Below are 53797 nucleotides of genomic sequence, written 5' to 3'. Positions count from 1 at the left end.
ATCACGGTGGCGGCGAAATGGTTGTCGTCGCCCGCCAGATCGTCGATGCGGATCTCGGCCGTGGGGAAGGCTTCCCGGATCAGCGCCTCGATTTCATGCGCCTTCATGGACATCGCGTCTCTCCCGTCTTTTCTCGAATCTAGGGGTCGCGTCCCCGCCCCGCAAGCGGCCTAGCCGAACAGGCGCGGCAGGGCGCCGGAATGCGTCGCACGCAGATCGGTCAGCTTGACCTCGGCCTCGCCCAGCTTCAGCACGTCGCCGCCGACCCGGCCCACGACCTGCACCGCCACACCGCCCGACAGGCCCATCGCGACCAGCGCGTCCGCGTCGGCGCTCGCCACGAGATAGCGCGCCTGATCCTCGCCGAACCACCAGCCTGTGCCCGCGCCCTCGACCTCCAGCCCCACATCGCCCGCCAGCGCCATCTCCGCCGCCGCCATCGCGAGCCCGCCGTCGCCGAGGTCATGCGCGGCGCGCAGCAGCCCTGCCGCAAACGCCTCGCGCACGAATTCGCCATGCCGCCGCTCGGCCTCCAGATCGACCGCGGGTGCGTCGCCCTCGACCCGGCCCAGCACCTCGGCCAGCAGGGCGGATTGCCCCAGATGGCCCGCCGTCTCCCCGATCAGGACCAGCGCGTCGCCGTCCTGCGGCGCGGTCGGGATCAACTGGTCGAGCGTCTCCAGCAGCCCCACGGCCCCGATGGTCGGCGTCGGCAGGATCGCCCGCCCGTCCGTCTCGTTGTAGAGGCTCACATTCCCGCTCACGATCGGCATGTCGAGCGCGGCGACCGCGTCGCCGATGCCTTTGATGCAACCGACGAACTGTCCCATGATCGCGGGCTTTTCGGGGTTGCCGAAATTCAGGTTGTCGGTCGTCGCCAGCGGCCGCGCGCCCGTCGCGCACAGGTTGCGATAGGCCTCCGCCACGGCCTGCCGCCCGCCCTGGCGCGGGTTCGCCTTGCAATAGCGCGGCGTCACGTCGGCGGTGAAGGCCAGCGCCTTGTCCGTGCCGTGCACCCGCACTACGCCCGCATCCGATCCCGGGACCCGCACCGTGTCGGCCATCACCGTGGTGTCGTATTGCTGCCAGACCCACGCGCGCGAGCCGTAATTGGCCGATCCGGCCAGTGTCAGCAGCGCCTCGGCCACGTCGACCTCCGGCACCTCGCCCACGGGCGCGGCCTCCGGCGTCTCCTCCCACGGACGGTCATACTCGGGCGCGGTGCCCGACAGCGCCTTCAGCGGCAGGTCCGCCTTCACCTCACCATCGAGCATGATCAGGAACCGATCCTCGGCGATCGTCTCGCCCACGATGGCGAAGTCGAGGTCCCACTTGTCGAAGACCGCGCGCGCCTCCGCCTCCTTCTCGGGGCGGAGCACCATCAGCATCCGCTCCTGGCTTTCGGAGAGCATCATCTCGTAGGCCGTCATGTTCTCCTCGCGCACGGGCACGCGTTCGAGGTCCAGCCGCACGCCCAGATCGCCCTTGTCGCCCATCTCGACGGCCGAGCAGGTGAGCCCCGCGGCCCCCATGTCCTGAATGGAGATCACGGCACCCGTGGCCATCAGCTCCAGCGTCGCCTCCATCAGCCGCTTTTCCGTGAAGGGATCGCCGACCTGCACGGTGGGGCGCTTCTCCTCGATCGTGTCGTCGAACTCGGCCGAGGCCATGGTCGCCCCGCCCACGCCATCGCGGCCGGTCTTGGCACCCAGATACACCACCGGCATCCCGACGCCGGAGGCGGCGGAGTAGAAGATCGCGTCCGCATCCGCGAGGCCGGCGGCAAAGGCGTTGACCAGACAATTTCCGTCATAGGCCGCATCGAAGCGCAACTCGCCCCCCACGGTCGGCACGCCGAACGCGTTACCATAGCCGCCGATCCCCTCGACCACGCCGTTGATCAGGCTGCGCGTCTTGGGGTGATCCACCCGGCCGAAGCTCAGCGCGTTCATCGCCGCGATGGGTCGTGCGCCCATCGTGAACACGTCGCGCAGGATGCCGCCCACGCCGGTCGCCGCACCTTGATAAGGCTCGATATAGGAGGGGTGGTTGTGGCTCTCCATCTTGAAAACCACGGCTTGCCCGTCGCCGATATCCACCACGCCCGCATTCTCGCCCGGCCCGCAGATCACCTGCGGCCCCTCGGTCGGCAGAGTGCGCAGCCACTTCTTCGACGACTTGTAGGAACAGTGCTCGTTCCACATGGCCGAGAAGATACCGAGTTCCGTGAACGTCGGCTCCCGCCCGATCAGGTCGAGGATGCGCTTGTATTCCGCGTCGTTCAGTCCGTGCGCGGCGATAAGCTCGGGGGTCAGGGCGGGATCGGTCTGCATCGGGGCCTCCGGCAGGGGTCGCGTTGGGGCCTTTTAGGGGGCCGGGGCCCCGATGCACAAGTCACCTTTGCCGCCGCGCCGCGGGCGGCTCGACCCGCCGTTCCCACAAGGGGCGCTTGCGCGGCAGGTTGGGGTCCTCGATCGGCTCCATGCGGGCCGCGATGCGCCAGGATTCTGCAAGAAGATATAACATGTCGCTCACCTCATGATCTTTCGATGCACAAGACATGCGCCTCTTGACGCCGGATTGCGACTCAGATCGGATGCCATAATGTTAGGTGAGCTTACACATGTCTGATCCGCTTCCCCCGCTCGCCGCGCTGCGTGCCTTCGAGGCGACGGCGCGGCATCTCAGCTTTTCCGCCGCCGGGCGAGAGCTGAACGTGACTCATGCCGCCGTCGCGCAGCAGGTGCGAGCCCTGGAAAAACGCATGCAGACCGTCCTCGTCCAGCGCGCGGGCCGCGGCCTCGCCCTGACGGCGGAGGGGCAGGAGCTGGCGCGCGACCTCACCGCCGGGTTCGCCACGATCCGCGAAGGCGTCGCCCGCATCGCCGAGCGTCAGGCGAGCCTGCCCGTGCGCATCGCCCTGACCCCCAGCCTCGCCGTCAGCTGGTTCATGCCGCGCATGGCCGCCTTCCGCACCGCTCACCCGGATATCGAGCTGGCCCTGCATCCCTCGGCGGAGCTGATCGATATGCGCGCGGGCGAGCATGACCTCGCCATCCGCTACGGCAATGGCGACTGGCCGGAGGCGCAGGTCCGCCCCTTTATTCCCACGCGCACGATCCTGTGCGCCGCGCCCGAGCTTCTGGCCGGTGCCACGCGCGACCGCCCCGAGGATCTGTTGGCCCTGCCGTGGCTGGAGGAACACGACGCTCGCGATTCGCGCGCCTGGCTGCGCGCAGTCGGCCTCAAGCCCGAGGATCGGCGGAACGTGACCCAGCTTCCCGGTTACATGATGCTGGCGGGCCTGCGCGCGGGGCAGGGGATCGCCGCGACCACGCGGCTCTTCGCGCAGGACGATCTCGATGCCGGGCGGCTCACCGTCATCTGGGAGGATCCAGACCCCGATCGCGGCTACTGGATGTTGTCGCGTCAAGGCGCCGAACGCGAGGCCGTGCGCCGCACGCGCCACTGGCTGATGCGCGAGGCCGCAAGCACCTGAACCAAAAAAAAGGCCGAGCACGAAGCTCGGCCGAAGTCCAACAGGGAGGTATCAAGACCGACGGGAAGCAACCGAAGCCGCACGTCCGCCTGTCTTGAAGCGCTATTTAGAGCCGAGATTGGTTTCGAGCAAGTTAACGATGCGCATATCCGTGTCCCGCGTGGCGCATATCACTCACTCCGCCGCCTCCGCCGCTGCCCGCTGCGCGCGCTTGAAGGCGGTGATTTCCTCCAGCACGAAATCGCGAAATGCCGCTACTCGCTTGGAATGACGCAATTCTTCAGGGTAGGCGAGAAAGACGGGCACCGCTCCGCTTGCCTGGCTCGGCACGATATTGATCAGATCGGGTCGACTGGCAGTGATGTAATCGGGCAACGCTCCGATGCCGAGATCGTGGATCACCGACTGCAGGATGCCGAAATAGTTGTTCACCGTCAGATGGCTCGAATGGTCGGCGTCGAGGAAGGGGCGTAGCCAGGCCTGTCCTGCCGCCACCTGCGGCGCTTCGGGCGCGTGGCCGATGATGCGGTGGCGCATCAACTCCTCGCTGGTCTGGGGCAGGCCTTTCGCATCCACATAGCCCTGCGAGGCATAGAAGCGGATGCGCACGTCCATCAGCCGCCGCCGGATCAGATCGGCCTGGCTCGGCTCCTTCAGCCGGATCGCCACGTCCGCCTCGCGCATCGGCAGGTCCACGACCCGCTCGTCGAGCATCAGGTTGATCTTCAGGTTCGGATACTGGTCGTAGAGCCGCTTGAGCCGCGGCGCCAGCCACAGCGTGCCGAAGCCCGTGGTCGTCGTGACCCGCAATTCGCCGAAGACCTCGTCCTCGCTGTCGCGGATCCGTGCGGTCGCGGCGGCCAGCCGCTTGGCCATGTCGCGCGTCGCGGCGTAGAGCAGCTCCCCCTGTTCGGTCAGGATCAGCCCGCGGGCGTGCCGGTGGAACAGCGTGACGTTGAGCGATTCTTCCAGTCCGCGGATCTGGCGGCTGACGGCCGACTGGCTCAGATGCAGCGTGTCGCCCGCATGGGTAAGACTGCCGACATCGGCGACGGCGTGAAAGATGCGCAGCTTGTCCCAGTCCATGTTCCGTCCTCAGCCCCCGCTGCTGCCGGAACCGTAGCCCGGATCAGCGCTTGGGCCAAGCCCGGCCCCAAGCCTCGATCGCCTCCAGCGGCGCGCGCAGGCCCTCGCCCTTCTCCGTCACCCGATATTCCAGACGCCGCGCGCCTTCGTGCACCGGCCTCTTGACGAGGATCCCGGCCTCGCAAAGCCGCGCGAGACGGTTGGACAGGATGTTCCGGGCGACCCCCAGTTGACGCTGGTAATCGTCGAACCGGCTGACCCCGCTCAACGAGGCATAGATGATCAGCAGCGTCCAGCGATCCCCGATCGCCCGCAGTGCGCCGGCTTCGGGACTGTCGATCAATTGGTCGTACTCGCTCATGTCGCCCCCTTATGCGTCGTGGCGTCCGCCATTACGGCGGGAAATCTCAACACACCTTACATATGTTGTTTTCCAAAATTACCCGGAAAATCTCCAACTTTGGAAGGGTGGGGCGCAGAACCCCCTGTCATCGCACGACATTCGCTTGCATCAGAAAACCCTTGGAAGGTCAGTTATTATGACCTACCTTTACGTCAGACACGATGAGACGGTGCCGCCGAAGCGCCGCACGTCATGGGGAGAATGCCAATGTCATTGCAGGACGTAAGCCTGAACGACCGTTTCGATCTCGACAAGCGCCACGTGCTGCTGAGCGGCATCCAAGGGCTCGTGCGGTTGCCGCTGATGCAGGCCGCGCGCGACCGGGCCGCGGGTCACGACACCGCCGGTCTCGTCACCGGCTATCGCGGCTCGCCGCTGGGGGGCGTCGATCAGCAGATGATGCGCGCCTCGAAACAACTTGCCGAGGCGGGCGTGATCTTCCAGTCCGGACTGAACGAGGATCTCGCCGCCACGGCACTCTGGGGCGCCCAGCAGGCCGAGCTGCGCGGCGAGGGCAAGCATGACGGCGTCTTCGGGCTCTGGTACGGCAAGGGACCGGGCGTCGACCGCTCCGGCGACGTATTCCGCCACGCCAACATGGCCGGAACCTCCGCGCTTGGCGGCGTTCTGGTGGCGATGGGCGACGACCATACGGGCGAAAGCTCGACCGTGCTGCACCAATCCGAATTCGCCCTCGTCGATGCGCTGATGCCGATCCTCGCACCTGCCGGCGTTCAGGAGGTGCTGGATTACGGCATCATGGGCTGGGCGCTGAGCCGCTACTCGGGCTGCTGGGTTGGCATCAAGTGCCTCAAGGACACGATCGAAGTCACCGAGGTCGTTGACGGCGCCCCCGACCGGGTCGATGTCACGCTGCCCACCGATTTCGAGATGCCGCAAGGCGGCCTCAACATCCGCCTCGGCGACAGCCCGACCGAGCAGGAGGCGCGGCTCCACGACTACAAGCGCTTCGCCGCCGAAGCCTTCGGCCGCGCCAACAGGCTCGACCGCCGTGTGCATGGGCAACGCGGCGCACGCATCGGCATCGTCTCCTCCGGCAAGTCCTGGCTCGACACCGTCCACGCGCTCGACCTGCTGGGCATCGACGCGGCGGAGGCGGAGCGGCTCGGCATCACCACCTACAAGGTGGGCATGCCCTGGCCGCTCGACATGAAATCCATGCAGGACTGGTCGGAAGATCTCGACCTCATCATCTGCGTCGAGGAAAAGCGCAAGTTGATCGAGGTGCAGATCAAGGAGGCGATCTTCGACGACCGCCGCGGCCGCCGCGTCATCGGCTGGAAGAAAGAGGACGGCTCGCTTCTGTTCACCGTCAAGGGCGCGCTCGATCCCGTCATGATCGCGCGCAAGCTCGGCGGCCTGCTGACCGAGGAGGGCGTCACCTCCGAACGTCTGACGAAGGCGATGGAGGTGCTGGATGCGGCGGCCAAGGCCGACAATGCTGAGGAAATCGCCGCCCGCCTGCCCTGGTTCTGCTCGGGCTGCCCGCACAACTCCTCGACCAAGGTGCCCGAGGGCTCGCGCGGCTACGCGGGCATCGGCTGTCATTACATGGTGCAATGGATGGACCGGGAGACGGTGGGCTTCACCCATATGGGCGGGGAGGGCGCAAACTGGATCGGCGAGGCGCCGTTCTCCAAGACCCCCCACGTCTTCCAGAACCTCGGCGACGGCACCTATAACCACTCGGGCGTGCAGGCGATCCGCGCAGCCCTCGCCGCCGGCACCAACATCACCTACAAGATCCTCTACAACGACGCCGTCGCCATGACCGGCGGGCAGGCCAACGAAGGCGGACTCGACGCGCTCCAGATCGCCCGTGAACTCCTCGCATTGGGCGTCAAGCGCATCGTCGGCGTCTACGATCCGAAGGAAGACGTGGACCCGTCGCAATTCCCCATCGAGATGCGCGAGCGGACCGAGCTCGACGCCGTGCAGAAGGAGTTGCGGGAGGTCGAGGGCGTCTCCGCCATCCTCTACATCCAGACCTGCGCCGCCGAGAAACGCCGCCGCCGCAAGCGGGGCAAGTTCCCCGATCCCGACCGCCGCGTCTTCATTAACCCGTCGGTCTGCGAGGGCTGCGGCGATTGCGGCGTCAAATCGAACTGCGTCTCGATCCTGCCGCTCGAAACCGAACTGGGCCGCAAGCGCCAGATCGACCAGTCCTCGTGCAACAAGGACTTCTCCTGCCTCGAAGGGTTCTGCCCCAGCTTCGTCACCGTCGAGGGCGGCGCGGTGAAGAAGGCCGCGATCACCGATGTGGAGATCGGCGACCTGCCCGAACCCACGCTGCCGACCATCGACGGGACACATAACCTCGTCATCACCGGCGTTGGCGGCACCGGCGTGGTGACGGTCGGCGCCCTGATCGCGATGGCCGCGCATCTCGAAGGCAAGGGCGCGGGCGTCATGGAAATGGCGGGCCTCGCGCAGAAGGGCGGTGCGGTCCACATCCACGCCCGCATCGCCGAGAAACCGTCCGACATCTCAGCCGTGCGCGTCGCGGTGGGGGAGGCCGACGGCGTGATCGGCGGCGACATGGTGGTGGCCGCAGGCTCCAAGACGCTTGGCCTGATGACTCGCGGCCGCACCCGCGCGGTCTGCAACAGCCACGAGATCATTACCGGCGACTTCACCCGCAACACCGAATTCCAGCTGCCGACCGACCGCATGGGGCTCGCCCTGCGCGCCCGGCTGGGCGAGGACGCGCTCGCCTTCCTCGATGCCACGCGCCTGGCCGAGGCGGTGCTCGGCGACGCGATCTACGCGAACGTGCTGATGCTGGGCGGGGCGTGGCAGGCAGGTCTGGTGCCGCTGAGCAAGGCGGCGCTGATGCGCGCGGTGGAGTTGAACGGCGCGGGCGTCGAGGGCAACAAGCGCGCCTTCGAACTGGGTCGCTGGGCCGTCCACGCCCCGCAGGAGGCGGCGTCCCTTCTCCACACCCCGCGCACGGTCGAGGAGGAACGCAGCCCCGCCGAGAAGATCGCGTACCGCGCCGATCACCTCGCGCACTATCAGAACGAAAAACTCTCCGACCGCTACCGCGCCCTCGTCGCCCGCGCGTCCGAGGTCAGCGAGGAATTCGGTCTCGCCGTCGCCCGAGGCTACCACAAGCTTCTGAGCTACAAGGACGAATACGAGGTCGCCCGCCTCCACGCCGAAACGCTCGAAGGCGCCGTGGCCGAGAAATTCGACAACGTGCGCGAAATGCGCTTCCACATGGCCCCGCCCATCTTCGGCAAGACCGACAGCCAAGGCCATCCGCGCAAGACCGAGTTCGGCCCTTGGATGCTGAAGGCGCTGAAGATCCTGCGGCACGGCAAGCACCTGCGCGGCACCGCCCTCGACCCGTTCGGCCGGACCGAGGAGCGCCGGATGGAGCGCGCGCTGATTGCGCAATACGAGACGGACATGGACGATCTGATCCCCGCGATCGACGCGAACACCCATGACGCCGCCGTGGCCCTCGCGCTGCTGCCCCTGCAGATCCGCGGCTTCGGCCATGTCAAGCAGGCCAATGCCGAGGCCGCCGCGAAACGGCGTGAGGAGCTGCTCGCCCAGTTCCGCGAGGGCGGCACACCGACGCTCCAGGCCGCGCAGTAACCTTCAGCTTCCCGAAAATACGCGAAAACCCGCCGGTGGCCATCAGCCCCGGCGGGTTTTCTCATCGCGCGACAGATGCCTCAGACCAGCCGCGACTTGTCCATCGCCGCGCGCACGAAACTCGCGAAGAGCGGGTGCGGCTCGAAGGGCTTGGACTTCAGCTCCGGGTGGAACTGCACGCCGACGAACCAGGGATGCTCGGGGATCTCGACGATCTCCGGCAACTCCCCATCGGGCGACAGACCCGAGAAGCACAGCCCCGCATCCTCCAGCCGGTCCTTGTACTTGATGTCGACCTCGAAGCGGTGGCGGTGGCGCTCGGAAATGTCACCCGCATCGTAGATCTCCGCGATCCGGCTGCCCGGCACCAGCGTTGCGTCATAGGCGCCCAGCCGCATCGTGCCGCCCTTGTCGTCGTCGATCGAGCGCTGCACCGTGCGGTTTCCCTCGTTCCACTCCTTCATGTGGTAGATGACGTGCTCGTAGCGGTCGACGCCCGCCTCGTTGTCGAATTCCTCCGACCCCGCCTTGCCGATGCCCGCCATGTTGCGCGCCGCTTCGACCACGGCCATCTGCATGCCCAGACAGATGCCGAAATAGGGCACGCCGTTCTCGCGCGCGTATTGCGCGGCCTTGATCTTGCCTTCCGTCCCCCGCTCGCCGAAGCCGCCGGGCACCAGGATGCCGTGATAGCCTTCCAGATACGGGGCCGGATCGTCCTGATCGAAGATCTCCGCGTCGATCCACTCGGTGCGCACCTTCACCCGGTTGTGCATCCCGCCATGCGTCAGCGCCTCGCTGATCGACTTGTAGGCGTCTTCGAGCTGCGTGTACTTGCCCACCACCGCGATGCGCACCTCGCCGTCGGGGTTGTAGATCCGGTCGGCCACGTCGTGCCAGCGCTCCAGCTTCGGCGCCGGGGCAGGGGAGATGCCGAACGCGTCGAGCACGGCCTGATCCAGCCCCTCGCGGTGATAGGCGAGCGGCGCCTCGTAGATCGACTTGAGGTCGAGCGCCGCGATCACCCGCTCCGCCCGCACGTTGCAGAACAGCGCCAGCTTCTCGCGCTCCTTGGTCGGGATCGGCTGCTCCGCCCGACAGACGAGGATGTCGGGCGCGATGCCGATGGAGCGCAGTTCCTTGACCGAGTGCTGGGTCGGCTTGGTCTTCAGCTCGCCGGATGCTGCGATGAAGGGCAGCAGCGTCAGGTGCATGAAGATGCACTGGCCCGCGGGCTTCTCCTGCCCGAACTGGCGGATCGCCTCGAAGAAGGGCAGACCCTCGATATCCCCGACCGTGCCGCCGATCTCGCACAGCATGAAATCGACCTCGTCCGCACCGATCTCCAGGAATTCCTTGATCTGGTTGGTGACGTGCGGGATCACCTGGATCGTCTTGCCGAGGTACTCGCCCCGCCGCTCCTTCTCCAGCACCGTGGAATAGATCCGGCCCGAGGACACGCTGTCGGTGGATCGCGCCGCGACGCCGGTGAACCGCTCGTAATGCCCGAGGTCCAGATCGGTCTCCGCCCCGTCATCGGTGACGAAAACCTCACCATGCTCGAACGGGCTCATCGTGCCGGGATCGACGTTGAGATAGGGGTCGAGCTTGCGCAGCCGCACCGAATAGCCGCGCGCCTGCAACAGCGCGCCGAGCGCGGCCGAGGCGAGCCCCTTGCCCAGCGACGAGACGACGCCTCCGGTGATGAAGATGTAGCGTGCCATGAAATATTCCCCCGTGCCGGCAATGCGGATTGCCGCGTGGTTCTCGTGTTCGAAAACGCGCCACGCCACGGGACTCGAGCCTTAGCCGGTCAGGATGATTCCGGCAAGGCCCGCCCCCCGATCTTGCGGACGGGGACGCGGTGGACGCGATGGATGGGTGTCAGTCGGCGGCGGGTGCCGCGTCGTCCACGGCCGGGGCCGCGTCATCGGCGGGCGGCACGGCCACCTCGTCATCGCCGATCGAAGGCGGCAGCAGGTCGCCCTGCAGGTCCGCGGGCAGCGACGGATCGCGCTGCGGCTGCTCCACCCCGCCCGAATAGCCGTCGAGCACGCTGGAATCGCCGGTCCGCTGAGCGGCCAGAATGGTCAGCAGCACACACAGACCCAGGAAGGCGGCCGCCAGGATCCACGTCACCTTGCTCAGCGCGGTCGCGGCGCCGCGACCCGAGGTCAGCCCGCCGCCGCCGCCGCCCATGCCGAGGCCGCCCCCTTCGGAGCGTTGCATCAGCACCACGCCGATCAGCGCGAGTGCGAGCAGAAGCAGGATGACGAGAAGGACGTTTTCCATTGCGGACCCGTGCGGTGTCTGGTGACGATGCGAGGCTCAATATCAAAGGGCCGGGGGGGTGTCGATGCGAAAAGCCCCCGATTTGAGGAGAGTCGCCATGCCGCGCCTGACACAGATCACGCCGTTCGTCCTGACGGCCGACATGGACCGCGCGCTGCGCTTCTATCGCGAGGTGCTGGGCTTCGCGCTCGGCTTTCGCGATGACAACTACGCCTTCATCCGGCGCGATGCCGTCGCGCTGCGCCTCCTGCAGGTCGAGGAGGGCATGGACCTCTCCGACCCTGCGCGCCAGCAGCATTGCTATATCGACGTGGAGGATCTCGACGGGCTCCATGCCGAGATGAAGCCGATGCTCGACACGCTGCCCGAAGGCCGCGTCCGCGCACCCTTCGACACCTATTACGGACAACGCGAGTTCCACGTGATCGACGAGGACGCGCTGCTGATCTCCTTCGGACAGAAGATCGCGGGTTAGTGGCGGAACTCGGCCGGGTCGTATTTCAGCAGGACCGGCACGATCAGATCCTCCTCATCCGTCAGATGCCGGTCGAGGAACCGCTCGAACCCCTGCGTGCGCGCATGGAACGCGCCCGCCGCGTCGCGCAGGCCCTCGCCCGCGCGGATCGCCTGCAACAGCGCGTTCGCGCCGTCGGCAAAGCCCGCCATGTGCCCATCGAGCGCATGGTGATCGCCGTCCAGCATCTCGAACCCACGCTCCAACCGCGCGTCCTGCCGGACCAGGACGGGGAAGTAATGCGTGTCCTCCATCGTGTGATGCCCGTGGAGGTGCTGCAGCATCATCTGGCCGACGCGCGCCGTCTCCCGCCCGAAGCGCTGCGGATCGCCCATGTCGTCGAGGAAGGCTTCGGTCCCCTCGCGCAGCATCGCGTTCATCCGGCGGAAGGCAAGATGCTTGTCGAGCCAGAAGCGGATGAGCTCGCCGAAATTGGCGTGCCCCTCCCAGGTCTCGCGCGGGTAGGCGTCCAGCAGGACGCGCAGCGCGTCTGGCAGTTCGGTGCGGGTGTCGAGCGATAGATCCATATGGGTGATCTAGGCGCCCGGACGCGGCAAGGCCAGCCGGAAGCCGTTGCCGGGGCGGGAACAGATTGTCTCCCCTCCCGCCGGGGGGGACGACGGCGCAGGCCCGCGCCGTCGTCGCAGTCGTTTCGGGCCCGCTCAGTTGCGGGCCTTGTCGACCATCTTGCCGTCCGAGATCCACGGCATCATCTCGCGCAGCTTCGCGCCGACCTGCTCGATCTGGTGCTCGTCGTTGTGACGACGCGCCGCCTTGATCGTCGGCTGCCCCACCGCGTTCTCCAGCATGAAGTCGCGCACGAACTTGCCGTCCTGGATGTCCTTCAGCACGGCCTTCATCCGCTCCTTGGTCTCGTCGTAGTTCAGGATGCGCGGGCCGGTGACGTACTGGCCGTACTCGGCAGTGTTGGAGATCGAGTAATCCATGTTGGCGATGCCGCCCTCGTAGATCAGGTCCACGATCAGCTTCACCTCGTGCAGACACTCGAAATAGGCCATCTCGGGGGCGTAGCCCGCCTCGACCAGCGTCTCGAAGCCGCAGCGGATCAGTTCGACCAGACCGCCGCACAGCACCGCCTGCTCGCCGAACAGGTCGGTCTCGCACTCCTCGCGGAAATTCGTCTCGATGATGCCCGAGCGTCCGCCGCCGATGGCCGCGCAGTAGCTCAGCCCGATCTCCAGCGCCTTGCCGGTCGCGTCCTGATCGACGGCGACGAGGCAGGGCACGCCGCCGCCCTTGGTGTACTCGCTGCGCACGGTGTGGCCGGGGCCCTTGGGCGCCATCATGATCACGTCGACGCCCGGCTTCGGCTCGATCAGGCCGAAATGGACGTTCAGACCGTGGGCGAAGGCGATGGCCGCACCTTCCTTGAGGTTGTCGTGGATGTATTTCTTGTAGGTCTCCGCCTGCAGCTCGTCGGGCATGGTGAACATGATGACGTCACACCAGGCCGCCGCTTCCGCGATACCCATGACCTGAAGGCCTTCGCCCTCGGCCTTCTTGGCCGAAGGGGAGCCGTCGCGCAGGGCGACGACCAGGTTCTTCGCGCCGGAATCGCGCAGGTTCAGCGCGTGGGCGTGGCCTTGGCTCCCATAGCCGAGGATGGCGACCTTCTTGTCCTTGATGAGGTTGATGTCGCAATCACGATCGTAATAGACGCGCATGGCGGTCTCCTTTCTGGTTTCGATTGGCTGCACAGTACCGACTGTCGAGCGGGCGTCATCCCCCGAAATTTGCGTATCTTTGCCATCTGGGCGAATATGAATGCGTCAAATGCCATAAATGCGAAAAACTCATGCTCGACGATACGGACCGCCGCATCTTACGCCAGATGCAGGCCGACCCCGCCGCCTCCGTCGCCACCATCGCGGAGCGGGCGGGCCTCAGCCATGCGCCCTGCTGGCGGCGCATCGGACGGATGGAGCGCGACGGCATCATCGCCGGGCGCCGCATCCTGATCGACCGGCGCAAGCTGGGGCTGGAGGTGCAGGTCTTCCTGCGCATCACGCTCGACAAGACCGCGCGCAATGCCTTCGACGCATTCCTGGCGGAGGCGCGGCGGATCCCGGAGGTCGAGGCGATCCAGACCCTTCTGGGTCGCGTCGACGTGCGCATGGACGTGGTCGCGCGCGACCTCGCCCATTACCAACAGATCTACCGCGACCGCATCATGGCCCTGCCGCATATCCTCGACGTCGAGAGCCTGATGCTCATGGCGGAACTGAAGAACAGCGAGGCGCTGCCGCTATGACGCTCGACGACACGGACCAAGCCATCCTCGACGTCCTGCGCGCCGATGGCGGCCTGAACGCCAAACAAGTGGGCGAGGCGGTCGGCCTCAGCCAGCCCGCCGCCTATCGCCGCATCCGGCGGCTGGAGGAGGCGGGCGTGATCACGGGTCGCGCCCTGCGGCTCGACGCCGCGAAGCTCGGTTTCGGCGTGACGGTGTTCCTCGGCATCAAGCTCGCCGCGCGGGGCAGGGGGGCGATGGGCGATTTCGAGCGGGCGATCGTCGCCATCCCCGAGGTGCAGCTCGTCCAGCAGGTGATCGGCGTCTACGACTACCGCGTCCGCGTCGTCGCCCGAGACCTCGCCGATTTCGAGCGCATCTTGCGCCGCCGCATCATGACCCTGCCGGGGGTCGGCGACGTGGAGTCCAACGTGCTGCTGAGCGAGGAGAAATGACCGGCAGACGGTTGCGTGCTTTTGCCCGGTCTGTGACTAACCGCACGGAACCGTGGCACGCCCTCGGGTAGCCACGTCTTGCACAACGACAAGGACCACCGATGATCTTCAGATTCGCAGCGCCCACCCTGGCCGCCTTCGCACTCACCGCCTGCACCGGCGAGAACGTCGCCCGACCGGCGGGCGAGGCGAATGGCCGACCCGTCTACGAGGTCTTCGCCGTGACCCCGGCGACGACCGACACGGCCGAGCATCAGCGGCAGCGGCGCGACGAGATCCACCGCATGGCGGACGCGACCTGCCCCGAGGGGTGGGAGGCGCATGGCGCGAACGACATCTCCCGCAGTGCATGGCGGCGGGGCACCTCGGGCCGTCCCTTCAACCATACGATCCGCGAGACGGTTCGCATCACCTGCACCGGCTGACACGAAAAAGGGCGCCCTCCGGTCCAGAGGGCGCCCTCGATGTGATCCGGGGATCGCGATAAACCGTCAGGTGCGGCCCTTGACCGCCCGCCAGATGAAGATCAGCAGGCAGGCACCGATGATGCCCGCGATCAGACGGCCGAAGAAGGTCGCGGCGAAGCCGAGGCCCACCAGGCCGAGGATGAAGTTCAGCACCAGCGCACCGACGATGCCGAGGATGATGTTGGTGAGCAGGCCGTGATCGGCCTTCATGATCTTCTCGGCGATCCAGCCCGCGAGGGCACCCACGATGATTGCGACGAGCCAACCCATTGAAAACCTCCTGTCGTTGCGTTCGCTTCGCAAAGAAGTGGGTCGGGCGCGTCCCGCGTCAAATCCGGGCTGCTGCATGGCCATCCGACGACGACCGCGCCGCGAATGCACGGGGCCCGCGTCACCGATCGGGCCGGACACCCGACGGTAAGACACCCGATTGGAGGAGCCGTTGGATCGGACTTCTCTCGATCGTGTGGAGTTGCGACTCCGCTTGACGTTTCAATTACGGCAGGCAGGCCACCACGTCCTCGGCTGAGAGCGAACGATCCCCGTCATCTCCCTCCGGCCGCCACAGTTCGACCTCCGTCAACTTGCGTCCGGTATGGTCGGTATATGGCGCAACCGATAACAACCGATCGCCCGTATCGCGGAAGCAGCTTTCCTCGTCCAGGAAAGCCGCGTCGCAGCCGCCCTCCCGCAGCAGTTTCACGAGTGCCGCAATCTCGGGGGCTCGAGCTTTCGACTGACCGATCCGGGACCTCGATATTTCAATCCGCCCCGCGCGCGATCGCCGCGACGCCGGTGCGCGCCACCTCGACGAGGCCGAGAGGCACCATCAGCTCGACGAAGGCGTCGATCTTGTCCGGGGCGCCTGTCAGCTCGAAGACGAAGCTCTCGGTCGTGGTATCCATGACCCGCGCGCGGAAGATTTCCGCCGTGCGCAGCGCCTCGACCCGCACGTCGCCGGTGCCGCGAACCTTCACCAAGGCCAGCTCCCGCTCCACCGCGGGGCCCTCCACGGTCAGGTCGTGCACATCGTGGACGACGACCATCCGCTCCAGCTGGTGCTTGATCTGCACGATCACCTGCGGCGTGCCGCGCGTGACGATGGTGATGCGCGAGCGGTGGCCGGTATGGTCGACCTCCGCCACGGTCAGGCTGTCGATATTGTAGCCCCGCCCCGAGAACAGGCCGATCACGCGGGCGAGCACGCCATCCACGTTGTCGACCAGCACGGCGAGCGTGTGCCGCTCGTCATTGTCGGAGAAGGGGGTCTTGAGGTCATAGGCGCTCTTTCGCGAGCTGCCTTTCTTGAGGTCGAGGGGGGACATCAGTTTCTCCAATCAGCGAGGTTCGGACCCAGCGGTGCCGTGACGCCTGCGCGTTGGGCGGCCTCGGCGAGCGTCACGCGGGTACCTTGTGCGAGAGCGAACGGCACCGACCTGCTCGCTTCGAGAGCGAAAGGATCACCGGCGACCAGTTCGTAGGTCCGTTCCTTGATTTCTACATCGGTCGAACAACCCGCTCCCTCCTCCCCGTCCGCACGGGCGGGAGTGAGGTCCGAGAAATACTGGAAGCAGATCTGCGCGATACCGTCGGGTCGCGTTTCCGTCCACCAACGTCCATCGGGGATGTCATCTTCGAAATAGGACCAGAGATGAGCCGTGCCGTCCGGAGCGAGATATTCGATGGCCGTACCGTAGCCGTCGAGATAGGCCATGAGTGTGCGATCCTTATAGAGATCACGCAGTGCGGCCGCATCCAGTCTCGGCATCGGCGGAGTGCACCCGGCGATCGCCGCGAGAAGTGCGCCGGCCACCAGCGCGCGGATCTTGCTTTGCATACCCTTGCTCACACCAGCACCGCCCCGCCGTCGGCGATGGCGTTGCGGGTGGAGGCGTCGCCCAGCAGCATCTCGTTATGGGCCTTGCCGCTCGGGATCATCGGGAAGCAGTTCTCGTGCTTTTCCACGACGCAGTCGAACATGACAGGGCCGTCATGGTTCAGCATCTCCATGATCGCGTCGTCCAGATCGTCGGGGTCGGTGCACAGGATGCCCTTGGCCCCGAACGCCTCAGCCAGCTTGACGAAATCGGGCAGGCTCTCCGACCAGCTGTGCGAGTAGCGCTCGCCATGCAGCAGCTCTTGCCACTGGCGGACCATGCCCAGCCGTTCGTTGTTGAGGATGAACTGCTTGACCGGCGCGCGGAACTGCATGGCCGTGCCCATCTCCTGCATGTTCATCAGCCAGGACGCCTCGCCGGCCACGTTGATGACCAGCGCCTCGGGATGGGCGAGCTGCACGCCGATCGAGGCGGGGAAGCCGTAGCCCATCGTCCCGAGCCCGCCGGAGGTCATCCAGCGGTTCGGCTCCTCGAAGCCCAGGTACTGCGCGGCCCACATCTGGTGCTGGCCGACCTCGGTGGTGATGTAGCGGTCACGGCCTTTGGTCAGCGCTTCCAGCCGCTCCAACGCGTATTGCGGCTTGATGGTCTTGCCTTCCTGGACGTAGCCGAGGCACTTGACCGCCCGCCACTCCTCGATCTGCTTCCACCATTTGGCGAGCGCCTCGGAATTGGTCTTGCGGCCGCGGCTCTTCCAGATGCGCAGCATGTCCTCGAGCACGTGGGCGACGTCACCGACGATGGGGATGTCCACGCGGATGTTCTTGTTGATCGAGGAGGGGTCGATGTCGATATGGACCTTCTTCGACTTCGGGCTAAACGCGTCCGTGCGCCCGGTGATCCGATCGTCGAAGCGGGCGCCGATGCAGATCATCGCGTCGGCCCCGTGCATCACCATGTTGGCCTCGTAGGTGCCATGCATCCCCAGCATCCCCAGCCACGCCTGACCGGAGGCGGGATAGCAGCCCAGCCCCATCAGCGTCGAGGTGACGGGGAAGCCTGTCGCCTCCGCCAGCTCGCGCAGCAGCTGGGTGGCCGCGGGGCCGGAGTTGATGACGCCGCCGCCGGTGTAAAGCACGGGTCGCTTGGCCGTCTCCAAAAGCTCGACCGCCTGCGTGATCGCGTCGATATCGCCCTTGAGACGCGGGGCGTAGTGGCCCTTGTCCGCCTTCTCGGGCTTGACGTAGGTGCCTTGAGCGAACTGCACGTCCTTGGGGATGTCGATCAGCACGGGGCCTGGGCGGCCCGAGGTCGCGACATGGAACGCCTGATGCAGCGTGGAGGCGAGCGCATCCGTCTCCTTCACCAGCCAGTTATGCTTGGTGCAGGGGCGGGTGATGCCGACGGTGTCGGCCTCTTGGAACGCGTCGTTGCCGATCATGAAGGTCGGGACCTGCCCGGTCAGCACGATCAGCGGGATCGAGTCCATCAGCGCGTCCGTCAGCCCGGTCACGGCATTGGTCGCACCGGGGCCGGAGGTGACGAGCACGACGCCCGGCTTGCCGGTGGAGCGGGCGTAGCCCTCGGCGGCATGGGTCGCGGCCTGCTCGTGCCGGACGAGGATGTGGCGGATGTCGTTTTGCTTGAAGATCTCGTCATAGATCGGAAGCACCGCGCCGCCGGGATACCCGAATACGGTATCGACGCCCTGGTCGCGGAGGGCTTTGACGACGATTTCGGCTCCTGACATGCGGGTCATGGCTGTCTTCCTGATCCTGCGGGGCGAGGGTGCCCCGATTGCGTTCGTGCAAGGCATAAAAAAACCCCCGTCGGGGGGTCATGCGCGCCAGCTGCCGTGGGGAGGTCATCCCCGCGTCAGGCGCGCCATCCAATAAGTACGAGTGCGATGTTCATGTCGGTCCTCATGCCTTGCGAAACCTTTCTTACCGGCAGAATCGCGGAGGTCAACCGGATATCGCAGAGAAAGTGACGCGGGAGGCCGCTTTTCCGACATTAAATGTCGCAGCCCCGCACCTGCGCGACATTCAATCGTCGAGCCCGAGCAATCCGCTCTCCAGCACGTAGCGGGTCAGCCCTGCGGTGGTGTCGATGCCGAGCTTGCGCTTGATGTTCTTGCGATGGGTCTCGACCGTGCGGACCGAGATGTCGAGATCGCGCGCGACCTCCTTGTTGGAATGCCCGCGCGCGAGGCGCAGCAGCACCATCTGCTCGCGGCTGGTCAGCGGTTCGCGGTCGCCGAGCTCGTCGGGCTTCAGTGCGCCCTCGGTTCCGGTGCACAGATAGGTCTCGCCCGCATGGACCGTCTCGATGGCGGTGACGATCTCGTCGGTGGGCACGTCCTTGAGCAGATAGCCCTTGGCACCGTAGCGCAGTGCGGTGGAGATGTATTCGGGGTTGTCGTGCATCGACAGCACGATGATGCGGGTGTCGGGGGCCCGCTCCAGGATCAGTTCGGTCGCGGTCAGCCCGTTCATGCCCGGCATGTTGAGGTCCATCAGCATGATGTCGGGGCGCAGATCGCCGATACGGTCGACGGCGTCGCGCCCGTTGGTGAGCGTCTCGACCACCTCGATCTGATCGTAGGTCTCCAGCACCGCGCGCACGCCGTCGGTCACAAGGGGGTGGTCGTCCACGAGGATCACTCGGATCGGGGTCATGCGGGTTCCTTCCTGTCGGCGATGGGCGCGCCGCTGCGCAGATGCGACGGCGGGAGGTCGGCGTCAATGCGCGTGCCGTTGGAGCTGGAGCGGATGTTGAAGGTACCGCCCAGATGCTCGATGCGCTCGGCCATGTTGCGCAGGCCTATGCCGGGCGACGCGCGCCCGCCGCGCTGGAAGCCATGGCCATTGTCGGTGATGGTCATGGCCGCCCCGCGGCGGTGCGGGCGGATCTCGATATCGACCTCGGTCGCGCCGGAATGCCGCTCGATATTTGTGAGCGCTTCCTGCGCGATGCGGAACATGGCGGTCTTTCCCTCGGCGGTCAGGGAGTTGCGCAGCGCGACCGTGCGCAGGCGGGTGGCGATGCCGGTGCGCTCCTGAAAATCCTCGGCCAGCGACTTGATGGCCGGCGACAGGCCCAGATCGTCGAGGGCGGCGGGCCGCAGGTCGCGGCTGATGCGGCGCACCTCGTGGATCGCGGTGGTCAGCCCGTCGGAGGATTTGTCGAGCGTGGAGCCCACATCCGGCGCTCCGGTGGCGATCTTGCGCCGCGCCAGCTCCAGCCCGTAGCGGATCGACACGAGGATCTGCGAGATGGAGTCGTGCAACTCGCGCGCGACGCGGCCGCGCTCCTCCTCCTGCGTATGGACGATGCGTTGTGTCAGTACCGCCAGTTTCTCGTCCGCCAGCCGCCGCTCTCGCAGGTTGATGAGCATGCCGGAGGCGAAGACGCCCAGTAGTACGATCAGCGTGATCCCGGCGATCCAGTAGAAGGTGTCGCGGATGCGCGCCTCCATTTCGGCCCGCGTGGCCGCGACCTGCGCGCGCACGTCGTCGATGAAGATGCCGGTGCCCATTGCCCACCGCCAGTCCTGCAGGCCGACCACATAGGACACGATCGGGCTCTCCTCCCCTGTCGAGGGCTTGGGCCAGACATATTCGTGATAGCCGCCGCCGCGCCGGGCGAGGTCGATCAGCGGTTCGACCACCGGGGTGCCGGTACTGTCGGTCAGGTCGATCAGGTTACGGGTGATGAGCTCCGTCTGGCGGGAGCTGACGATGTTCGTGCCGTCATAGTCGTAGACGAAGAAATAGCCGTCATTGCCGTAGGTCATCGCGGCGAGGATCTGTGCCGCACGGGTCTTGGCCTCGTCGTCGTCGATGCCGGCAGGGCCGTAGATGTGGTAGATCGCGTTGCGTGCGAGCGCCATGTAGTTGGCCAGCTCCGCCTGCTTGGTCTCCAGCAGGGTCTCTTCGAGAAAGGCGATCTCCTCCTCGGCCAGCTGTCGCGACTGGTGGGCGACGAGTGCCGCGATCGCGGCCACGGCCAGCACCAGCGGCAGGGTGGCGAGCAGGAAGATCTTCTGTCCGTAGGACGGGCGGGGCAAGGCGGGCATGGCAGGTCCGATGGCGCGAGCGGTGCGCGAGGATAGTCCGTCCAGGCCATCCGGGCCAAGCCCCGGTCCTGCGGGGACGTGTGATCACGCCCCCGCAAGTCATCAAGCCCGCGTGGCGTAACGCTCCAGCACGACGCCGCTCTCGTAGGCCTCGACGCCCAGCGGGGTGAGATCATGCGCGTCTGCATCTGAAAAGAGCGGCGTGCCCGACCCGAGGATGACGGGCGCGCGTTTGATGAGCACCCTGTCGATCAGGCCCGCATCGAGCAACAGCCCCGCCAGCCGTCCGCCGCCACACAGATAGATGTCGCCGCCCGGTTTGGACTTCAGCCGCCGCACCGCGCCGGGAATGTCGCCGCGGATGACGCTGACATCCGATCCAGAGGGCAGGTCGATACCGGCGGAAACGATGTGATGGTCCATACGCGGATAGGCGCGCGCGCCCGGTTGCAGGCCGAACGCATAGCCGAACTCGTAGGTCGCTCGCCCCATGATTACGGTCTGATAGCTGCCGAGGCGTTCCTGATAGGCGACGACATGTGCGCCCTCGTGAGGAAATGCAGACACGTCGCCGCCAGGTCCGGCAATGAAGCCGTCGAGCGACGCCGCAACGTCGTAGGTAAGGGATCGCATGGGATCTCCCTTTCGAAAAAATTGGTGTCGTTGGCCGGTCCCGTCAGGGCCGGTGGATCTGTCTCAGACAGCTTTGGTCACGACACGCACTCCTTCGATCGGTTGCCGACGTCTATATCATGGATGCGCTGTCGGCAAGGATCGGCGATTTTTCGCCGCCCTACGGGTTTTCGGGTATTCCCGCGACGCGACGTCCCGGTCTAGGGTTCCTGCGTTAATCGATCCGCCCGCTTCAACAGGGTGGGCGCCAATGGGAGGTATCTATGGATCGTCGTTCCTTTCTGAAGAATTCCGCGATCGGCGGGACCGCTGCCGCGGCCGCCACGCTGGCCGCACCGGCCTATGCACAGGGCCGTCGCACGCTGACCCTCGTGACCACCTGGGGCCGCGGCCTCGCCGGTGTGCACGACAGCGCGCAGCGCTGCGCCGACCAGATCACCGCCGCCACCGACGGCGCGCTGACCATCGACCTGAAGGCCGCGGGCGAGCTCGTCGGCGCGTTCGAGGTGTTCGATGCGGTGTCCTCCGGCCAGGCGGACATGTATCACGGTGCGGACTACTACTTCGTCGGCCAGCATCCGGGCTTCGCCTACTTCACCGCCGTGCCCTTCGGCATGACGGCGCAGGAGCTGCAGAACTGGTACTACTGGATGGGTGGACAGGAGCTGCATGACGAGCTCGGCTCCATCTTCAACCTCAAGCCGTTCCTCGCGGGTAACACGGGCGCGCAGGCCGGTGGCTGGTTCTCGAAAGAGATCAACACCCCCGAGGACTTCAACGGCCTCAAGTTCCGCATGCCCGGCCTCGGCGGCCAGGCGCTGGGTCGCCTCGGCGCATCCGTGCAGAACATCCCCGGCGCGGAAGTGTACCAGGCGCTCGCCTCCGGTGCGATCGACGGCACCGAGTGGATCGGCCCCTGGGCGGACGAGAAGGCCGGCTTCCAGGAGATCACGAAGACCTACTACACCTCCGGTTTCCACGAGCCGGGCGCGGGTCTGTCGCTGACCACCAACCTCGACGTGTGGAACGAGCTGAGCGACTCGCACAAGGCGATCATCCAGAACGTCGCGGCGGCCTCGCACTCCATCAACCTCGCCCAGTTCATGGCCGAGAACGGTGCCGCGCTGGAGCGTCTGCAGTCCGCAGGCGTCACCGTCCGCGAATTCCCCGACGCGGTCTGGGATGCGTTCGGCCAGGCCTCGCAGGAGGTTCTGGAGGAGAACATGGGTGACGAGCTCTATGCCCGCATCCACAACTCCGCGATGGAGTCGATGGAGAAGTCCTCCAACTGGATCGCGCGCTCCTCGGGCGTGTACACCGCGCAGCGCGACCGCGTCCTGGGCTGATCCCCGTTACCTGAGATCGAGGCGTCCCCGTTACCGGGGGCGCCTTCGGCGCAGGACCGCATTCGCCTGCGGGCCGCGTCGCAATCGGACCGTGGGGCACAGCCCCGCGCGCCTCAACTTGACCTTCGACACGGGTGGCCCGGAATGCTCGACGCGCTGAGCTGGTTTTTCGTCAATCTCTGGTCCGGCATCACGGGCATCTTCATCGCACTGGGCAATCTCGCCGCCTGGACGAACTGGGAAGAGGATAAGCAGTCCCTGATGCGCTTCATCTATTATGGCGCGTCGGTCGAGCTGTTCTTCGCCGTCACGGTCATCATGCTGATCCTGCTGGTGATCGGATTGTTCTTCCGCCCGTTCCTGTGGGGCGTGGTGCGCACCATCGAGTTCGGGCAGAACTGGATCGGGCGCATCTTCGCCTATGCGGGCCTGCTGATGGTGCTGCAGCAGGTGATGATCGTCTTCCTCCAGCGCATCTTCCGCGAGGCCGCGATCACCGTGGGCATCCCCGACACGCCCTTCCAGTTCACGCGCGACATCTCCTGGTGGTCGGAAGAGCTGAAGCTCTACAACGCCATGATCGTGGCGCTCTGCGTCGGCTACACCTTCGTGCAGGGCGGCCATGTGCGCGTCGACCTGTTCTACGCGGGCATCAAGTTCCGCACCAAGAAGATCGTCGACATGATCGGCTCTCTGTTTTTCCTGATGCCGCTGACCGTGATCGTGTGGCTCTTCGCCTGGTTCTTCATGTGGCGCAATCTCGTGACGCCGCCCGTGGCGCCCACCGACACGCTGGATCGTCTGATGACCAAGGCGCGCGCGCTGCGCTGGAACGTGGAGACCATCGGCTTCAGCCCAAACGGCTTCGACCAGTACTGGATGTTCAAGGTGCTGATCCTCAGCTTCGCGGGCCTGATGTTCCTGATGGCGTGGAGCTTCTTCTACCGCTCGCTGCTCGAATATATCGAGGGACCCGCGAGCGCCGACAAATATCTCGACAAGGACCGCATCGGCGACGAGATCGCCGAGACGGCCGCAGAAATCCACTAAGGGGCGGATCGCATGTTCTTCGGTCTGGACGGGGTCGAAATCGGCCTGATCATCACTTTCGCCTGCCTGTTCGGCGCGATCATGTCGGGCTATCCGGTGGCGTTCTCCATCGGTGGGGCGGGCATCATCGCCTTCGGCATCCTCGCAGCGCTGTCGGATGCGGGCATCCTGATCCACCAGGCGGTCGACGACCGCTCGGCCGAATATGCCGAACTGGTGGCGAGCGGGGTGGCGCGCGACACGATCTCGCTGTTCCGCTACCCGGATCTGCCGACCTATACAGAGCCGCTCTTCGCGCAAGGGTGGGAGCGGGAGTTCGACCGCACCATCGCGCTGATCACCAATCGGATGAACGAGCGGGTCTTCGCCGGTCCGTCCATCGAGACGCTGCTGGCCGTCGCGATGTTCGTCCTGATGGGCATTACGCTGGAACGCTCGCGCATCGCCAACGACCTGCTGACCACGATGGCGCGGGTCTTCGGACCGCTGCCGGGCGGTCTGGCGGTGTCGATCGTCGTGGTGGGTGCGTTCCTCGCCGCCTCCACCGGCATCGTCGGCGCGACCGTGGTGACGATGGGCCTGCTGGCGCTGCCGACCATGCTGCGCAACGGCTATTCGCCGGAGCTGTCCACCGGGGTCATCGCAGCCTCGGGCACGCTGGGGCAGATCATCCCGCCCTCCATCGTGATCGTCCTTCTGGGCACGCTGGCGGGGGATCTCTACTCCACCGCGCAGGAGGAATTCGCGCAGGCCAACATGTGCCCCGACGCGCTGACCTTCCTGGGCGAGCCCGCGGTGCTCTCGGTCGGGACGCTGTTCCAGGCGGCGCTGCTGCCGGGCATCTTCCTCGCCTTCCTCTACGGCGCCTATGCGTTCGGCTTCGCGCTGCTCTTCCCCAAGAAGGCGCCGCCGGTCGCACCTGCGGATCGCGACGTGCAGATCGTCGGGCGCTACCACAACGTGACCTGGTTCGTGGCCGCGCCGGTGGCGATCATCCTGTTCGCGATCGGACTTGGGCAGGTCGGCATCGTCGGCTCCCAGGCGATCAACGTCTCGAGCGTCGCGGAGCAGGGCGCGCAGGCCGAGTTGCGGACCAACGTCTCGGCCGAGTGCCAGGCCTCGATGATCGAGCGTCACGGGCAGGCGAAGTGGGACCGTGCCGTCGCCCAGCAGGCAGAGATCGACGCCGCGGGCGGCACGCTCACTCAGGAAGAGCGCGAACTGAGCCCCGAGCAGATCCGCGAGGCACGTGCGCGCGCGATCGTCGATGCCGCGCCGATCTCGTCCAATCTGGCGCTGGTCTGGGTGCTGGCCGGGATCACCATGGCGCTGGCGATGGGCGTGGCCCCGACCTATTCGCGGCGTCCGCTCCTGATCGGGGTCGGTGCGATCGGTCTGGGGCTGGTGCTCGACCTGTTGTTCATCGATCCGCGCACCTCTCCCGGCACGGCCTTCCTGATCCTGCTGGTGCCGTTCGCCATGCTGGCCTACGCGATGCGGGCCTCGTTCAAGCGGCTGGGCCAGAACGAGCTGTTGCGCGTGGTCTTCCCGCCGCTGGTGCTGATCGTGGCGGTGCTGGGCTCGATCCTCGGCGGCATCACCAATCCCACGCCCGCCGCGGCGCTGGGGGCGGCCGGCGCGATCCTGCTCGCCGCCTACCGCAAGCTGGAGGAGACGCCGGGCAAGTCGCCCGCGCCGATCCTGTGGGGCACGCTCGCCATCCTCTTGATGCTGGTCGTCGGCACGATCTTCGACCTGCGGATCACGCTGGCCGAGGTCTCGCTGGAGAACCGCATCGCCTATTACGTGACGCTGGTGGCCTACGGCATCTCGATGCTGACCATGCTCTACGCGTGCTGGGTGCTGTGGATCGGGGGCGTTCTGACGCCCGTGGTGCGGGAGACGGCGAAGGTCACGGCGATGGTCTTCGCCATCCTCATCGGCTCCCAGATGCTGAATCTGGTGCTGATCTCCTTCGGTGGCGAGCATTACATCCAGGACTTCCTCAAGAGCTTCGACAGCGAGTTCCGGGTCTTCCTGATCGTGATGCTGGTGCTGTTCGTTCTGGGCTTCGTGCTCGACTTCCTCGAGATCATCTACATCGTGATCCCCATCGTCGGGCCGGTGATCTATGGCGGCACGCTCGATCCCAAATGGGTGACGATCATGATCGCGGTGAACCTGCAGACCTCGTTCCTGACACCGCCCTTCGGCTTCGCACTGTTCTACCTGCGCGGTGTTGCGCCCAAGGAGGTGACGACCGGGCACATCTATCGCGGCGTGATCCCGTTCGTGCTGATCCAGGTGCTCGGTCTGGCGCTGCTCTGGGCCTTCCCGTCCATCGTGACGATCGTGCCGGACCTGCTCGGCCGGAACTGAGGCCGGAACACGTCTGCAAACGCAAAAAAGGCCCGCCCGGATCGCTCCGGGCGGGCCTTTCGACATCCGCTTATCAGTTGCGGACGGTCATGACTTCGACGAGCTCTTCGTCGGTCAGTGCATAGACCAACCCGTCATCGGTCATGAAGGTGTTGTCGGCGGCGAGCGTGACGGTCGCGGCCTCGTTGGCGGTGTCGAGCGACAGGACGCGGCTGGTGCCGTCGTCATAGGTCTCGACCACGGTCACGGCGCCGATGCGCGTGCCGTCGAGGCTGCGGACCTCGGTGCCGACCAGTTCGACGTCGTCGAAGGTCGTGAGCGAGGTGCCGGTGGACATCCGCTCGGAAATCACGGTTTCATCGACCACGTTGTAGATCGTGATGCGGTCGGTCAGGTCGACCTTGCCCTCGACACTCTCGAACAGCATCGCATCGGCGGGATCGACGTAATAGCCGGTATTGTTCGGTGTCGCCGCTTCCTCGACCAGGTCGACGTCCATCGTGCTGTCGGCGACCTGCGCGGACAGCGGGACGGCGGCCAGGGTGAGGGCGGTGGTGGCGGCAAGTGCCTTGGTCACAAAAGTCATCTTCGATACTCCTAAATCAGTCAAATCGCACGACGTCCTGCCATGCGGGTGATCAACGTATGCCCCCTGCCAAGGTTCAAAGAATCCTCATGTATCGGTTGTTTTCACACGAAAAAACCCGCCCGGACGTGCCGGACGGGTTTGCTTCGGCAAGATGATGCCGAGATGCGGGATCAGTCCGCGGGAACCGCGTTCACCACTTCGACGAACTCGGCGTCGGTCAGGGCGAGGACGATGCCGTCATCGACCATGTAGGTGGCCTCCGCCGTCAGGTTGACCTCGGCTTCGGTCGCGGCCGTGTTCAGCGACAGCGTCTGCAGGGCCCCGGCTTCGGTCCGCTCGACCTCGTCGATGCGTCCGATCGTCGTGCCGTCGAGGGTGCTCACGTAGGAGCCGATCAGCGTGGCGTTGTCGAGGTCGCCGGTAGGCGAGCCGGTGGCGAGGCGGGCATCGAGCTCGGTCGCAGGGACGACGCGGTAGACCGTCGCGGTCGTCGTGATATCGGCACCCGGCCCGTTGATGATGTCGGCGATGGCGTTGCCACCGGCCGAAATCAGGTCACCGCCTGCGCTGATCGTGTCGCCGACCAGATCCACGGCACCGCCGACCAGGTCGGTCGCGGCATCTCCGGTCGCGACGGCCGCATCGCCGACCGTGTCGACCGAGTTATCGGCGTCCTGCTGCAGCAGGATCCGCGAGGAACCGGTCTTTCCCGTCGTCGTCACGTCTGCGCTCGTCTGAGCGGCAAGCGGGGCGGCGGCGAGGGTCAGGGCTGTGGTGGCTGCAAGGGCCTTGGTCAGAATGGTCATCTGGAAACACTCCTAATCTATGACACGAGCGGACTGAGTGCCGCGCTCGGTTGTTTAACGTGTCTTAACGAAGGCGGTTGCAGGAGTTCCCATCACATTTCTCCGGAAATGTGAGATTTTACCGTAAGATAAGCAAAAACCCGCCGATCGCCCGGCGGGTTTTTCCGAAAGCAGCGCTGGTAGACAGCATCTCAGTTTGCGCGACGGATCAGGCGGTCGAACTGCGCGTCTGAGCGGTCGATCGCGAAGGATCCGTCGACGAGGCGCCGGTCACGCGGCGGCAGCAGCAGGGGATCGACGCCCTCGGCCAGGGTATCGAGATTGGAGACGTCGTCATCCTGCGTCGTGGCGAAGGCACCCGCCAGCGCGCCCTCGACTTCGCCGCGGATCAGGCGGCCATCGGTGGGCGTGAGACGGCGGGCCGCGAAGACCTCCACATCGGCGCCGCCGGTGATGGCCCGGACCTCTCCACGGGTCTCGCGCGCCAGTTCGGCGATGCTGGGCTGGTCGGCCGAGCTGTCGCCCATATTGCCGGTCACGCGGACGGTGGACTGTGCTTCGGCCGACACGCCGAGTGCCGCGACAGAGGCTGCGATGAGGAGGGTTTTTACGCTGGTCATGATACTCGATCCCTTCGATCCGTTACCGTCCCGCGACAGGCGGGGTCGCCAGATCAACGGCTCGGCCGGTCAAAGGTTTCGCGATGCGATCGAGCGGAGGGGTCAGAGCCGCCCGTCGGGAAGCTGGATGGCCGAGACCTGCGCCTGGATCGGATCCTCGTGGCCGCGGGTGCTGTGCGGCTCACCCGACGCCTCATATTCGGCGAGATCGCGCCACCTCCCCTGAGCATAGACTTCGAGCGGGCGGAAGCGGGCCTTGTACCCCATCTTGAGCGACCCCGCGACCCAGTAACCGAGATAGACGTAAGGCAGCCCCGCCTCGCGCGCGATCTCGACATGGTCGAGGATCAGGTAGGTGCCGAGCGAGCGCTCCGGCGCGTCAGGCTCGAAGAAGGAATAGACCATCGACACCCCGTCATCGAGCACGTCCGTCAGGCACGTGGCAGTAAGTTCGCCCTGCGCGTCGGCATATTCGATCACCCGGCTGCGCACGGGCGTCTCCTCCACCATCGCGGCGAACTCGAACATGTCCATGTCGGCCATGCCGCCATCGGCGTGACGATGGTCGAGATAGCGGCGGAACAGCTCATACTGCTCCTCGGTCGCCCAGGGGGAGTTGCCGGTGCGTGTCAGGTCCGCGTTCCGGCGCGTGATGCGTCGCAGATTGCGCGAGGGCTTGAAGTCGGCGACCCGGATCCGCGCCGACAGGCAGGCCGAGCAATCGGCGCAGGAGGGCCGGTAGAGCACGTTCTGCGACCGGCGGAACCCTTGCGCGGAAAGCTTGTCGTTCAGACGCTGGCTGTCGGGGCCGTGCAGGGCGGTGAACAGCTTGCGCTCCACCCGTCCGGGCAGGTACGGGCACGGCTGCGGGGCCGTGACGTAGAACTGCGGAACGTTCGGGGTGAGGTGGCGCATGGAGTTTCCGAGAAGCTAGGCCCTCGAAGGTGGGGTGTCTGCGCGCCGCTGTCAATCGGCGCGCGCCCTGGTGCGAGGTCAGTCGGGGCTATTGATCGCGGTCGAGCCCAGCGGGATGTCGTGCAGCGCCTGCCCGCGGGCCGTCCCGCCCATCAGGAAGATGCTGACCACCTGCGTGAACATGAAGCTCAGCGACAGGGCATAGAGGCCGGTATGAACCAGCGCCTGGCCGAAGCCGAACCGCTGCCCGAACCCGTCGCGGAACTCGATCCCCATCATCCGCATCCCCCAGGTGGCCGAACGGCCGGAGATCGTGAAGGTCCGGTAGAGGAAGCTGACGACCAGCCAGAACGGCAGCAGCAACCAGCCCAGACCCAGCGTCAGGATACCGAAGACCAGCCAAAGCGCGGTGATGATCGCGACATCGAGCACCCAGGCGATCAGACGCCGCGACGGCACGCCGTCATAGAATTGCGGATCGGTCGCAGGGTCGGGCAGCCCGCTGGCGCGCGGGGCCTCGTAATTGGGATTGTAGGCGCGTGTCTGTGTCATGATCCTTCGTTTCCGTTGTGTCGGTTGGGGAGATATGGCCCCGAAGCGTCCGGGGCCAGTCCCGTGGGTCAGCCCTGCACGGGGGCAGGGGTCTCGGCGTCGTCCGCGTCGAGAGTCTTGTCCTTGCGCGCGCGGCGCTCGGTCATGAACTGGTCGAACTCCGACTTGTCCCGCGCGGTGCGCAGGCGGTCCATGAAAGCGTGAAACGCTTCCTGCTCCTCCTCCAGGCGACGGATCGTCTCGTCGCGATAGGCGTCGAAGGCGGTGTTTCCAGTCGAACGGGGGCCCATGCGGCGGGCGCGGTTACGGGTCTTGGTGCAGGACATGCGATTGCTCCAGATCATGTAGAACAGAAGGGCGAGGCCGACGGGCCAGAAGACGATGAAGCCCAGCACCATCGCGGCGATCCAGGCTCCCTTGCCGCGCTGGTCGAGCCAGGATTCGGCGTTGGAGAGATAAGCTGTTGCGGAGGACATCGTGGGGGCCTTTCCTATGTAAATGTTATTCACATTAACATAGATGGGAAGCCGTCCGCGGCGTTCAAGACCGCGTGAGCGCATTTTCGCGGGGGCAGTCAACGGTTCCGTAACGCTTGTCGTGCACGGATGGCCCATGACCAATGCGATGGCACCCCTCTCAGGGCGTTTCGACGACCCCGCGATGCACGAGATCCTGGCCGAGCTGATGGACCGGATCTCCTCGCCGGTCTTCGTGAAGACGCCCGAACAGGTGTATCTCTACGCCAATCGCGCCTTTTGCGACCTCTATCCCGATACCCCGGTCGCGGGCGTAGACGCGCGCGAGATCTTCGGCGGCTCGCGGGCCGCTCGCTATGCCGCGGAGGATCGTGACTGTCTGGAGACGGGGCGGGTACTGGGCCGACGGCAGACCGAGGACGCGCGGCAATGGCTGGTGGAGAAGGTGCTGGTGACCCTTCCGGATGGTTCTCCGGGCATCGCCGGGGTGGTCTTCGACGTCACCCGCGACCGGGAGGAGCAGGAGGACGCGCTCGCCGGGCTCGACCAGTTGAAACGACAGGCCGAGCAGCGCGCCCTCCTGCTGGCCGAGGCGAAGGAGAAGATCGAGTACGTCTCGCTCCACGATCCGCATACCGGGCTGCCGAACCGCCGCTATCTCGAACGCCGGATGGAGGAGGCGTCGAAGGCCGGAGAAACCCTCGCCGTGCTGCATGTCGACCTCGACCGGTTCAAGCAGATCAACGACACGTTCGGGCATTTCACCGGCGATTACGTGCTGCGGCAGGTGGCGACCTTGATGACGCAGGAAACGCGGCTGGGCGATTTCGTCGCGCGGATCGGCGGCGACGAGTTCGCCATCCTCTGCGCCCATGACGGCGATGCGGACCGGGTGGAGGCGCTGGCGGACCGGATCGTGCGGCGGCTCGCGAACCCGATCCGGTGGAAGGGTGTGGATTGCCGCATCGGGGCTTCGGTCGGGGTCGCCTTGCCGCGCGCGGATAGCGGCGACGCCTTGCAGCTGTTGCAGGACGCCGACGTCGCGCTCTACCAGGCCAAGGATGCGGGCCGTGGTCAGGTGCGTCTGTTCTCCCCCGCCATGCAGGCGCAGCAGCGCCTGGAGAACAGGCTTCTAGAGGACATGCACCGAGGACTCGAACGCGATGAGTTCCGCCCTCTCTACGAGGTGCAGATGCGCTCGGACGATTTGGCCCTGGCCGGGGTGGAGGCTCTGGCGCGGTGGCATCATCCGACCGAGGGCCTCCTGTCGCCTGGTCGGTTCCTGTCGCTGGCCGAACGACACGACCTGCTGCGCGACATCGACCAGGCGATCCTGCGGCGCGCGGCGCGCGACCTCGCCTGGCTCGACGGGAAGGGCATCGACGTGCCGCGCCTGTCGGTGAACGTCTCGGCGCAGCGGCTGGCCACCACCGACCTGGTCGAGGAGATCGCCGCGCTCGACATACCGCGCGGGAGGCTGAGCTTCGAGCTGATCGAGACGATCCTCTTCGATGAGACCGATCCCAGCTTCCACTGGCAGATCGACCGGCTGCGAGAGCTCGGCGTCGGGATCGAGGTGGACGATTTCGGCACCGGCTACGCCTCGATCGTCAGCCTGATGCGCCTGCACCCCGACCGGATGAAGATCGACCGCCAGTTCATCGCGGCCGCCGAGCGATCGGATCACGCGCGCCGCGTCATCGCCGCGATGATCGACATCGGCGGCGCGCTCGACGTGGAGATCGTCGCCGAAGGGATCGAGACGGCGGAGCAGGCCCGCATGATGGGTCGGATGGGTTGTGGCATCCTGCAAGGCTGGCTGTTCGCCAAGCCCATGAGTGTCGAGGCGCTCGCCCGCTTCGCCCGCACGCCCTTCCGCCTGCCTAGCGGTGATGCGGTCGCAGCGCCCGGCCGGGTCAGTCGGTGATGACGCCGAGCCCGCGCAGGTAGACCCCGATGCCCGATTCCAGCAGCTCCTCGGGGGAGAACGGTGCGCGCGCGCCGGGTGCGCCGCGGGCGAACAGCTCCACCACCCCGTGGCTCATCGCCCAGATATGATGGCTGACGAGGCTGGAGGGCGGGCGCCGGTCGGGTGGCAGGTGCGCGGTCAGCGTCTGTGCCGCCTCGTCGAGGACCGAAGTTGCACGCGCGGCGGCCTGCGCAAGCTCGGGGTTGCCCGCGACCGACACGCCGCTTTCGAACATGGCGATGTAATGGCCGGGCTGCGTACGCGCGAAATGCAGATAGGCCCGCCCGACCGTCTCGAACGCGGCAAGCGGGCTCGGCCGTCCCCCGTCATAGGCATGCTGCAGGAGGTCGGCGAAGATCTCGAAGCCCTGCAACGCGGCCTCGGCGATCAGGTCCTCGCGTCCCTTGAAGTGCCGATAGGGCGCGGCGGGGCTGACCCCGGCCACCCGCGCGGCCTCGGCGAGGGTGAAGCCGTTGGGCCCCTTCTCCTCGATCAGGGCGAGCGTGGCGTCGACCAGCGCCTGGCGCAGGTTGCCGTGATGGTAGGATTTGCGCTCAGGCATTGCCGAGGATCATCTCCGGCCGGCCGACGATCTTTGGATCCGTCTCGCCCACCGCATCCGCATCACTCAGGTCGCAGGGCAGGCTGCCGATGATGTGCCGGATCGCCCCGATCCGCGCGCGCCGCTTGTCGTCGGAGCGGATGACCGTCCACGGGGCGGCATCGGTATGGGTCCGCTCCAGCGTCTCTGCGATCGCATCGGTATAGGCGTCCCATTTCGACAGGCCCTCCACGTCGATCGACGACAGCTTCCAGTGCTTGAGCGGATCGTTCTCGCGCTTGAGGAAGCGGCGCAACTGCTCGGCCCGCCCGACGGTCAGCCAGATCTTCACCAGATGGATGCCATCCGCGACCAGCAGCCGCTCGAAATCGGGCACTTGCGCGAACCAGCTCTCCCGCTGCTCCGGCGTGCAGAAGCCGAAGACATGCTCGACCACGCCGCGATTATACCAGGACCGGTCGAACAGCGTCACCGTCCCCGCGGTCGGCAGGTGCTTGATGTACCGCTGGAAGTACCATTCCCCCGCCTCCTTGGGCGTCGGCTTGGCCAGCGCCACGGTGCGCACGACGCGCGGATTGAGGTTCTGGCGCACCCGCGCGATGGTACCTCCCTTGCCCGCGGCGTCGCGCCCTTCGAAGACCACGACGACCCGCGCGCCAGTCCGCTGCACCCAGCTTTGCATCTTCACCAGTTCAATCTGCAGCGCGTCGAGCGTGTCCTCGTAGGCCTCGCGCTTCATGCGGGCGTCATAGGGGTAGGCGGGATTCAGGATATCCTTCTTCCCGCCCTCTGCGATCGCCTCCCGGATCTCGTCGGGCGCGTGGCGCTCGTAATATTCGGTGATCCTGCCGACCAGATCGTCGCTCATGCTTGCTCCCTCAGGCGGGCGAAGGCCGCCATTGCCGCGTCCATCCGGGAATGATGGGGCATGTGGCCCGTCCCGTCCAACCGGGTGAAGCGTGCATGGGGTACGGCGGCGGCGAGGTGCTCCGAATGGATCTCGATCGGCACGATCGTGTCGGCGGTGCCGTGCAGGATCTCCATCGGCATGGCGAGGTCGGGATAGGCGGGCGTCATCTCGACGAGATGCGGTTTCAGCCGGTTGATGTCGGCCACGTTCGCCCGCACCGTCGCATAGCGCAGCGCGAGTTCGGGGCGCATCACCTCGGCATAGCCCTCCGGCATCGGGTCGGGGGCGAAGACGGCGCGCAGCCCGTCGCGTACCAGCCGCGGTCCCGCGAGCCGGGGATAGGCCCAGGCGACCGCCGGTCCGATCACGGGCGCATCGGCGATGGTGTAGAGCGTGCCCGCCGACCCCTGCCATTCATGGCTGGGTGCCGCGAACAGGGCGAGCCCCGCGACCCGCTCGGGCCGTGTCACCGCCCAGGCGAGCGCGACCGATCCGCCATAGGAATGACCGGCGATCACCGCGCGATCGACTCCGAGCCGCGCCAGCGCCGCATCCAGATGCGCCGCCTGCGCCCGCGGATCGGTCATGTCGCGCAGGCGCTCCGAATAGCCGAGGCCGGGGCGATCGAATGCGATCACATCCCAGTCCCGCGTCAGCATGTCGACATGCTGGAACAGCCAGTCGCCCAGATTGCCGCTCGCCCCGTGGATCAGGACCAGCGTCGGGCCGGTGCCCGTCCGGTGATAGCAGACCCGCGCGCCGTCCACCTCGACGGCGCGGTCGCCCGGTCTCATCCATCCACCCAATCGAACGTGGTCGTCTGGTAGATCTGGTTGATCCAGTTGCCGTAGAGCAGATGCGCATGGCTGCGCCAGCGGTTCTCGGGCTCTCGGGTCGGGTCGTCGTCCGGGTAGTAGTTCACCGGCACGTTGATCGACTTCCCGCCCGCGACGTCGCGGTCGTATTCCTGCTTCAACGTCCCGCTATCGTATTCTAGATGGTTAAACATGTAGAGCGCCCGCCGCTCCGCATCCTCCACGAGGCAGGGTCCGACCTCGGGCGAGGAGATCAGCGTCGCCAGTTCCGGCACCGCGTCCACGTCCCGCTGGTCGATCTCTGTCCAGCGGCTGACCGGCACGACGAGGTTGTCGGAAAAGCCCCGCAGATAGGGCGAGGCCGCGTCGTGCACCCGGTGGCGGAACGCGCCGAACGCCTTGGCGTCGAGCGCGCGCTTCGCGATGCCGTGGAAATGGTGCAGCATGGCCTGACCGCCCCAGCAGACCGCCATCGTCGAATGCACGTTGGTCTGCGTCCAATCGAAGATGGTGCGCAGCTCGTCCCAGTAGCTGACCTCCTCGAACTCCAGCAACTCGATCGGCGCGCCGGTGATGATCAGCCCGTCAAACCGGCGCGAGGCTACGTCGGCGAAGGGGTGATAGAACGCCTCCATATGCTCGGGTGCTGTGTGGCGCGACTGGTGCTCGCTCATGCGGATCAGGGTGAAGTCGATCTGAAGCGGCGTCGCGCCGATCAGGCGGGCGAACTGCGTTTCCGTCTGGATCTTCATCGGCATGAGGTTGAGCAGCGCGATCTGCAGCGGCCGGATGTCCTGCCGCGCGGCCTGCTCGTCGGACATGACCATCACGCCCTCGGACCGCAGCACGTCATGGGCGGGCAGGGCGGAGGGGATCTTGATGGGCATGTCGTCTCCTTTCGCGGAAAGGGTGATGTAGGCGGACGGGGCCGCGCGCGCAACTCAGGCGCGGGCGATGGCCTCGCCGATCAACGTCTCGAACTCGGCGGCGGAGCGGACCGCGTAGATCTCCTCGGCGCTCAGCGTCAGGCCGTGGCGCGCCATCGCGGCATAGCGGGCCTGCCGGGTTTCCAGCACCCGGCGGTAGGAAAAGCGGATGAAGGCGTCGGGGTCCACCGCCTCGGGCGCATCGCCCGTTCGCTCCAGCCAGGCCTGCCAGTTCGCCTCCAGCTCCTCGGGGCGGTAATACATCGGCTTGGGCTGTCGGTCGAAGCGGCGGACCAGCTCATCCACGTGGTCGTCCGAGCCCTCGATCCAGACCAGCTGCATCGCGCCGGTCAGGGCGGCCATGACCGGATCGTCCGGGTCGTCCGGATCGACCACCTCGCAGATCGAGCCGCCGGTATCGCAGACGAAGTTCGGATAGCCGTAGATATCTCGCGCGCGCTCGGCGAACTGCACTGCGTCGATCAGGCTCGCGATCTCCGCCGCGCGGTGCTGGTCCTGCCGCCGGCGGTATTCCTCGATCTCGATGCCGCCACGCGCCGGGTCGCCCGGCTTGCCCAGATAGGTCGAGAGCGGGTCGAGATTGTGGAACGTGATGTTGGAACCGATATAGATCGAGTCCGATCGCAACAGCTCGGCCAGGAACGGCACCTTCATGGCCTCGCGCTTGAAGTTGTCGACGATGTGCTCGCCCATGTAGCGGGTGCCGATGCGGTAATCGACCGAGTAGTGGAACCAGTCCCCCGTGGCGCGCAGCATGTCGGCCACATGGGTCTTGCCTAGGCCCGACATGCCGAACAGCGCCACGCGCTTGGTCGGGCTCGCGGCCCAGGTGTCCTTGGTCTCGTAGAGCATTGCCGTCCTCCGGGCGGGGTCGCACGGAGGATTAGCGCGGCGAGACCGCCTTGAAAACCCGCCCGTCGATGGTGACGAGCCCCAGCGCGATCAGTGCCAGCCCGGCGAACGCGCGGGGGGAAAGGCTCTCGCCCAGGAACAGCGCGCCCAGCGTGATGGCGACCGCCGGGATCAGCAGCGTGACCAATATCAGGTTGCCCGACCCGGCCATCGCCAGGATCCGGTAATAGAGCAGGTAGGCCAGGGCCGTCGCGACCACCGCGTAGTACCCGATGGCGGCGAACCCCGAACCCGACAATGCGACGAAGGGCGACCCCTCGACCGCCCAGCCGAGCGGCAGCATGACCAGCGTCGAGGCGGTCAGCATACCGGCCGCGGCCATCTCGGGCGGCAGGCCCTTCAGCATCACCCGCGCCCAGACACCGGCGAAGGCGTAGGAGAGGGTGCCCGCCAGCACGGCAAGCTGCGCGAGGTTGCGCGGATCGAAGCTCGCCAGCGCCTGCCACCCCATGATCGTGGCGACCCCGGCCAGCCCCAGCGCCGCCCCGAGTGCGCGGCGCGCCGTCAGCCGTTCGTCGGCCAGCAGGGCGGCGGCAACCAGCACGCCGAAGATCGCCGTCGTGGCGTTGAGGATCGAGACCAGCCCCGTCTCGATCCGCGTCTGACCCCAGGCCATCAGCGTGAAGGGGATGACGTTGTTTAGCAGTCCCATCCCCGCGAAACCGATCCAGACCCGTGGCGACCGGGGCAGGGGATGCCCGCGCATCGCGACCACGGCCCACAGCACCAGCGCCGCCCACCCGACCCGGTGCGTGACGGAGGTCAGCACGCCGACCTCGCGCAGCGCGATGGCGATGGAGAAGAAGGACCCGCCCCAGATCAGCCCCAGCAACAGCAGGAGGCCCCAGGCGGCATTGCTCATATGTGTCGGTGTCGTCATGGCGGCGACGGTAGGTCGCGTGCGGCACCCCCGCCACCCGGAACCTGCGCCACGAAAAAGGCCCGCCGGTCAGGGCGGGCCTTAGCAATGCGATGATCGGGACGCTTAGAGCTTGAAGCCCAGCGACAGACCGATCGAGATGGCGCTGTTGTTCTCGAACTGCGCGGGAACAATGGCTCCGCCAAGGGCCGCGACGGGAACGCCTATGGTCTCGTCGCCCAGGTCCGTGTAGCGGATGCCACCGCTCAGCTCGACGGTACCGAAATCATAGGCCCCACCGATCGAGATCGAGCGGCTGCCATCCGCCGGGCTGAACAGCGACGGCGAGGCGGAGTCGCTGCTGCCTTCGTAGCCGAGGGTGACGGCGACCGAGAAGTTCTCGGTGATCGCGCGACCGACGCCAAGCGTGTAGGCCCAGACATCGTCCTCGTAGGAGATCAGCGGGCCGCCGGGTGCCGCACCGTAGCCCGGAGGCGCAACGGTGAATTCGGAATAGTCCGCCCAGCGGATCGAGCCGAAGACCAGCGTGCCGGGTGCGACGCCGCTTTGCACTTCGAGATTGACCGAGTCGGGCAGATCGGTGCTGAACGATGTCGGCGCGCCGCGCTCGGTCCCGTCGAAGTCCAGTTCGATTTCCGAATTGTAGGTCAGTGCGACGCGCAGCGCGATCTCGGGGCGCTCGTAGGTCATGCCGACGAGGTAGCCGTAGCCGGTGTCGGAGTCGACATCGAGCGTGTAGAGCGCGGCCGGGACAGCAGTGTTGGCATCGCTGCGAAGCGCGCGCAGGCCGCCGTGGACACCGAAGCCGTTACCGAATTCATAGCGCACGACGCCGGTCAGCGAGTCGGTGTTGATCTCACCCTCGGTCCCTGCGAACGGCCCGGTTCCATAGTCGACATCCGCACCGAAGGGCTGGTCGTAGATCACAGCGTAGGAAATATTCTCGTTGAAATCGGCGCGATAGCCCGCGCCGAAGATCGTGTAGTCGTCCTGGCTGTTGCCGGTATCAGCCGGACCGCCGGCAACTGCGGGAAGCTGAAGAGTCCCGTCGACTTCCGGAAACACGAAGGCGCCCGAGAACTGCAGGTAGCGCCCGCTCTCCTCATAGATCAGGCCTACGTCGGAGCCGGTGCGGTCGATACCGCCGGCCATCGCGCCGGTGGTGGCGAGGGCTGCCGCAGCCGTCGCTGTCAGGAGCTTTGCCATCTTGGTCATGTCTGTCCCCCCTTCGGGATTCGAGGGCGCTTTATCAGTGCGCCTTTCGGTGAGCGATGAGGGGATTTGATGAGCGGATTGTCGCTCGGTCAATCTGCGACGCCACGTCACGATTCCGTCGCGTTGAAATGTTGTTGCGCAGTCACAATGACAAACGCCGCCCCGATTGCGGGACGGCGTCCGATTTCGCGTCAGGATTGTGGGATCACTTCGCCGCGGCGTCGATGCTTTCCTGCAGGATCGCCTCGGCCTCGGCCTTGTCGCCCCAGCCGATGACCTTGACCCACTTGCCCTCTTCGAGGTCCTTGTAGTGCTCGAAAAAGTGCTTGATGCGGTCGAGCGTCTTCTCGGACACGTCCGCGAGGTCCTGCGTGCGCGACTGGAACGGATCGACCTTCTCGTGCGGCAGCGCGACCAGCTTGTCGTCCATGCCGCCGTCGTCCTCCATCTTCAGCACGCCGATCGGGCGGCAGCGGATGACCGAGCCGGGCGCCAGCGGGAAGTCGGTGATGACCAGCACATCCGTCGGGTCGCCGTCCGCGTGCAGCGTGTTCGGGACGAAGCCGTAGTTGCACGGGTAGAACATCGGCGTGTTGACGATGCGGTCGACGAAGACGGCGCCCGAATCCTTGTCGATCTCGTATTTCACCGGGGCGCCGCCGCCCGCGCCGCCGGTGATCTCGATGACCACGTTGATGTCCTTCGGGGGATTCTTGCCGGCGGGGATCTTGTCGATGTTCATGGGGCGCGCTCCTGCAGCGATGATTTCGCGCGACCGCCTAGCATGGGGCGGGCGCTCGCGCAATCTCACCGGCCTCGCGCGCTTTCGCGGATGTTGAGCGCGTTGCCCGCGAGGATCAGCGCGCCGCCCGCGAGGATGGCCAGGGCGAAGGGTTCGGAATAGAGCAGGAACCCGATCAGTGCCACCAGCGGCAGGCGCACGAAATCCATCGGCGCCACCACGCTGGCGGGTGCGAGCTTCAGCGCGCGGGTAATGCAGTAATGCGCGCCCAGCCCACAGGTCGCCACCACGCCGATCAGCGGCCACATGGCCCGCGACGGCCACGCGATGTCGAGATCGGCCCCCGCGCAGACCAGCGAGAAGACGGCCTGCATCGCGGCGAGCCAGAACAGGATGCAGGTCACGCTCTCGGTCCGGGACAGCGACTTCGTGGCGATGTAGGAGATGGCGAAGCCCACTGCGCACAGTGCCGCCGCCACCACACCGGGATCGCCGGCCAGCGCCTCGGGCCGCGCGACGACCAGCACGCCGACGAAGCCGAGCACCACCGCCACGGCGCGCAGACCCGTCATCCGCTCCCCCAGCAGGAGAGGCGCGGCCAGCGCGACCCAGAGCGGGGTCGTGAACTCCAGCGCCACCACCTGCGCCAGCGGGATCGTGGCGATGGCGTAGAACCACAGGTTCTGGCCCGTGAAATGCCCGACATTGCGCAGGAGGTGCAGCCGCATCCGGTCGCCTCGGATCGTGCCGAGCTGCCCGCCGAGCGCGCCGAGCCCCAGCACTATCCCCACCCCGATCACGGAGCGGTAGAGCATCAGCTCGAACGTATCGAGTTCCACCGCGATTTCTCGCCCCGCCACGGCCATCGCGGCGAAGCTGCAGGTCGCGCCGGCCATCCAGAGGATGGCGCCCAGATACGCGCTCAAATCGTGAGGTCGAGTGCGCGCACCGCGTCCATCGTCAAGGCGCTGGTGTCATAGCCCAGTTCGAGCTGGTAGCGCTGGATCGCGGCCTCGGTCCCCGGCCCGCGCAGTCCGTCGATCGGACCGTTGTAGAAGCCGCGCGCGGACAGCGCGCGCTGCACGGCGGACACGAAGGTGCGGTTGTAGGCGGTGTCGCAGACCACGTCGGCCCAGACCTCCTGCGCGGGGACGACCTCGACCGGCTCCTCCACCGTGCGGAAGGTGGCGGGCACCTCGCGCCGGATCACGCGCTCGGCGGTTGCGACGACCTCGCGCTCGACATTTCGGGTCACGGCGGGGACCACGACCTCGACCGTGCGCGAGGGCTCGGCGATCACGCGGCGCGGCACCTGGCGGGTGACGGCGGGGATGGTCACGGTCTCGGTCCGGGCGGGGGTGACGAGCTCGCGCCGCTCGACGGTGCGGAACTCGGGCGGGAACTCGACCAGCGTCTCGGTCGCGCCGCTCGCCAGCGTCCGGTTGCCGATCACCGTGCCGCCGAGCGCCTGCGCCCCGGTCGGGTAGATCCGGTCGGAGGCGACCCAGTCGCGATAGGCGGGCCGGGTCGGCACCTGGTCCGCCACGGTCCTGTACTCGGCGGGAATGGTCCGCGTCTCCTCGCGCGCGGGCTCGACGATCACGGTGTCCATCACCGTCTCGTAGCGCGCGGGGATGACCTCCAGCCGCGAATAAGCCTCCTCGACCACCACCGGCGCCGTCTCGGTGCGGTAGGTCGCGGGGATCACCTCGATCTCCTCGGTGGCGGGCGTCGCCTGAACCTGGCGGGTCGTCGTCTCGTAGCGGGCGGGCCGCGTCACCTGCGTGTAACACTGGCCGGGCAGGGCGTTGGGCGGACCGCTGGTGGCCGAAACGGGGATCGCGTTCATCGCGGCAACGTCGAGGGCGGCGGTCGGCGGCACGGGCTGCGCGGCGCCGGGATCCTCCACCCGCACCGGGAGACCGGTATCGCAGGCGCTCAGGATCATCGCGGTGCCGAGGAGAAGGGTGAGGATGGTGCTGCGATGGGCCCGCGTCATGTCGTTTTCGTCCGCTTCTTGTGTCGCGCCGGGGGATCGTCGCCCGGCGGTCTGGATGGGAAGGATTCGGTGCCGGTCCCCGTTCAGGGCCGCACGACCGCCTCGTGCCGGGTCCGGTCGTTCAGATCGACCACGGTGACACCGCCATCGGGCGTCTCGTCCGCGGGGAGCACGACGTCGACATTGCAGGCCGACAGGGCAAGGGCGATCAGAAGGACTGCTGCGCGCATGGTCCAGAGTCTCCGGTTTCGGGGTCGTTCTGGGGGAAACTGCACCGGATCGCGCGCGTAGGCAAAGGGTTCGGCGCGTCGCACCGGAAAAAATCCGCCGATGCGGCAGGAACGGCACGATTTGTTCCGCAGTCGATCATCCGAAGGAAGGAAATTGGTGAGCCCTGCAGGATTCGAACCTGCGACCCACTGATTAAAAGTCAGTTGCTCTACCAACTGAGCTAAGGGCCCGCCAATGCCGCTGTCTCTACAAAGCCGGATCGGGGGGGTCAAGGGCGGTTCCGACGTGAAATCGTCGAAATTTCGCGGGCCGGGTGGCAGCCTTGCATCTGCTGCATGGCGCGGGGGGCGCGCATCCCTTCCAAGATGGCGGCGGAGCGCGTATATCGCGCCGCATGGAACGGCAGAACGGCATGACATTCCGCAAGATGCACGGGGCGGGCAACGACTTCGTCGTGATCGACGGGCGCGACGGGCGTGTCCTGTCGCCCGAGACCGTGCGCGCGATGGGCGACCGGCACCGCGGGGTCGGCTTCGACCAGCTCGCCTTGATCGAGCCGGATGACGCGGCCGCGGCGCGTGTGCGGTTCTTCAACACAGACGGGTCGGAGGCCGGGGCCTGCGGCAACGCCACGCGCTGCGTCGCCGACCTCCTGATGGCCGAGAGCGGGGCGAATGCGCTGGAGCTCAGGACCGAGCGGGGCCTGCTGGCCTGCGAGCGCGCCGAGGGCGGCCTGATCCGCGTGAACATGGGCCAGCCGGTGCTCGACTGGCAAGAAATCCCGCTGGCGCAAGAGGTCGATCTTGACGCGCTGCCGCTCGACGGTGCGCCGTCGGCCGTCGGGATGGGCAATCCGCACTGCGTGTTCTTCGTCGAGGATGCCGATGCGGTCGACCTGCCGGTCCGGGGCCGCGCGGTCGAGCTTGATCCGCTGTTCCCCGAGCGCACGAATGTCGAGTTCGTTCAGGTGCTTGACCGCGAGACCCTGCGCCAGCGGACATGGGAGCGCGGCTCGGGCGAGACGCTCGCCTGCGGCTCGGGCGCCTGCGCGGTGGCGGTCGCGGCGGCGCGGCGGGGGCTGGCGGACCGGCAGGTGACGATCCGGCTCGACGGTGGCGATCTGACGCTCGATTGGCGCGAGGACGGGGTGTGGATGACGGGGCCGGTGGCTTACGTCTTCGATGCGTTGTGGACGGGATGAGCGCGCCGCGCTTCACCAATTTCGGCTGCCGCCTGAACGCCTACGAGACCGAGGCGATGAAGGAGCTGGCTGGGCAGGCGGGCCTGGAAAACGCTGTCATCGTAAACACTTGCGCGGTGACGGCGGAGGCGGTGCGCAAGGCGCAGCAATCGATCCGGAAGCTGGCGCGGGAAAATCCCGGCGCGCAGGTCATCGTGACGGGCTGTGCGGCGCAGACGGAACCCGAGACCTTCGCGGAGATGGAGGAGGTTGCCCGCGTCGTCGGGAACCTGGAGAAGATGCAGCCGGATACCTGGCGAGATATCGCGCAAGGTCCGGATTTCGTTGGTGAAACCGAGCGGGTCGTCGTCAACGACATCATGTCCGCGACCGAGACGGCTGGACATCTGATCGACGGGTTCGGCACGCGTTCGCGGGCCTATGTGCAGGTGCAGAACGGGTGCGATCATCGCTGCACGTTCTGCATCATTCCCTATGGACGGGGCAATTCCCGCTCAGTCCCGGCGGGCGTGGTTGTCGAGCAAATCCAAAGGCTTGTGGATCGAGGTTACAACGAGATCGTGCTGACCGGCGTCGACATGACGAGCTGGGGCGCGGACCTGCCGGGCGCGCCGCGGCTGGGCAATCTGGTGCAGCGCATCCTGAAATTGTGCCCCGATCTCAATCGCTTGCGCATCTCTTCTATCGATTCCATCGAGGCCGATCCGGCGCTGATCGAGGCGATCGCGGGGGAGCGGCGGCTGATGCCGCACCTGCATCTAAGCCTTCAGTCGGGCGATAACCTGACGCTTAAGCGTATGAAAAGGCGGCATAATCGGGACGATGCGATCCGGTTTTGCGAGGACATGCGCGCGGCGCGACCCGAGATCGTCTACGGCGCCGACATCATCGCGGGGTTCCCGACCGAGACCGACGACATGTTCGAGAATTCGCGTCGGCTCGTCGCGGAATGCGGGCTGACCTGGTTGCATGTCTTTCCCTATTCCCCGCGGCAGGGCACGCCCGCCGCGCGCATGCCCCAGGTCGAGAAAAGCGTTGTGAAAGAACGCGCTAGACGGCTTCGCGAGGTCGGGGAGGCGGCGGTCGGGCGCTATCTCGACAGCCAGGTCGGGAGCGTGCACCGGGTCCTGATGGAGGCGCCGGACATGGGGCGGACGGAAGGATTCGCGGAAGTCCGCTTCGCCGTGCCGCAGCCTGTGGGCGAGATCGTGACGGCTCGGATCACGGGACGGGACGGCAATTCGTTAACGGCCTGAGAGCCGGTCTGCCTTGCGTATGGAAAGCGTATGGCATGCGTATGGCGACCAAATGGCTCGGGTATTCGCGTTAACCTTTGCGGTCAGTCACGCGCGGGCACCTTCAGGCTGTAGACATGTGCCGTATCGGTGAAGTCGCGGGCGACCTCCGCCTCCAGCTGCCGGGGCAGGATCCGCTCCAGCAACATGGTGCCGAATCCGGTGCGCTCCGGCGCGGTGACGTCGGTCAGGCCCTCCTCCCGCCATTCGAGGGCGTAGCCGTTGTCGGGCTGCGCGGACCAGCTCACCGCGACCCGTCCGGCCTCGCCCGAGAGGGCGCCGTATTTGAGCGCATTCGTCACCAGCTCGTGCAGCGCCATCGAGAGGGTCTGTGCCTCCTGCGCGCCGAGGGTCACGGTGTCGCCCGACATCGCGATGCGGTCGACATGGGTATCGGTCAGATCTCCGATCTGGGTGGCGACCAGCCGGTCGAGCGTGATGGTGTTCCAGGCGTCGCCGGTCAGCTGGGCATAGCTGCGCGACAGCGCCTCGATCCGCGTCAGGAAGCCGGGCAGGAAATCGGCGCTGGCGGGATAGGCGGAGACGGTGCGGCGCGCGATCGTGGAGACCACGGCGAAGACATTGGCGACGCGGTGCTGCAGTTCGCGCGCGATGGCGTCCTTGAGATTGCGGGTGCGGATGGCCTCGGTCACGTCCTCGACCCGCAGCAGGAAATGGTCCGAACCGGGCAGGGGCGTGCAGTGGACGTTCCACCAGATCAGGATCTGGTCGCCGTCCGGATCGGCGATGTGGTACTCGATCTCCATCAGGCTGCAGGCCTCGCCCGCCAATGCCTTGCGGAAGGCTTGCGCGGAGCGTTCCATCCGCTCGGGGGTTTCGGGGAAGAGCTCGAAGATCCGGCCGCCGACCAGCCGCTCGCGCGGCATCATCAATATCCGGGCATGCTCGTCGCTGACGGCCACGAAGCGGAATTCGGCATCGACGACGGAGCAGGGAACCGACATCGCGTTGAAGATCGTCTCGAAGTCCATGTTGTCGGTGCCCGTATCGTTAGACCGGCCCGACTATATTCGGACCGGCGGTGGTCGCAAGTCACCGATCGTTCAGATTTGCAGGACCTCGACGTCGAGCGTGAAGGGCATCCGGCGCAGGCGCTGGCCGGTCGCGTCGAAGATCGCGTTGGCGAGCGCGGGGGCGGCGGGGGGCGTTCCGATCTCGCCCGCGCCGCCCATGTGATGCGCGTTTTGCAGGATCTCGATCTCGAAGGTCGGGGTCTGGCCCATCGTCAGCATCGGGTAGTCGTGGAAATTGCCCTCCACCACCTCGCCATTCGCGAAGGTGATCTTCTGGCCCAAGGCCTGCGAGAAGCCGAAGATCGCGCCGGAGATGACCTGATCGCGGAAATTGCGCGGGTCGAGCACCGTGCCCGGATCGGCGGCGACCCAGCAGCGTTCGATCCGCACGCCGTCGCGCGTGTCCACATCCACGACCATCGCGACCCAGGCGCCGAAGCTGAGCATATGGGCGATGCCGCGTCCCTTGCCGCCCGCGCGGGGGGTGGCGAAACCGGACATCTCGGTGACTTTCTCCAGCACCGCGCGGGCGGGGGCGAGGCGGGGATCGTCGCCGATCATGGCGAGGCGGAAGGCGAGCGGGTCCATCCCCGCGGCCTCGGCCATCTCGTCCATGAAGCCTTCGTGGAAGAAGCCGTTATAGCTGTTGCCGACCGACCGCCAGTAGCCGGTGGGGATGGCGATATCGGCGACATGGGCGGAGACGCGGAAGTTCTCGATGTCGACGGGCTGGTTGTAGGCCCCGTCGGTGATCGACTTGTCCGGGCCCATCGCGGAGAGGTTGGGATAGGTGCGGGCGAGCAGGCTCGCCATGATGGAGGGGGAGGCGATCTTCATCTCCACGGCGCTGGCCTTCGCCCCTTGCGGCACCACGGCGCGGAACCGGCCGAGGGCGGCGGGGCGGTAGACGTCGTGGCGGGTGTCTTCCTCCCGCGTCCAGGTGACCTTGATGGGTCGCCCCTCGGTGCGCATGGCCATCGCGGTGGCGTAGAGCGGGTAGTCGACCTCGGCCCGCCGGCCGAAGCCGCCGCCGAGGAATTGCTGGTGGACGGTGACGGCGTCCTTGTCGAGGCCCGCAAGGGCCGCGCAGCGCGACAGCACGATGCCGGGGGCCTGCGTCCCGGTCCAGATGTCGAGCTTGCCGTCGCGCAGTTGCGCGGTGGCGTTCATCGGCTCCATCGTCGCGTGGGCGAGGTAGGGGACGAAATACTCCGCCTCGACGAGCGTGCCTTGCGGATCGTCGAAGGCGGCGTCCACGTCGCCCCGGTCCATCAGCGCGTGCGAGGGCTCGGCGGCGAGCGCGGTCTCCAGCCGGTCGAGGATGGCGGCGTCGTCGGCGGGGTAGGGCGCGTCCTCCCATTCGGGGGCGAGCGCCTCGGCCCCCTTGAAGGCGGCCCAGGTGGTGTCGGCCACGATGCCGTAGCCGTGGCCGGTCTGGGTGTCGATCTCGAACACGTCGCGCACGCCGCGCACGGCGCGGGCCGCGTCGAGATCGGCCGAGAGCGCGCGCATCCCGAAGCGCGGCGAGATGGCGACGGTGCCGTGCAGCATCTCGGGCAATTCCACGTCGATGCCGAAGATGGGCGCGCCGGTGACCTTGGCCCCGATCTCGACGCGGGGCTGAGACTTGCCCAGCAGGCGCCAGTCGCGGCGGGGCTTGAGCGTGACCTCGCCGGTCTCGACTTGCGCCGCGGCGAGGGCCAGTTCGCCGTAGCTCAAAGCGCGATCGGAGGCGGGGTCGCGGACCTCGGCGCCCTCGGTCTGGAGGCCATCGGGATTGACGCCCCAGCGTTCCGCCGCGGCGGCAACGAGGGCGGCGCGGGCCGTGGCGCCCGCCTCGCGCATCCTGTCGTAGCCATCGATCATCGAGGAGGAGCCGCCCGTGACCTGAAGGCCCAGCAGCTTGCCCATGCCCTGCATCACCGAGCGCTGCGCATCGGCCAGGAAGCTGCGGTCGAAATGGGTGGGGAAGGCGCCCTCGGCCAGCATGGCGGAGTTGAAATAGGCCGCCGCCGTGGGGCCGTGCACGACCTCGATATCGGCCAGCGTCACGTCGAGTTCCTCGGCCACCATCGCGGCGAGGGTGGTCTGCACGCCCTGGCCCATCTCGGCGCGCGGGGCGACGACGGTGATCGTGCCGTCCTCGGCGATGACGACGAAGGGGTTGAAGACCGCCTCGTCCTCGCCTGCCAGCGCGGTCAGCGGGTTCTCCTTGTCGCGCCGGACGGCCCAGGTGCCGAAGGCCACCCCGGCGACGGCGGCGGCCCCGAGGCCGAGGAAGGTGCGGCGGACGATCTTGAGGGCGCGGCGCCCGGTGCGTTCGCGGGCCATGTCAGCTCTCCATCCCGGCGGCGGTCTTGATGGCGGCACGGATGCGGGGATAGGTCCCGCAGCGGCAAAGGTTGCTCATCGCCATGTCGATATCGGCGTCCGTGGGCTGCGGCACCTCATCCAACAGCGCCACGGCGGCGAGGATCTGGCCCGCCTGGCAATAGCCGCATTGCGGCACGTTGTGCTCGATCCAGGCGCGCTGCACGCGGTGCAGGTTGCCGCCCTGCGCGATGCCCTCGATCGTCGTCACCTCGCCCTCGACCACGCCCACGGGGTAGGAGCACGCCCGGATCGGCGCGCCGTCGAGCAAGACGGTGCAGGCCCCGCAGGCCGCCACGCCGCAGCCGAATTTCGGCCCCTTGATGTCGAGCAGGTCGCGCAGCGCCCACAGGAGCGGCATGTCGGGATCGGCGTCGATGTCGTATCTCTCGCCGTTGACGTTCAGGCGCATGGGGCGGCTCCTCCGGCACTGTGATCGTTTTCGACCAAGGTGGCGGCGGGCCTGCCACCTGTCAATAAGAGACCTAGGGTCACGAAAGCGGCTTGTCGCCGCATATCCGCCGGGCTAGGTATCGGAGCATGAACCAGTCCTTCCAGCGTGCCCGATCCCCCGAACACAAGGAAGTGCGGCGTCGCATGATCCTCGACGCCGCCGAGCGCGTGCTTGAACGGGACGGGTTCAACGACGCCTCGCTCAACGCGATCGCGCAGGAGGCGGGCGTCGTGAAATCGGGGCTCTACCGCTATTTCGAGAGCCGGGAGGAAATCCTGCTGGAGCTGCTCGTCGCCGATCTGCAGGCGATGGTGGCCGAGTTCGCGGATGACGTGACCGGCCCGATCGAGGTCGCACGGCTGGGCGAGATGATGGCCGAGGGCTTCATCTCCCACCCCCGTCTGTGCCTGCTGGTCAGCCGCATGGCCTCGGTGCTGGAGCACAACATCACCGGCGACACGATCCGCGCGATCAAGCGGCGTCTGAACGCCTGTGCCGAGGAGACCGCGCAGACCATGTGCCGCGCGGTGCCGCATTGGCAGGAGGAGGAGGCGCGGCGCGGGGTCATGATGCTCTACGTGCTGGTCTCCGGCCTCTACCCGATGGCCAACCCGCCCGCCCATGTGCGCGACGTGCTGTGCGAGGTGGAGTTCCGCGACAGCGCGATGGAGTTCGAGCCGACGGTGCGCTTCGCCGCGCAGGCCATGCTGCGGGGCATCGACGCGATGGCGCGCGCGCGGGTCGAGGCGGGCTGACGCGTCCTGCCCGTGCGGGCCGGTCTTCTGCTTCGTGACAAATATCCCCGCCGGAGGCTCCGCCACGGGCAACGGGCGGTGGTGTCGCGGGCGAAGATGTGACGGGCACAATCGCGTGGTTGATCGCGCGCGCGCCGCGCGGCAGCAGGGAGGGGAAAGGAGACCCCTCATGCATCCCAATCCCAGCTTTCGCAAGGCGGACGACGCCCGCAATCTCGAGTTCGCGCGGGCGCGCGGTTTCGGCATCCTGTCGGCGGCGATGGGGGCGGAGGTCGTCTCGGCGCATGTGCCGTTCCTGATGTCTGAAGATGGTCGCCGGGTGGAGGCGCATCTGGCCCGCTCGAACCCGCTCTTGAAGCAGGACGGTCCCGCGGTGCTGATGGTGAGCGGCGCGGATGGCTATGTTTCCCCCGACTGGTACGGCGCGCCCGAGCAGGTGCCGACCTGGAACTACGTCGCGGTGCATCTGCGCGGGCATCTGCGGCCGGCCCCGCGCGAAGGGTTGCGCGCGCATCTCGCCGCACTGTCGGCGCGGTTCGAGGAGGCGCTGCCGAAGGCGCCCTGGACGATGGACAAGATGAGCGAGGAGGCCATCTTGCGCATGGAACGGATGATCGTGCCGGTAGTGATGGATGTGGAGCAGGTCGAGGGCACCTGGAAGCTGGGCCAGAACAAGACCGACGCGCAGCGGCTGGGGGCCGCCGCGCAGGTGACCGGCGGACACGGGATGGAACTGGCGGAGCTGGCGGGGCTGATGCACGCGCCGCCCGCATGAGCTGCGAGAGGCAAGCCGATGAAACTCTATGACAATCCGTCGTCGCCCTATTGCCGCAAGGTTATGCTGCTGGCGCATGAGGCGGGCCGCGTGGACGCGTTGGAGCGGATCGACGCCGCGGGCAATGCCGCCGATCCGGGCACGATGCCACTGCATGTGAACCCGATCGGCAAGATCCCCTGCCTCGTGCGCGCGGATGGCCCCGCGCTCTATGACAGCCGGGTGATCTGCGCCTTTTTCGACGATCTGTGGGGCGCGGGGATGTATCCGGCGGGGTCTCGGCGCTGGGACACGCTGGTGCTGGAGGCGACGGCGGACGGGATCTGCGATGCGGCGCTGACCATCGTCTACGAGAAGCGGCTGCGTGAGGAGGCGCATCGGCACCAGGCCTGGCTCGACGGGCAGGCGGGCAAGATCGGCCGCGCGCTCGACGCGCTGGAAGGGCGCTGGATGGCGCATCTGAAAGGGCCGGTCGGGATGGGGCAGCTCGCGCTGGGCGCGGCGCTGGGCTATCTCGACTTCCGCGACGTGGTCGGGGACTGGCGCGCCGGGCGGCCCGATCTCGCCGCGTGGTACGAGGGCTTTTCGCAGCGCCCCTCGATGCAGGCGACGTCTCCGTGAGCGGCGACGCGGTGGACGAGGCCAGCGCGCGGGCCGCGCGGCAGCTGATCGAGGCGAAGGCGGCGGTGGACGCGGCCTTCGGCGAGGGGCATGCGGCGGCGCACCCGGAGCTGGTCGCGGCGATGGTGCAGGCGGCGGCGATCCATGCCGCCATCCTGAACGGGCGGCAGGCCACGACCGAGATCGCGGGGACGCTTTTGCAACTCAAGCCACGGCTCTTCGGCTGAGGCCGATCCGCCGCGTCCCGCGAACGGCGGCGACGCGCGTTTCCGATCGGAACGCGGGCGTGGCGCAAACGGGGCCGGGGGCGTCGGGAAAGGCGTTTCGCGACCCCCGGCGGGGTGGTTAAGTGGCACCGAGTTTTCGGGAGGCGCGCCATGTCCATCACCTTCACCCTCGACGGGCAGACCGTCACCGCACGCGATGGCGAGACGATCTGGGAGGTGGCGAACGGGCGCGGCCTCGTCATCCCGCATCTGTGCCACCGGCCCGAGCCGGGCTACCGCCCCGACGGCAACTGCCGCGCCTGCATGGTGGAAGTGGAGGGGGAGCGGGGCCTCGTCGCCTCGTGCATCCGCACGCCGTCCGAAGGGATGGTCGTCTCCACGGACAGCGACCGGGCGGTCGCGGCGCGCAAGGGGGTGATCGAGCTCTTGATGGCCGATCAGCCCGAGCGGGCGGCGGCACATGACCGCTCCTCCCATTTCTGGGACATGGCGGACGCGCAGGGCGTGGGCGAGAGCCGGTATCCGACGCTCGATGCGGAGCGGGTGCCGCTGCTCGACGCCAGCCATGTCGCGATGCGGGTCAATCTCGACGCCTGCATCCATTGCAATCTGTGCGTCCGCGCCTGCCGCGAGGTTCAGGTCAACGACGTGATCGGCATGGCGGACCGTGGCCACGACGCGCAGGTCGTGTTCGATTTCGACGATCCGATGGGGGCGAGCACCTGTGTGGCCTGCGGCGAGTGCGTGCAGGCCTGCCCGACGGGCGCGCTGATGCCCGCGACCGTGCTCGATGCCGAGCAGGTGGGCGACAGTGCCGACTATGACCGCGAGGTGCAGTCCGTCTGCCCCTATTGCGGGGTGGGCTGCCAGCTGAGCTTCAAGATCAAGGACGACCGCATCGTCTATGTCGATGGCGCGGGCGGACCGGCCAACGAGAACCGGCTGTGCGTGAAGGGGCGGTTCGGCTTCGATTATATCGACCACCCGCACCGGCTGACCAAGCCGCTGATCCGCCGCGAGGGGGCGGCGAAGGGGCTGAACGTCGATCCCGCGAAGCCGCTGGAGGTGTTCCGCGAGGCGACGTGGGAGGAGGCGCTGGACCTCGCCGCGAAGGGCATGAAGGGGCGCGGACGCGAGGTCGCGGGCTTCGGCTCGGCCAAGTGCTCGAACGAGGAGGCGTATCTGTTCCAGAAGCTGATCCGGCAGGGCTTCGGCCACAACAATGTCGATCACTGCACGCGACTGTGCCATGCGTCCTCGGTCGCGGCGCTGATGGAGAATGTCGGCTCGGGTGCCGTCACCGCGACCTTCAACGAGATCGAGAACGCGGACGTGGCCATCGTCATCGGGGCGAACCCGGTGGAGAACCATCCCGTCGCCGCGACTTACTTCAAGCAGTTCACCAAGCGCGGCGGCAAGCTGATCGTCATGGATCCGCGCGGGCAGGCGCTCAAGCGTCACGCCACGCACATGTTGCAGTTCCGCCCCGGCGCGGATGTGGCGATGCTCAACGCGATCATGCACGTGATCGTCGAGGAAGGGCTGGTCGACCGGCAATATATCGAGGCGATGACCGAGAACTGGGAGGCGCAGGTCGAGCATCTCAAGGGCTTCGCCCCCGAGAAGATGAGCGAGCTGTGCGGCATCGACCCCGAGACGCTGCGCGCGGTGGCGCGGGACTTCGCCGGGGCGAAGGCGGCGATGATCTTCTGGGGCATGGGGGTGAGCCAGCACATCCACGGAACGGACAATTCGCGCTGCCTGATCTCCTTGGCGCTGATGTGCGGCCATGTGGGGCGGCCGGGGTCGGGGCTGCACCCGTTGCGCGGGCAGAACAACGTGCAGGGCGCGTCCGATGCGGGGCTGATCCCGATGTTCCTGCCCGATATGCAGCCGGTGGGCGATGACGGGGTCCGCTCGGCCTTCACGCAGGTCTGGAACTCGGGCGATTTCAGTGCCGAGAAGGGCCTGACCGTGACAGAGATCCTCGACGCGGTGCATGCGGGTGAGATCGGCTCGATGTATATCCTGGGCGAGAACCCGGCGATGAGTGACCCGGACGTGGAGCACGCACGCGATGCGCTTGCCAAGCTCGATCACCTGGTGGTGCAGGACATCTTCCTGACCGAGACCGCGAATTTCGCCGACGTGATCCTGCCCGCGACCGCCTGGGCGGAGAAGACGGGCACCGTGACCAACACCAACCGGCAGGTGCAGATGGGCCGCCCGGCGGTGCCCGCGCCCGGCGAGGCGCGCGAGGACTGGTGGATCACGAACGAACTGGCCAGGCGGCTGGGGCTGAACTGGGACTATACCCATCCCTCGCAGGTCTTCGCCGAGATGAAGCTGAACATGAAGAGCCTCGACAACATCACCTGGGAGCGGCTGGAGCGCGAGGATGCCGTGACCTATCCGGTGCACGGGCCCGACGAGCCGGGGCAGGCGGTCGTCTTCTCCGACGCGTTCCCGCGGGCCGAGGGCCGGGCGAAGTTCACGCCCGCCAGCGTCATCCCGCCCGACGAGGTGCCGGATGCGGACTATCCGATGATCCTGACCACGGGGCGGCAGTTGGAGCATTGGCACACCGGCTCCATGACCCGGCGGGCGAGCGTGCTCGACGCGGTGGAGCCGGAGGCGAACTGCTCGCTGCATCCCTCCACGCTGCGGCGGATCGGGGTAGAGCCGGGCGGGCTGATCCGGCTGGAGACGCGACGCGGCGCGGTGGAGCTGATGGCGCGCGCGGACCGGGCGGTCGCGCCCGACATGGTGTTCCTGCCCTTCGCCTATGTCGAGGCGGCGGCGAACGTGCTGACCAACCCGGCGATCGACCCCTACGGCAAGATCCCGGAGTTCAAGTTCTCCGCCTGCCGGGTCAGCGCGGGCGGGCAGGCGGTGGCGGCGGAGTAGCCTTCAGCGGTCCGGGATCGGCGCGGGCGTCCCCTGGCGCGCCCGTGCGACGGCCTCCCGGATCGCGGTGACGACCGCATCGGGGGCCTCGGTCGGGATCATGTGGCCGCTGCCCTCGACGATCTGCAAATGGGATGCGGGGTGCAGGGACAGGAGCGTGCGCTGGGCGCGTGACCAGGCAGGCGTGAGGTCGCGGCCCCGGCTCAGCACCGTGACCGGCATGGCGAGGCTCGGGCGCACCGCGCGCTCGAACGCGGCGAGGTCGATCGGTTCGGACCCGGCGGGGACCTCGCTCCATGCCTCGGCACCCGTGGCGGCGCGCAGGCCCAGGCTCTCGGCCACGGTGTCGACCAGGATGAGCGCCTGCACCCGCGTGGGCTGCTCCTGCGCCAGGATGCGGGCGGGATAGCCGCCGAAGGAATGACCGACGACGATCAGCCTGTCGCGTGCCCCGACGGTTTCGAGCAGATCCACCATGTTGTCTGCATAGGTCCGAGCCCCATAGGGCGGGACGGTCGGACTGTCGCCTGCACCGGGGCGGTCGTAGCGGCAGACATGGGCGAACTCCGAGACCTGCTCGAAGACCGGGATCCAGGTGGACGACGAGGCCCGGGACCCGATGCCGTGTTCCAGCCAGACCGTGACGCCGCCATCGCGCGGTCCCGCGCAGGAGAGGGCGAGCGTCCAGTCCCCGACAGTGGCGTGGCCGACGGTCGGGCGGCTGGAACAGGCATTGACGACGACGATCCCGGCCAGAGCCAGGATCGGCAGCAGCAGCCAAGAGGGCGAGATCCGTGTCCTGGGCATGGGACCGCCTTGTGAATACGGGACGGGCGATCCCTAACGCATCGGGAACCGGATGCGAAGGCGCGGATCGGGGCGGCGGGGGATCAGCCTTCGAGCGGGGGCAGGACCTCGCCGGTGCCGCTGACGCTGTCGGTGCGCACGCGGCAGTCGCCGCCGGTGGGCAGCGGGCGGTCGCCCTCGGGCAGTTCCTGCGCGATGACGAGGTCGCCGCCATCGCCCGCGCGGCGCACGATATACTCGACGCCCGGCACGCGGGCGAGGCGACGGTCGACCACGGCGCCTGCGGCGGCCCCGGC

At 67.1% G+C, this 53797-nt stretch carries 56 protein-coding genes and 1 tRNA gene (1 of these 57 cut by a window edge); 17 read left to right on the top strand and 40 right to left on the bottom strand.

The annotated features are described in order from the left end of the window. The 3 genes from RX333_RS08650 to RX333_RS08640 all read right to left on the bottom strand — a co-directional run. A protein-coding gene (locus RX333_RS08650) for a BolA/IbaG family iron-sulfur metabolism protein (RefSeq protein WP_316014531.1) crosses the window boundary here: on the bottom strand, window positions 1-113 show its 5' end (the start). It extends 130 nt beyond the left edge of the window; only the first 113 of its 243 coding nucleotides appear in the window; it begins with the start codon at window positions 111-113; its stop codon lies off the left edge, out of view. A gap of 57 nt (window positions 114-170) precedes the next feature. Continuing rightward, window positions 171-2333, bottom strand: coding sequence for a phosphoribosylformylglycinamidine synthase subunit PurL (purL, locus tag RX333_RS08645; RefSeq protein WP_316014530.1), 2163 nt, complete (start codon window positions 2331-2333; stop codon window positions 171-173). Between the two features lie 61 nt (window positions 2334-2394). Beyond that, complete coding sequence (locus RX333_RS08640; RefSeq protein ID WP_316014529.1) at window positions 2395-2526, bottom strand: hypothetical protein; 132 nt, start codon at window positions 2524-2526, stop codon at window positions 2395-2397. A 97-nt stretch (window positions 2527-2623) separates the two neighbouring features. Here RX333_RS08640 and RX333_RS08635 point away from each other — a divergent pair, with 97 nt between their 5' ends. Then, window positions 2624-3499, top strand: coding sequence for a LysR substrate-binding domain-containing protein (locus tag RX333_RS08635; protein ID WP_316014528.1), 876 nt, complete (start codon window positions 2624-2626; stop codon window positions 3497-3499). A gap of 174 nt (window positions 3500-3673) precedes the next feature. Here the strand turns inward: RX333_RS08635 and RX333_RS08630 are convergent, their stop codons facing one another. Both RX333_RS08630 and RX333_RS08625 read right to left on the bottom strand, forming a co-directional pair. After that, a complete protein-coding gene (locus RX333_RS08630; RefSeq protein WP_316014527.1) occupies window positions 3674-4585 on the bottom strand; it encodes a LysR family transcriptional regulator in 912 nt (303 codons plus the stop codon). Window positions 4586-4628: 43 nt separating this feature from the next. Then, on the bottom strand, window positions 4629-4946 hold the full coding sequence (locus RX333_RS08625) for a helix-turn-helix domain-containing protein (RefSeq protein WP_316014526.1): 318 nt from the start codon (window positions 4944-4946) through the stop codon (window positions 4629-4631). 243 nt (window positions 4947-5189) lie between these two features. Here RX333_RS08625 and RX333_RS08620 point away from each other — a divergent pair, with 243 nt between their 5' ends. Beyond that, complete coding sequence (locus RX333_RS08620; protein WP_316014525.1) at window positions 5190-8612, top strand: indolepyruvate ferredoxin oxidoreductase family protein; 3423 nt, start codon at window positions 5190-5192, stop codon at window positions 8610-8612. A gap of 80 nt (window positions 8613-8692) precedes the next feature. Here the strand turns inward: RX333_RS08620 and RX333_RS08615 are convergent, their stop codons facing one another. Further along, entirely contained in the window at window positions 8693-10336 is a 1644-nt protein-coding gene (locus RX333_RS08615) for a CTP synthase (protein WP_316014524.1), read from the bottom strand. Between the two features lie 160 nt (window positions 10337-10496). After that, the gene (secG, locus tag RX333_RS08610) at window positions 10497-10904 is read right to left on the bottom strand and encodes a preprotein translocase subunit SecG (RefSeq protein ID WP_316014523.1); all 408 of its coding nucleotides are present in this window, start codon (window positions 10902-10904) and stop codon (window positions 10497-10499) included. Between the two features lie 97 nt (window positions 10905-11001). Between secG and RX333_RS08605 the strand changes: the two genes are divergently transcribed. Next, the gene (locus tag RX333_RS08605) at window positions 11002-11379 is read left to right on the top strand and encodes a VOC family protein (protein WP_316014522.1); all 378 of its coding nucleotides are present in this window, start codon (window positions 11002-11004) and stop codon (window positions 11377-11379) included. Here RX333_RS08605 and RX333_RS08600 read toward each other — a convergent pair. Together RX333_RS08600 and ilvC are read right to left on the bottom strand one after the other, a co-directional pair. Further along, entirely contained in the window at window positions 11376-11945 is a 570-nt protein-coding gene (locus RX333_RS08600; RefSeq protein WP_316014521.1) for a hemerythrin domain-containing protein, read from the bottom strand. The two genes, RX333_RS08605 and RX333_RS08600, sit on opposite strands and share 4 nt — an antisense overlap. 135 nt (window positions 11946-12080) lie before the next feature. After that, a complete protein-coding gene (gene ilvC / locus RX333_RS08595) occupies window positions 12081-13103 on the bottom strand; it encodes a ketol-acid reductoisomerase (RefSeq protein ID WP_316014520.1) in 1023 nt (340 codons plus the stop codon). A 131-nt stretch (window positions 13104-13234) separates the two neighbouring features. On the opposite strand from ilvC, the gene RX333_RS08590 reads away from it, so the two are divergent. The 3 genes from RX333_RS08590 (at window position 13235) to RX333_RS08580 (ending at window position 14549) form a co-directional block, all read left to right on the top strand. After that, a complete protein-coding gene (locus RX333_RS08590; protein ID WP_316014519.1) occupies window positions 13235-13690 on the top strand; it encodes an Lrp/AsnC family transcriptional regulator in 456 nt (151 codons plus the stop codon). Next, entirely contained in the window at window positions 13687-14124 is a 438-nt protein-coding gene (locus RX333_RS08585) for an Lrp/AsnC family transcriptional regulator (RefSeq protein WP_316014518.1), read from the top strand. The genes RX333_RS08590 and RX333_RS08585 overlap by 4 nt, the downstream gene beginning before the upstream one ends. Before the next feature lie 101 nt (window positions 14125-14225). Beyond that, a complete protein-coding gene (locus RX333_RS08580) occupies window positions 14226-14549 on the top strand; it encodes a hypothetical protein (RefSeq protein ID WP_316014517.1) in 324 nt (107 codons plus the stop codon). A gap of 66 nt (window positions 14550-14615) precedes the next feature. On the opposite strand, the gene RX333_RS08575 is transcribed toward RX333_RS08580, so the two are convergent. The 8 genes from RX333_RS08575 to RX333_RS08540 all read right to left on the bottom strand — a co-directional run bounded on the left by RX333_RS08575 (window position 14616) and on the right by RX333_RS08540 (window position 21140). Continuing rightward, window positions 14616-14861 (bottom strand): GlsB/YeaQ/YmgE family stress response membrane protein, encoded by a 246-nt coding sequence (locus tag RX333_RS08575; protein ID WP_316014516.1) that lies wholly within the window; start codon window positions 14859-14861, stop codon window positions 14616-14618. Window positions 14862-15087: 226 nt separating this feature from the next. After that, window positions 15088-15294 carry a hypothetical protein gene (locus RX333_RS08570; RefSeq protein WP_316014515.1) on the bottom strand — a complete coding sequence of 69 codons (207 nt, stop codon included), beginning with the start codon at window positions 15292-15294 and terminating at the stop codon, window positions 15088-15090. Between the two features lie 58 nt (window positions 15295-15352). Beyond that, window positions 15353-15916, bottom strand: a complete 564-nt coding sequence (gene ilvN / locus RX333_RS08565) for an acetolactate synthase small subunit (RefSeq protein WP_316014514.1) — start codon at window positions 15914-15916, stop codon at window positions 15353-15355. After that, the gene (locus RX333_RS08560; RefSeq protein WP_316014513.1) at window positions 15916-16428 is read right to left on the bottom strand and encodes a hypothetical protein; all 513 of its coding nucleotides are present in this window, start codon (window positions 16426-16428) and stop codon (window positions 15916-15918) included. The genes ilvN and RX333_RS08560 overlap by 1 nt, the downstream gene beginning before the upstream one ends. 8 nt (window positions 16429-16436) lie before the next feature. Further along, window positions 16437-18188: an acetolactate synthase 3 large subunit gene (locus tag RX333_RS08555; RefSeq protein WP_316014512.1), complete on the bottom strand. Its 1752-nt coding sequence runs from the start codon at window positions 18186-18188 to the stop codon at window positions 16437-16439. A 286-nt stretch (window positions 18189-18474) separates the two neighbouring features. Next, a complete protein-coding gene (locus RX333_RS08550) occupies window positions 18475-19107 on the bottom strand; it encodes a response regulator transcription factor (protein ID WP_316014511.1) in 633 nt (210 codons plus the stop codon). Beyond that, window positions 19104-20507, bottom strand: coding sequence for a cache domain-containing protein (locus RX333_RS08545; protein ID WP_316014510.1), 1404 nt, complete (start codon window positions 20505-20507; stop codon window positions 19104-19106). The genes RX333_RS08550 and RX333_RS08545 overlap by 4 nt, the downstream gene beginning before the upstream one ends. Before the next feature lie 102 nt (window positions 20508-20609). After that, window positions 20610-21140, bottom strand: a complete 531-nt coding sequence (locus tag RX333_RS08540) for a dihydrofolate reductase family protein (protein ID WP_316014509.1) — start codon at window positions 21138-21140, stop codon at window positions 20610-20612. Window positions 21141-21403: 263 nt separating this feature from the next. On the opposite strand from RX333_RS08540, the gene RX333_RS08535 reads away from it, so the two are divergent. The 3 genes from RX333_RS08535 to RX333_RS08525 all read left to right on the top strand — a co-directional run bounded on the left by RX333_RS08535 (window position 21404) and on the right by RX333_RS08525 (window position 25915). Next, window positions 21404-22486, top strand: coding sequence for a TRAP transporter substrate-binding protein (locus RX333_RS08535; protein ID WP_316014508.1), 1083 nt, complete (start codon window positions 21404-21406; stop codon window positions 22484-22486). Between the two features lie 144 nt (window positions 22487-22630). Beyond that, window positions 22631-23536, top strand: coding sequence for a C4-dicarboxylate ABC transporter permease (locus RX333_RS08530; protein ID WP_316014507.1), 906 nt, complete (start codon window positions 22631-22633; stop codon window positions 23534-23536). Window positions 23537-23548: 12 nt separating this feature from the next. Further along, window positions 23549-25915 carry a TRAP transporter large permease subunit gene (locus tag RX333_RS08525; protein ID WP_316014506.1) on the top strand — a complete coding sequence of 789 codons (2367 nt, stop codon included), beginning with the start codon at window positions 23549-23551 and terminating at the stop codon, window positions 25913-25915. Window positions 25916-25988: 73 nt separating this feature from the next. Here RX333_RS08525 and RX333_RS08520 read toward each other — a convergent pair whose 3' ends face one another. From RX333_RS08520 to RX333_RS08495, 6 genes are all read right to left on the bottom strand, one after another. Next, on the bottom strand, window positions 25989-26501 hold the full coding sequence (locus RX333_RS08520; RefSeq protein WP_316014505.1) for a hypothetical protein: 513 nt from the start codon (window positions 26499-26501) through the stop codon (window positions 25989-25991). A gap of 173 nt (window positions 26502-26674) precedes the next feature. Beyond that, window positions 26675-27310 (bottom strand): hypothetical protein, encoded by a 636-nt coding sequence (locus RX333_RS08515; protein ID WP_316014504.1) that lies wholly within the window; start codon window positions 27308-27310, stop codon window positions 26675-26677. A 191-nt stretch (window positions 27311-27501) separates the two neighbouring features. After that, window positions 27502-27930 (bottom strand): hypothetical protein, encoded by a 429-nt coding sequence (locus tag RX333_RS08510; RefSeq protein ID WP_316014503.1) that lies wholly within the window; start codon window positions 27928-27930, stop codon window positions 27502-27504. 102 nt (window positions 27931-28032) lie between these two features. Beyond that, window positions 28033-28845, bottom strand: coding sequence for an arginyltransferase (locus RX333_RS08505; RefSeq protein WP_316014502.1), 813 nt, complete (start codon window positions 28843-28845; stop codon window positions 28033-28035). A gap of 78 nt (window positions 28846-28923) precedes the next feature. Next, window positions 28924-29397: an RDD family protein gene (locus RX333_RS08500; RefSeq protein ID WP_316014501.1), complete on the bottom strand. Its 474-nt coding sequence runs from the start codon at window positions 29395-29397 to the stop codon at window positions 28924-28926. Window positions 29398-29465: 68 nt separating this feature from the next. Continuing rightward, a complete protein-coding gene (locus tag RX333_RS08495) occupies window positions 29466-29873 on the bottom strand; it encodes a DUF2852 domain-containing protein (RefSeq protein WP_316014500.1) in 408 nt (135 codons plus the stop codon). 136 nt (window positions 29874-30009) lie between these two features. Between RX333_RS08495 and RX333_RS08490 the strand changes: the two genes are divergently transcribed. After that, the gene (locus RX333_RS08490) at window positions 30010-31800 is read left to right on the top strand and encodes a putative bifunctional diguanylate cyclase/phosphodiesterase (protein WP_316014499.1); all 1791 of its coding nucleotides are present in this window, start codon (window positions 30010-30012) and stop codon (window positions 31798-31800) included. On the opposite strand, the gene RX333_RS08485 is transcribed toward RX333_RS08490, so the two are convergent. From RX333_RS08485 to RX333_RS08430, 12 genes are all read right to left on the bottom strand, one after another. Then, on the bottom strand, window positions 31790-32404 hold the full coding sequence (locus RX333_RS08485; protein WP_316014498.1) for a TetR/AcrR family transcriptional regulator: 615 nt from the start codon (window positions 32402-32404) through the stop codon (window positions 31790-31792). The two genes, RX333_RS08490 and RX333_RS08485, sit on opposite strands and share 11 nt — an antisense overlap. Further along, on the bottom strand, window positions 32397-33272 hold the full coding sequence (gene ppk2 / locus RX333_RS08480; RefSeq protein ID WP_316014497.1) for a polyphosphate kinase 2: 876 nt from the start codon (window positions 33270-33272) through the stop codon (window positions 32397-32399). Before ppk2 ends, RX333_RS08485 begins: the two co-directional genes overlap by 8 nt. Next, the gene (locus RX333_RS08475; protein ID WP_316014496.1) at window positions 33269-34108 is read right to left on the bottom strand and encodes an alpha/beta fold hydrolase; all 840 of its coding nucleotides are present in this window, start codon (window positions 34106-34108) and stop codon (window positions 33269-33271) included. The genes ppk2 and RX333_RS08475 overlap by 4 nt, the downstream gene beginning before the upstream one ends. Beyond that, complete coding sequence (gene metA, locus RX333_RS08470) at window positions 34105-35016, bottom strand: homoserine O-succinyltransferase (protein ID WP_316014495.1); 912 nt, start codon at window positions 35014-35016, stop codon at window positions 34105-34107. Before metA ends, RX333_RS08475 begins: the two co-directional genes overlap by 4 nt. A 54-nt stretch (window positions 35017-35070) precedes the next feature. Next, window positions 35071-35928 carry an ATPase gene (locus tag RX333_RS08465; protein ID WP_316014494.1) on the bottom strand — a complete coding sequence of 286 codons (858 nt, stop codon included), beginning with the start codon at window positions 35926-35928 and terminating at the stop codon, window positions 35071-35073. A gap of 31 nt (window positions 35929-35959) precedes the next feature. Next, window positions 35960-36868 carry a DMT family transporter gene (locus RX333_RS08460; protein WP_316014493.1) on the bottom strand — a complete coding sequence of 303 codons (909 nt, stop codon included), beginning with the start codon at window positions 36866-36868 and terminating at the stop codon, window positions 35960-35962. A gap of 105 nt (window positions 36869-36973) precedes the next feature. Beyond that, complete coding sequence (locus RX333_RS08455; protein WP_316014492.1) at window positions 36974-38083, bottom strand: hypothetical protein; 1110 nt, start codon at window positions 38081-38083, stop codon at window positions 36974-36976. A gap of 205 nt (window positions 38084-38288) precedes the next feature. Beyond that, window positions 38289-38825, bottom strand: a complete 537-nt coding sequence (ppa, locus tag RX333_RS08450) for an inorganic diphosphatase (protein WP_316014491.1) — start codon at window positions 38823-38825, stop codon at window positions 38289-38291. 65 nt (window positions 38826-38890) lie between these two features. Beyond that, window positions 38891-39751, bottom strand: a complete 861-nt coding sequence (locus tag RX333_RS08445; RefSeq protein WP_316014490.1) for a DMT family transporter — start codon at window positions 39749-39751, stop codon at window positions 38891-38893. Beyond that, window positions 39748-40824, bottom strand: a complete 1077-nt coding sequence (locus tag RX333_RS08440; protein WP_316014489.1) for a peptidoglycan-binding domain-containing protein — start codon at window positions 40822-40824, stop codon at window positions 39748-39750. The genes RX333_RS08445 and RX333_RS08440 overlap by 4 nt, the downstream gene beginning before the upstream one ends. Before the next feature lie 83 nt (window positions 40825-40907). Then, the gene (locus RX333_RS08435) at window positions 40908-41054 is read right to left on the bottom strand and encodes a hypothetical protein (protein ID WP_316014488.1); all 147 of its coding nucleotides are present in this window, start codon (window positions 41052-41054) and stop codon (window positions 40908-40910) included. 155 nt (window positions 41055-41209) lie between these two features. Then, window positions 41210-41285: transfer RNA gene (locus RX333_RS08430), tRNA-Lys, on the bottom strand. A gap of 182 nt (window positions 41286-41467) precedes the next feature. Between RX333_RS08430 and dapF the strand changes: the two genes are divergently transcribed. Beyond that, a complete protein-coding gene (dapF, locus tag RX333_RS08425) occupies window positions 41468-42256 on the top strand; it encodes a diaminopimelate epimerase (protein ID WP_316014487.1) in 789 nt (262 codons plus the stop codon). Beyond that, window positions 42253-43512, top strand: a complete 1260-nt coding sequence (gene mtaB, locus RX333_RS08420; protein ID WP_316014486.1) for a tRNA (N(6)-L-threonylcarbamoyladenosine(37)-C(2))-methylthiotransferase MtaB — start codon at window positions 42253-42255, stop codon at window positions 43510-43512. The genes dapF and mtaB overlap by 4 nt, the downstream gene beginning before the upstream one ends. Window positions 43513-43595: 83 nt before the next feature. Here the strand turns inward: mtaB and RX333_RS08415 are convergent, their stop codons facing one another. The 3 genes from RX333_RS08415 to RX333_RS08405 form a co-directional block, all read right to left on the bottom strand. Beyond that, entirely contained in the window at window positions 43596-44543 is a 948-nt protein-coding gene (locus RX333_RS08415) for an HWE histidine kinase domain-containing protein (protein ID WP_316014485.1), read from the bottom strand. A gap of 72 nt (window positions 44544-44615) precedes the next feature. Further along, window positions 44616-46916 carry a xanthine dehydrogenase family protein molybdopterin-binding subunit gene (locus RX333_RS08410; RefSeq protein WP_316014484.1) on the bottom strand — a complete coding sequence of 767 codons (2301 nt, stop codon included), beginning with the start codon at window positions 46914-46916 and terminating at the stop codon, window positions 44616-44618. Between the two features lies 1 nt (window position 46917). Beyond that, window positions 46918-47367, bottom strand: a complete 450-nt coding sequence (locus tag RX333_RS08405) for a (2Fe-2S)-binding protein (protein ID WP_316014483.1) — start codon at window positions 47365-47367, stop codon at window positions 46918-46920. A gap of 128 nt (window positions 47368-47495) precedes the next feature. Here RX333_RS08405 and RX333_RS08400 point away from each other — a divergent pair, with 128 nt between their 5' ends. From RX333_RS08400 to fdhF, 5 genes are all read left to right on the top strand, one after another. Further along, window positions 47496-48164: a TetR/AcrR family transcriptional regulator gene (locus RX333_RS08400; protein WP_316014482.1), complete on the top strand. Its 669-nt coding sequence runs from the start codon at window positions 47496-47498 to the stop codon at window positions 48162-48164. Between the two features lie 169 nt (window positions 48165-48333). After that, entirely contained in the window at window positions 48334-48939 is a 606-nt protein-coding gene (locus RX333_RS08395; RefSeq protein WP_316014481.1) for an FMN-binding negative transcriptional regulator, read from the top strand. A gap of 18 nt (window positions 48940-48957) precedes the next feature. Beyond that, complete coding sequence (locus RX333_RS08390; protein WP_316014480.1) at window positions 48958-49560, top strand: glutathione S-transferase family protein; 603 nt, start codon at window positions 48958-48960, stop codon at window positions 49558-49560. Beyond that, window positions 49557-49787, top strand: coding sequence for a hypothetical protein (locus RX333_RS08385; protein WP_316014479.1), 231 nt, complete (start codon window positions 49557-49559; stop codon window positions 49785-49787). Before RX333_RS08390 ends, RX333_RS08385 begins: the two co-directional genes overlap by 4 nt. Before the next feature lie 150 nt (window positions 49788-49937). Further along, complete coding sequence (gene fdhF, locus RX333_RS08380; RefSeq protein ID WP_316014478.1) at window positions 49938-52694, top strand: formate dehydrogenase subunit alpha; 2757 nt, start codon at window positions 49938-49940, stop codon at window positions 52692-52694. 3 nt (window positions 52695-52697) lie between these two features. Here the strand turns inward: fdhF and RX333_RS08375 are convergent, their stop codons facing one another. Both RX333_RS08375 and RX333_RS08370 read right to left on the bottom strand, forming a co-directional pair. Beyond that, window positions 52698-53501, bottom strand: coding sequence for an alpha/beta hydrolase (locus RX333_RS08375; protein WP_316014477.1), 804 nt, complete (start codon window positions 53499-53501; stop codon window positions 52698-52700). Window positions 53502-53584: 83 nt separating this feature from the next. Further along, on the bottom strand, window positions 53585-53797 hold a 213-nt coding region (locus RX333_RS08370), incomplete at its 5' end, for a hypothetical protein (protein ID WP_316014476.1).

Source organism: Roseobacter sp. HKCCA0434, assembly GCF_032464675.1.
Taxonomy (GTDB): domain Bacteria; phylum Pseudomonadota; class Alphaproteobacteria; order Rhodobacterales; family Rhodobacteraceae; genus Pontivivens.
This window is presented reverse-complemented; position numbering and strand designations above follow the sequence as displayed.

Bases quoted from the DNA above. Each gene is read 5' to 3' on its own strand.
- RX333_RS08440 (WP_316014489.1), bottom strand. From the start codon at position 40,824: ATGACGCGGGCCCATCGCAGCACCATCCTCACCCTTCTCCTCGGCACC.
- RX333_RS08415 (WP_316014485.1), bottom strand. From the start codon at position 44,543: ATGGACTTCGAGACGATCTTCAACGCGATGTCGGTTCCCTGCTCCGTC.
- RX333_RS08545 (WP_316014510.1), bottom strand. From the start codon at position 20,507: ATGCCCGCCTTGCCCCGCCCGTCCTACGGACAGAAGATCTTCCTGCTC.
- RX333_RS08580 (WP_316014517.1), top strand. From the start codon at position 14,226: ATGATCTTCAGATTCGCAGCGCCCACCCTGGCCGCCTTCGCACTCACC.
- RX333_RS08630 (WP_316014527.1), bottom strand. From the start codon at position 4,585: ATGGACTGGGACAAGCTGCGCATCTTTCACGCCGTCGCCGATGTCGGC.
- RX333_RS08405 (WP_316014483.1), bottom strand. From the start codon at position 47,367: ATGCGCCTGAACGTCAACGGCGAGAGATACGACATCGACGCCGATCCC.
- RX333_RS08530 (WP_316014507.1), top strand. From the start codon at position 22,631: ATGCTCGACGCGCTGAGCTGGTTTTTCGTCAATCTCTGGTCCGGCATC.
- RX333_RS08465 (WP_316014494.1), bottom strand. From the start codon at position 35,928: ATGCTCTACGAGACCAAGGACACCTGGGCCGCGAGCCCGACCAAGCGC.
- RX333_RS08555 (WP_316014512.1), bottom strand. From the start codon at position 18,188: ATGACCCGCATGTCAGGAGCCGAAATCGTCGTCAAAGCCCTCCGCGAC.
- ppk2 (WP_316014497.1), bottom strand. From the start codon at position 33,272: ATGAGCGACGATCTGGTCGGCAGGATCACCGAATATTACGAGCGCCAC.
- RX333_RS08505 (WP_316014502.1), bottom strand. From the start codon at position 28,845: ATGCGCCACCTCACCCCGAACGTTCCGCAGTTCTACGTCACGGCCCCG.
- ppa (WP_316014491.1), bottom strand. From the start codon at position 38,825: ATGAACATCGACAAGATCCCCGCCGGCAAGAATCCCCCGAAGGACATC.
- RX333_RS08435 (WP_316014488.1), bottom strand. From the start codon at position 41,054: ATGCGCGCAGCAGTCCTTCTGATCGCCCTTGCCCTGTCGGCCTGCAAT.
- RX333_RS08495 (WP_316014500.1), bottom strand. From the start codon at position 29,873: ATGTCCTCCGCAACAGCTTATCTCTCCAACGCCGAATCCTGGCTCGAC.
- RX333_RS08540 (WP_316014509.1), bottom strand. From the start codon at position 21,140: ATGCGATCCCTTACCTACGACGTTGCGGCGTCGCTCGACGGCTTCATT.
- RX333_RS08390 (WP_316014480.1), top strand. From the start codon at position 48,958: ATGAAACTCTATGACAATCCGTCGTCGCCCTATTGCCGCAAGGTTATG.
- RX333_RS08615 (WP_316014524.1), bottom strand. From the start codon at position 10,336: ATGGCACGCTACATCTTCATCACCGGAGGCGTCGTCTCGTCGCTGGGC.
- RX333_RS08640 (WP_316014529.1), bottom strand. From the start codon at position 2,526: ATGTTATATCTTCTTGCAGAATCCTGGCGCATCGCGGCCCGCATGGAG.
- RX333_RS08600 (WP_316014521.1), bottom strand. From the start codon at position 11,945: ATGGATCTATCGCTCGACACCCGCACCGAACTGCCAGACGCGCTGCGC.
- RX333_RS08575 (WP_316014516.1), bottom strand. From the start codon at position 14,861: ATGGGTTGGCTCGTCGCAATCATCGTGGGTGCCCTCGCGGGCTGGATC.
- RX333_RS08560 (WP_316014513.1), bottom strand. From the start codon at position 16,428: ATGCAAAGCAAGATCCGCGCGCTGGTGGCCGGCGCACTTCTCGCGGCG.
- RX333_RS08410 (WP_316014484.1), bottom strand. From the start codon at position 46,916: ATGGCCCGCGAACGCACCGGGCGCCGCGCCCTCAAGATCGTCCGCCGC.
- RX333_RS08590 (WP_316014519.1), top strand. From the start codon at position 13,235: ATGCTCGACGATACGGACCGCCGCATCTTACGCCAGATGCAGGCCGAC.
- RX333_RS08585 (WP_316014518.1), top strand. From the start codon at position 13,687: ATGACGCTCGACGACACGGACCAAGCCATCCTCGACGTCCTGCGCGCC.
- RX333_RS08485 (WP_316014498.1), bottom strand. From the start codon at position 32,404: ATGCCTGAGCGCAAATCCTACCATCACGGCAACCTGCGCCAGGCGCTG.
- RX333_RS08455 (WP_316014492.1), bottom strand. From the start codon at position 38,083: ATGACCAAGATGGCAAAGCTCCTGACAGCGACGGCTGCGGCAGCCCTC.
- ilvC (WP_316014520.1), bottom strand. From the start codon at position 13,103: ATGCGCGTCTATTACGATCGTGATTGCGACATCAACCTCATCAAGGAC.
- RX333_RS08535 (WP_316014508.1), top strand. From the start codon at position 21,404: ATGGATCGTCGTTCCTTTCTGAAGAATTCCGCGATCGGCGGGACCGCT.
- RX333_RS08475 (WP_316014496.1), bottom strand. From the start codon at position 34,108: ATGAGACCGGGCGACCGCGCCGTCGAGGTGGACGGCGCGCGGGTCTGC.
- purL (WP_316014530.1), bottom strand. From the start codon at position 2,333: ATGCAGACCGATCCCGCCCTGACCCCCGAGCTTATCGCCGCGCACGGA.
- RX333_RS08525 (WP_316014506.1), top strand. From the start codon at position 23,549: ATGTTCTTCGGTCTGGACGGGGTCGAAATCGGCCTGATCATCACTTTC.
- fdhF (WP_316014478.1), top strand. From the start codon at position 49,938: ATGTCCATCACCTTCACCCTCGACGGGCAGACCGTCACCGCACGCGAT.
- RX333_RS08605 (WP_316014522.1), top strand. From the start codon at position 11,002: ATGCCGCGCCTGACACAGATCACGCCGTTCGTCCTGACGGCCGACATG.
- RX333_RS08625 (WP_316014526.1), bottom strand. From the start codon at position 4,946: ATGAGCGAGTACGACCAATTGATCGACAGTCCCGAAGCCGGCGCACTG.
- RX333_RS08510 (WP_316014503.1), bottom strand. From the start codon at position 27,930: ATGACCAGCGTAAAAACCCTCCTCATCGCAGCCTCTGTCGCGGCACTC.
- RX333_RS08520 (WP_316014505.1), bottom strand. From the start codon at position 26,501: ATGACTTTTGTGACCAAGGCACTTGCCGCCACCACCGCCCTCACCCTG.
- RX333_RS08375 (WP_316014477.1), bottom strand. From the start codon at position 53,501: ATGCCCAGGACACGGATCTCGCCCTCTTGGCTGCTGCTGCCGATCCTG.
- RX333_RS08500 (WP_316014501.1), bottom strand. From the start codon at position 29,397: ATGACACAGACACGCGCCTACAATCCCAATTACGAGGCCCCGCGCGCC.
- RX333_RS08620 (WP_316014525.1), top strand. From the start codon at position 5,190: ATGCCAATGTCATTGCAGGACGTAAGCCTGAACGACCGTTTCGATCTC.
- RX333_RS08400 (WP_316014482.1), top strand. From the start codon at position 47,496: ATGAACCAGTCCTTCCAGCGTGCCCGATCCCCCGAACACAAGGAAGTG.
- RX333_RS08490 (WP_316014499.1), top strand. From the start codon at position 30,010: ATGACCAATGCGATGGCACCCCTCTCAGGGCGTTTCGACGACCCCGCG.
- RX333_RS08395 (WP_316014481.1), top strand. From the start codon at position 48,334: ATGCATCCCAATCCCAGCTTTCGCAAGGCGGACGACGCCCGCAATCTC.
- ilvN (WP_316014514.1), bottom strand. From the start codon at position 15,916: ATGTCCCCCCTCGACCTCAAGAAAGGCAGCTCGCGAAAGAGCGCCTAT.
- secG (WP_316014523.1), bottom strand. From the start codon at position 10,904: ATGGAAAACGTCCTTCTCGTCATCCTGCTTCTGCTCGCACTCGCGCTG.
- dapF (WP_316014487.1), top strand. From the start codon at position 41,468: ATGACATTCCGCAAGATGCACGGGGCGGGCAACGACTTCGTCGTGATC.
- metA (WP_316014495.1), bottom strand. From the start codon at position 35,016: ATGCCCATCAAGATCCCCTCCGCCCTGCCCGCCCATGACGTGCTGCGG.
- RX333_RS08515 (WP_316014504.1), bottom strand. From the start codon at position 27,310: ATGACCATTCTGACCAAGGCCCTTGCAGCCACCACAGCCCTGACCCTC.
- RX333_RS08460 (WP_316014493.1), bottom strand. From the start codon at position 36,868: ATGACGACACCGACACATATGAGCAATGCCGCCTGGGGCCTCCTGCTG.
- RX333_RS08550 (WP_316014511.1), bottom strand. From the start codon at position 19,107: ATGACCCCGATCCGAGTGATCCTCGTGGACGACCACCCCCTTGTGACC.
- mtaB (WP_316014486.1), top strand. From the start codon at position 42,253: ATGAGCGCGCCGCGCTTCACCAATTTCGGCTGCCGCCTGAACGCCTAC.
- RX333_RS08635 (WP_316014528.1), top strand. From the start codon at position 2,624: ATGTCTGATCCGCTTCCCCCGCTCGCCGCGCTGCGTGCCTTCGAGGCG.